This is a genomic window from Limnothrix sp. HT2024, from assembly GCF_059138625.1.
In genome coordinates this window covers 1038088-1095758 of record NZ_CM181121.1, presented here as the reverse complement: position 1 = coordinate 1095758, position 57671 = coordinate 1038088, and the positions used below count along the sequence as shown (strand labels likewise).

The window sequence follows — 57671 nt, the reverse complement described above, 5'->3', positions numbered from 1 at the left end:
TGGGCCGATCCTTGGGATACGGCTCTGGAACCGGGCATGGGTTAAACCGGCCCTCACTTGATCGCCTGGCGACAACCTTCACGGCTGGCCTTCACGGCCGACCCATTCTGACCAACTGGGGCGAATTTTCTGAACCGACTGCCCTAAACCAGCCAGCCCGTTTCGTCATCATTACTTTTGCGCGGGTCGATCGGGCCCGAGACCGAACGGCGCGGCGGCAATCGGCGCGGGGTCGGCGCATTGGGACGAGTCAGGGGCTTCGGCAGATTGCGATCGTTCATCGGGTCGATCGGGGCGGGGGCAACCGGCGGAGCCAAATTCAAAATGCGGGGCTTGTTGCGGCGCTCCGGCACGATCGGGGCCGCCAATTTCGCCGGTAGCTGGGGTGGTGTGCTGGCCGGGAGGCTACGGCTGGCCATCGCCGGAGCCGCCGGTTCCGCTTGCTGGGCTAACCACAACCGCAACCCATCCTCGATCGCGTTCCCAGGTGCATCGGTCAGTTCTAACACCCGATTGATCAAAGTCGGATCCAAGAAGACCGTATATTGCTCGCGATGTTGACTGGACTGACCGGATGGGGCGGATGGTGCAGACATGGAAAGCGCAGCGATCGGGTGGGCAAATAACTAGCTCCATTGTCGCCTGTTTTGGGGCCGATCGCCCATGAACCTATGGCCCAACCAATCCCGAGCGGACGATCGGAAGTTCACCTCACTCAAGCAGGCGACAGCCCACCGGCCGGCCGCCAACAGGCTGGCCACAAGCCATGGAGCGGAAATTGGCTTGGCCAAATGGCTTGGGAAATGGGTCGAGCAAGATTGGGTAGCAATTCGGCAAAAAATTGGCAAAAAAAAAGGAGAGTCGTTGCGGACTCTCCCAGTCATCAGGGTGCATCTACTTAGCACAGTATAGCAGCAGAAGGGCGAGGGGTGTCACCCCCTTTTTGAAATTTTGATGAATTCTTGGAAATCCAGCCGGCCGATCGCCTAGCCATTCAGCAACTCCTCCAGCAATTGGTTCGTGAGCTTCGGATCCACGCGGCCGCCGCTCTTCTTCATCAGTTGCCCCACAAAGAAGCCCTTTAGCTTGGTTTTTCCCGCGCGATATTGCTCCAGTTCCGTCGGATGGGCCGCCAAAACCTCTTCGATCATGGCTTTGATCGCCCCTTGGTCGGAAATTTGCACCAACCCCTTGCGATCGACCAAGGCCTTGGGTGAGCCACCTTCCGTTAACAGCTCCGGCAGAATGTCTTTGGCGATTTTGCCGCTGATGGTTCCATTCACAATGAGACCCACCAACTCCGCCAACTCCGCTGGTTTCAGGGCCAAGTTGTCGATCGACTGTTTTTCGTTCTTCAACCAAGCGGCAATATCGCCCATGATCCAGTTTGCCGCCTGCTTCACATCGCCCCCAGCGGCCACCGTGGCTTCAAAATATTCCGCCACTGCCCGCTCATCGGTCAGCACCTGGGCATCATAGGCCGACAAGCCCAACTCCGTTTCATAGCGATGGCGCTTTTGGGCGGGCAGCTCCGGTAGCTCCTTGCGCCAAGACTCCCGTTGCTCCTCCGACACCACGATCGGGGTCAGATCCGGCTCTGGGAAATAGCGATAGTCGCTGGAGCCTTCCTTCGAGCGCATGGAAATGGTGCGTTGGCTGCCCTCTTCCCAAAGGCGGGTTTCTTGGACGATCGGCTCACCGGTTTCGATCGCCTCAATTTGGCGCTCAATTTCATACTCGATCGCCCGCTGAATCGCGTTGAACGAGTTCATATTTTTGATTTCAACCTTCGTGCCAAAGGCCTTTTGGCCCACCGGTCGCACCGACACATTCACATCACAACGCAGGGAACCTTCCTGCATGTTGCCGTCACTGATGCCCAAATAGCGCACGATTCGGCGCAGTTCCTTGGCATATTCCGCCGCCTCTTGGCCCGTGCGAATGTCCGGCTCCGAAACGATTTCCACCAACGGCACACCGGCCCGGTTGTAGTCCACCAGGGAATAGGCAGACCCGGCCAGGCGATCGGCTCCGGCATGAACCAACTTGCCCGCATCTTCTTCCATGTGCAAACGGGTAATGCCAATCCGCTTACGGGTAGCGTTCCCTTGCTTGTCCACAATTTCAACTTCCAGCCAACCATGTTCCGCGATCGGCAGGTCGTATTGGGAAATTTGATAATTCTTGGGCAGGTCAGGATAGAAATATTGCTTGCGATCGAACTTGCTGTAGGGGGCGATCTGACAATTGAGGGCCAAGCCCGCCTTCACCGCATACTCCAACACCTTTTGGTTTAGCACCGGCAGCGTGCCCGGCAACCCCAAGCACACCGGATCCACATGGGTGTTGGGATCGGCTCCAAACTCCGTGGAACTGGTACAGAAAATTTTGGTTTCCGTGCTCAGTTGACAGTGGGTTTCGAGACCAATGACGGCTTCGTATTCGGTCTTGGCAGGCGCGGCAACGGTCATATGCTTGGCTGAACTTGCTGTGAGTGACGGTTGAGGCAAAAGCGAGGCAAAAGCTAATAAACAGCGAGGAACTGAGTCTGGCTGAATCAGCAGGCCTATTCAGTATCCATGGCTCATGGCCCGTCCAGTATTCCTACTGTGGGTCTTTGAGCGCGATCGGCTTAGAATCCCGAGAGGGCCCCAGTTGGCATCATCGAAGGGGTTCATCAATAGTTGAGCCAGTGACCCAATCAACTAGCCAGACCATAACCCGATCAAAATGCTCGGACTTCATTCTATCGCTAGCGATCGCTCGGCCCCGGTTGGAAGCAAAACTTTTGACGGTTGACCTGTCTCTTTCAACTGGCCGTGCTGGTGGAATTCATCGCCAAGGATTAATCAACGGAAGGTGGCCGTGCAACGCAAGGGGCAAATCCTGATTGGGCTGTTGGGGGCAGTAGTGGTTGCGGGGCTGGGCCTGGAATGGTGGCTGCGTAGTGACCCGATTTTGAGGGCCGCGCGATCGGCCTATGACCAAGCCAACTGTGCGGCCGCAATTCCCCAGTTTCAGCAGGTGGCCGATCGATCCGCTCCGGACGATCGGGACCCAACGGCCGTGGAAAGTCGCTATCGGTTAGCGGAATGTCAGCTTTACCAAACCGCTGAGCAGGCCCAAAAGGCTCGCCAATTGAACAAGGCGTTTGGAGCCTATGTGCAATTTGCCAAGATTTATCCCCACAGCGCTTTGATCGGGGCAGTGCGGGCGAATATTCGCCGGATTTTAGATCGCACCAGCCCGGGCAGCCTGGCCAGTGCGGAAGCTTGCCGAGGGTTAACCATTCTGCTCGATCGGGCTGTGGTTAGCGCCGAACACCCCAGCGCGCCCCTGCTGTTGTTGACCTGTGGGCGGCTGTTTACCCAACGGGCTGAATATGCGCGGGCTGTCCATACCTACGTGGCTCTAGAAATTCACTATCCCGATCATCCCGTGATGGGACTGTTTCCGGAGGAGCTGGCCCAATTGCTGCGGCTGGGGCAATTTTCAGAATCTTCGGTGCGCAATATCTATCAGGTGATTGAGCAACGGGACTTGGATCGGCTGAATTGGACAGCCCGCCCGGAACCGGATACGGATTGGACGATGGCCAATCCGCGCTCTTGGGAACTGGTGCAACAATGGCTGGCCAATCCGGAATCTTGGCTGATTCTGGGAGGCGGGGCGGTGTGTTTGGGTTTGGGGCTGGCGGCCAGTCGCTGGTGGCGGCACCGATCGCCCCGGCCCCGGCGATCGGTTTCCCGACGATCGCCCGTGCGAGTCACCCAAGAACGGCCTACGGGCTTTCGATTTGATGGGGGTCAATATCGCCTGACCCGGCAACAGCTCGACCAAATCAAGGCGGAACCCAGCCAGACCCTTCCCAAAACCCAACCTCAGCGGCCCGATCGCCCTACGCCTTCCCCGTCCACCTCGTCCACCTCTTCCTCATCGCGATCCGCGTCGTCTCGATCGACTCCACCGCAGCCAACACCACCCCCATCCCGACCTCAGCGCGATCGCCCGTCGGCCAAGCGGCCGCCCCGCCCAGACCCCAAACCTAAACCTGCAAAAAGTCGCGGCCCCAGCCGAGCCTTGGAAGCGCAACTGTTGCTGTTAGTGCAAAACCAACGATCAACCGCTGAACGCTTGGTGGCCTTTGAGCGATCGCGGATGCCGGGTAAATCGGAGGATTGGTATTGGCAAGCGGCGATCGAGCGGCTCATTCGCGATCGGCGCTAATCAGGCGCTAATCAACTGCTGCTAATCAATCGTTACTAACCAATTGTTCCTAACCAATTTTTGTTAACCAATTGTTGTTAACCCAACCAGGAATCTTCAGGGCTGAACCGGGCGATCGCGATTGGCCAACCACCAACCCAGCCCAATGCCCAAAAAGCTGCAAACCAAATCCACCCCGCTAAAGGTGCGATTGGGGGACAAACTTTGTAGCCATTCTTCCGCCGCCGTCCAAATTGCAAAGCCCAAGGGAAACAGGGGCCAAGCGCGGCCGCCCAGGCGAATGGTTTTCCAGCGGCTGAAGCGGTGGCCCAGGTAGCTGCCCATGGCGTAAAGAATGATGTGGCCGGGGATGTCGTAGTGGGGAATTTTGCCTAAAAAACTGGGCAGGTTTCCCGTGTAGGCCAGCCAAAGAATGCCGCAAAATAACAGGCCATAGAAGGGAGCCAGCCATCGCATCCAATCCACACGGGGCGATCGGGCGGTGGGCATGGAGTCAGGTTCGCTGGGGCGATCGAGCGGTGACATAGGTGGAGTCAAGAGTCAGGAATAGGCGGCAAAGGATCCGGCAGCGATCGCACCCGCAGGTCTTGATAAAACTCCGTTTGTTCCAACTCCACCTTCGATTGCGATGCCAGCAGCAGCAACGCCCAAAAGGCCCCTGCCCGATCGCTCTTGGTGGGTTGGTCACTGAGCAGCTCACCTTGACCCATGGACCCATGATGCGCGATCGTCAGCGGAATTGCCTGGGGGCCCGTGCGGGGAACTTGAGCGACCAATTCATCAAAACTCAGCCATCGATCGCCAAAGGGACGCAAAAACGCCGCCAAGGCCTCCGAAACTTCCCCTAGGTTTTCTTGGTGCGCCAGTTGCTGCACCGCGCGCATTTTTTGGCGGCGATTGGGGCGGCGGGTTTTGCGGGGGCGGGCCGGTTGGGTGGCCAACAGGCTGGCCACCTGCTGCAATTGCTCAATCATGTCGCCCAAGGACACGCGCCGCTGGCCGGTTTGGGGAGCCACGCCGCGCCGTTTCAGGCATTGTTCCAAATGTAGGGGCAGCCGACCACGGGCGATTGCCTCAATGGCAGCTTCCGCTTCTTCTTCCCAATCATCGCCCTCCGTCAGCGGGGGAAATTCCGCCAGGGTCAACCGGTTCGCCTTAATCAACACCAACAGGGCCGCCGAAACAAAGGCCTGAGCCGATCGGGACAGATGGACATCGTAGGCCGCCTTGCCCATTTGGCCCGCCACCGGTTCGATCGCCCGTTGCAGTTGATCCAAGTACCGATCCAACACCTCCACGGCCCGCACATCCCACGGGTCGATCGACCCCTGTTCCGCCATTTCAATCAATGAGGCGATCGTTTCTTGGATGACTAATCCAGCCATAGACGACGGTGGAGAAGGGGAGTGGAAATAGTTGGGTTAGCGTGCTGGGGTTGGGAACCCTAGTGGCATGACAGGCTTAATTCATTAGGGCAATGTTGCGGAGTCAGTCGCAATAACAAGGGGCTTAATCCCCTTGCTGCCTAACGATTCGGTAACAGCAACAGTTCACTCACGTTAACAGTCATTTGACTTCACCTGTGAAAATAAACTTGCCGTGCTACTAGGCTAAAAAAACGGGCTGAAAAATTAGTGATGGCCCAGGGATTCCCGATTGGACTGTTGCAACCACTCGATCGTCCGGCGACAGCCTTCCTCAAAGGAGACCGGCGCACGATAACCCAAGCGGGTTTCCGCTTCTGTTAAGGGTAAATGCCATTGGCAGCGGTAGAGCGCCGAAAGCTCCTGATTCAAAGGCGACAACACCGGGCGCGGCCGCTGGCCGCTGGCTCGTTTGCGTTGGGCCTGCAAACCCGATAGCAACGTCCCCACCAGGCGCATTCCTCGCAGTGTTTCCTTTAACTCTTCCTTCACACTGGGACGAAAGGCTGCAATTTCGACATTGGGCAGTTGGTCAAAGGATTGACCAAGGGCCGCCGCGATCGGGCGGTAAAGGTCAGCCCAGGTCACCACTTCCTGATCCCCAATGAAAAAGGCCGCGCGATCGACCTTGGCCGCTTCGGCCGCCAGCGCAATCCCATGGACTAAGTTATCCACATAGACACTGTTGCAAATGCCACGCCCATAGTCTGCTTGGTAAGCCACACCATCTGTGACCGCATTGGCGAAAGCCTCGATCCAAGTGGATTTGGGGCCCCAAACAATCCCGGGACGGATGATGACTAATTCAGTTTTGGTCTGCGATCGATCGGCCTGTAAGCGCCACTCTGCCCTCACCTTGGCGTTGTTGTAGGCGATCGGGTAGTTGTCCCGCAGCGGGCTTTTTTCCGTGGTGCCGGGGGCCGGCGCTTGGCCATGCACCACAGCGCTGCTGAGATAGATAAATCGTTTCACCTCAGCATCGGCGGCCGCCTGGTAAACCACGGGCGCGTTTTTGCGCACAAAACTGGGACTACCGGCCAGGCAATAGACCGCCGCTTGGCAACCGGTCAGGGCTTGGGCCAGGGAAGTCGGTTTGGTGGCATCAGCAATCCGGGCGATCGCCCCTTCCGGCACATGCTTGGGCACCGATCGCCCGATCGCCACCACCGTGAAGTTGGGATCTTGTGCCAATATCTCCACGACCCGTTGGCCAATAAATCCGCTGGCTCCAATTACGCCCAAGGTTACGGTCATCTTTGCCAACTAACTCCATGCTCGGAAAACTGGGATGGGGGACTAGGGTTTGTTGTCCAATCGTCTGAAACCCTGATTCCACCGTAACAAATCGTAGGGGGCAAGGGGCTTAAGCCCCTTGTCTAGGGCAGTTAGCGATGGGAACTGGAGCATCTGGGAAATTTGGGCGATCGACAAAATGCCTAGTCCCGCTCCGTGCGTACCCATTCCGTCTGTCGCCGCTTCAGGAATCCCAGATAAATCGGTACTTTTTGCAGCACATAGAGCGGAATCATCAGCAACATGCGGGCCGACAGGAACGGCCGCCCCACTCGCCACCAAGCCAGGCCGATCGCCCCAAACAAGACCAACCCCAACACCCCCATCCCGATCGCGGGTTGCCAGCGTCCCACCAGGGCCCCCAAACCGGTCACCGCGATCGCCGCGCCCACCCAAATCATCACCAAAAACGACAGGGGCGGCACCAGCAAATCCAACCCCATCACCAGCAGGGGGCCATTTCCGGTGCGAATGGCCCGCCCCAACAACGGCGGCACCACGGAAATCATCGTCTGCAAATGACCATGTTCCCAGCGGGTGCGTTGGCTGGTGGCGGCGCTTTCGGCCTGGGGCAACCGACCGGTCACGGGCGCATCGGGGCAAAACAAGGGCGGAGAGCCGGCCACCGTTAGATCAATGCCCATTTGCATATCCTCCACCAGATTGCCGCTGGCGAGGGGGAGTTGGGCGATCGCCTGCCAAGGAAACGCCATCCCCGTCCCATTTAACAAACAGGGCAACCCCAGCCGCCGCAATCCCTCCGATCGGGCAAAATTCTTGACCGCAAAGGCAAAGGCCGAAACCCGCCGCGCCGCACTGGGAGAGGGCGGCAGTTCCATCAAGTAGCGCCCTTGTACCGGGCGATCGTACTTCAGCGCCCATTGCCCCAAACGATCCAAGCTACCCGGCTCCAGGGTGCAATCCGCATCCACAATCACCACCACCTCCGGCGGCTCCTGGGCCAACACTTGCACCCCAAAATCGAGAGCATAGCCCTTGCCCCGCTGCTCGCTGTTGAAGCGCTCCGCCACGGTCGCGCCGGCCGATCGGGCCAGTTCCGCCGTGGTATCGGTGCAGTTATCCGCCACCACCAATAGTTGATCGCCCGGTTGCAACTGGGGCTGAATGGCTTGGATGGTTGTCCCGATCGAGGCCGCCTCATTGTGAGCCGGAATCAGCACCGCCACCCTGGGCCGTCGCCAGCCCGCCGTGGAGGGCGATCGGCCAAAACCCGGCAACAGCCCTCCCACCAAACACTCGATCGCCAACATCGCGATCGGCAACGATACCAGACCCGTCACGCCCCACAGGGCCCACTCCACTCCCAAGGCGACCTCAACCACCCCGGATTCAAGCAGCAGCGGCGGCATCGGTTGCCAGATTGAGAAGCAGTTAGCCATAGGTCGATCGCCTGGGAAATAAAGAGTCTCTTGGTGATTGGTTGAGCGAATCGCCTCCGCCACCCCCAAGGGCCAGTTCAGGGCCCCATGAGCGCCAAATCTGCGCCAAATAGGCCAATCACCGGCACTTCACCTAGCTGAAACATCAGTCGCAATACTCGTCAAAACACCCTTAATCGGCCCCATTCTGCCTAAAACCACAGGGCTTGCAAAGGGCTTCAGTCAAGAATTGCCAGCTTGAGAGAACTTCCCCATTGTCTCCAATCGGCTTAATTCAACCCCAATTCAGACTCGATTCAACTGGGGAAATTCATTAGCTAGTTTTTTTAAAGACTTTTTGAATGATTGATCGAAAAACGATTATCTTGATGCTCTCAATCACAGTGGGCATTATGATAGCTTCATAAGGATCCGGGGTGCAAGCCAGCATTGGGCAAGGCCATTACAGCTATTAATTGGGTATCACGATTAGGCCCTGGATGAAACAGGCAAATTGGGTCGTTGAACTGAGCCATTGAATTCGGCAATTAGACCAATTTTGACCTAATGGGGAAATTAACCCTGAGGCTGTTCCCCAAGGGTGGATGAATATCACGAGTGCAGCGAGTATGTTTGGTCAGATCTCTGGAACGATCAGCATTTTTGTCTTTCGAGTCACTGATTATCCGTCTCTCATCACTGCACAATCACTCTGAGTGTCACATCTCAATGACTACCTATTTTGGAGAGGCTGCCATGACCTCGATCGCACCCAAGGTTCCGATTCTGAACATCACGCTCGACAACATTTCTCAACAGAAGTTGTTGGCAAATTTGAAACGGGGCGGTTGGGTGACCACGCCCAATATTGATCATTTGGTTAAAACTCGGAAAGATGAGGTTTTTGACACGATCTATCACAAAGCCGATTACTTGGTTTGTGATAGCCAGGTTTTGATCTTTGTGGCCAAGCTGATGGGCTACCACATCACCGACAAAATCTCTGGATCCGATTTCTTTCCGGTTTTTTATGAATATTATGCCCATGACCCAGAGATGACTATTTTTCTGCTGGGGGCCATGGAGGGAGTGGCCGAAAAGGCTCGCCATCTAATTAATGAAAAGGTGGGCCGCGAAATGGTCACGGGGGTTTATTCGCCGCCTTTTGGTTTTGAGCGCGACCCGGCGGAATGCGCCAAGATTGTTGATTTGATTAATCAATCGCGGGCTAATGTTTTGCTGGTGGGAGTTGGCGCACCCAAGCAAGAAAAGTGGTTTTATCGCCATCGCCATTTGCTGAAACAGGTGACGGTGGCCTTTGGCTTCGGGGCAACGATCGACTTTGAGGCGGGCAATGTGCCCCGATCGCCCCGGTGGATGAGCCATGTGGGTTTGGAGTGGTTGTTTCGGCTGTCCTGTGAGCCAAAGCGTCTTTGGCGGCGCTATTTGGTGGAGAGTTTGCCATTTTTTATGGATTTGGGGGCAGCCCTGTTGGGTCGCTACCAACTGCACCGACCGATCGGGATCTTGCTGCAAGAGGCGGGGTTTTTAACCGAAGGGCAATTGCAGGAGCTAATTGACTGGTATGAACTACGCCAGCCGCTACCCCTAGAACAAATTCTGTTAGCCAAGGGTGTGGTGCAGCCGCCGGTTTTGCAGTTTTTTGAAACGGTTTTGCCACGGTTGGGCGAACGATCGGGGGTGGATCTGCAGTCGCGATCGGCGATCGTCCAGCTCTGTGAACAGGCTGGATTGTTGACCCCTCAACAGCGCCAGGAACTGGAAGCCAGTGACAGCCCATCGCCGGAATTGGTGGCGATCGAGCGAGGGTGGTTGAGCGCCCAAATGGTGCGGCTGTTGCAATTGGCGATCCCGTCCGGCGGCCTGACCCTGAAGCCGGAGGCGGCCCTTTACCGAGCTGGGTTGATTGATTTTGATTGGATTGCGGCGGCTCGGGCCTATCAACGCAATCCCCAGTGGCTAACGTTGGGTGAGTTGGCGGTGGCTCGGGGCTTAATTTCCCATCGTCTCTTGGTGTTTATCCAGGAGTACCAAGCAGAACTGTCAGCCTTGCCCGATCCCCAGGCCCTGCGCGATCGGTTGGTGGCGGCGGGACTGGCCGCGCCCAATGGTTTGGAGAGGGCCGCTTAGCGGCCAGGGCCGTTGAGATATTCGATCGTCCCTCGGGCGATCGCCCAGGCCATTTGCGATCGCCAAGTGGGATTGGTCAGCAGGGCCGCATCTTGTCGGCCCGTCACAAAACCGGTTTCCACCAAAATCGAGGGCATTCGACTGTTACGCAGCACATAGAACCGAGCCGTGCGCACCCCGCGATTGCGCATGAATGGAAAGGCGCGCATGATGCTTTGTTGCACCGCCTGGGCCAACCGACCGCCGGACTGGTGGTAGTAGGTTTCTACGCCGCTCACGTCCGGGCGATTAATGCCTGCTGAGTTGGCATGGACGCTAATAAAGACGGTGGCATTAATGCGGTTAGCCAACTGGGTGCGCCCATCCAGACTGATAAAGGTGTCGTCATCGCGGGTCAAAACCACGTCGGCCCCTTGGCGACGCAACAGCGCCGCCAGTTGCAGACCAATATCCAAAACCGCTTGCTTTTCTTGCAGTCCCCCAATCCCGATCGCCCCGGGATCGCGACCGCCATGGCCCGGATCCACCACAATTCGCACCCGCCGATTCAACATCGGCAGACCGCCCAGGCGAGGATCGGGGTAATCGTTCACCCAGCCGGGCGATTGGCCGGAGTTGTCCGGTTGACGGGGCCAGGGCCGCGGCGGCAAAGGATTGGCCGTGGGCGGGGTGGCGGCGGGGGGATTCACGGCGGTGGTGCTGCCGATCGGCTGGGCAATCACCAAGCTCTCTTCGGTGCGAGCCTGCCAATCGGGGCTGCTCGGATCCACCACCAACAAAACTCGCACCCGAGGCGGATACCCACCCCGTTGGGGAGTGACGATCAGACGGGTTACGCCCGCTCGGCCGCCCACGAGTCGATCGACCCCATTGGCGATCGAGGCGTTATCTAACCAAATTTCGATCTGTCGGCGATCGGGGCTGCGGTTTACCGTAATGCCGGGAGTTCCACCGCTCACCCGCAGGGCCAATCCGCCTTCAGACAGTTCCACTCCTTCCACTTGGGCGATCGGGGAGTTGCCGCCCGATCGTTCTAAAACCTCTCGCAACGCGCCGGGAATCCAAGGGCGATCAGAATTATTGGGATTATTGGGGTTATTGGGAGGTGTGGGTTGTGGGCGATTCCGCTGGCCAGGCAGCACAAGCTGCGGGGGAGGTTGCTGGGCAATCGGTTCTCCGCCCAGTTCTACCGTCCATTGGGTCGGAGACAAGCTGCGCACCCGCACCCGATCGGGATCAATGCGATAGCCCGGTTGGAATTCGATCGCGATGCGGGTGGTGTTGCGATCGGGCTGGCCCACGCGCACCGCTCGCACCATGCCCCCAAACCGCTGTTCTTGAACCGGTTGGGCCAAGGTGGTGTCCGGCAGGTCAATGGCCAGGCGATCGGGCCCCGACACAATTTGGGCCCGGGGCTGCACCCCTTCATCGGTTGTGAAGCTCAACTGATTGCGCGTCGGATCAAACCGCCAATTCAGCAGTTGCCCGGCCTGGGCTGGCAACGCCGCCACCAACGATCCCAGCAGCCCCAACAGCCCGACGGCTGCCATTTGCTTTCCGGGGGCCGACTTCCGACCATCGCCAAACAAACGCAAAGCAACCAAAATTGATCTCCAACAAACCAAAACTGCCGGGCTGATTGGGCGATCGACATTGGCCCGTCTTGGGTGTCACTTCAGACCCATGCGATCGCGCCTTCTTGCCGAATGCAGTTTAGCGCCCAGGCGAAATTTTGACCAAATTTGATCGTTATTTCGATCGTTACTTTGAGCGTTGGATCGTTGATTAACGTCTCAAGGATTAACGCCTCAAGGCCGGCGATCGACTTCTGAACGCAGGGGCAACCATCCCCACCCATGCGCCCGATCGAGACCCGTAACCCCGGATCCAGATAGACCGACAGCGTAAGCCGACAAAATAGACCGACAGAGATCTACAAACGCAACAGCAAATTGGGCCCGTGGGTGTCTGTCCCGCAAGTCATCATCAGCCCAAATCGTTCCGCCAACTCCTTCACCCGGGCGGTTTGATCGGGGCTAGGAGTCCAAGGGTTGGGATTGTTATAGGCATAGTAAGCCTCCACCCCGTCAATCCCTAGGGTTGCCGCTGCCATAATCAGGGGCTTGGCATCCAGGCGATAGCGAGCGGGGTGAGCCAACACGGCAATGCCCCCCGCCTGTTGAATGGCGTGAATCACTCGATCGGCGTAGTAATACTCATCGCGCACGGGCTGCCCTTGCAAATAGGGCTGAATCACATCAGCACTGATATCAAAGGCATAGCCCAGGATATGCACCTCGGTTCCCAGCAACCCTGCATTGATTTCAACCCCCGTCCACAAATGGGGCACCACCAGCTCAGGGGTCACTGATTTGGCCAATTGCAGTGCTTTGGCCGCAGCCAGATAGCCATTCACACTGTGGTGATCGGTAATGGCAAAGCCCTTGAGACCAATTTGCAGGGCCTGGTTAATCAAATCGGTGGGGCTGAGACGGCCATCGGAGGCCGTTGTGTGCATGTGAAAGTTGTAGTGACGCGGGCAACTCGTCGGAGTCAAAGATTGGAATACGTCCCGCAGCAGCGCCTGGTCTTCAGCCGTCACCGAAGCTGTCACCGACAGCGGACTCAAGCCACGGGTAACGCGAGCTGTCATAGCGACACTCCCAAAGAATGGAGAAAAATGGCTTCACCAATCTTAAACAATTTTTAAAGACTTTCTGTTGCAATTCGTCATGTGCCATGCATTCGCCATAAATGGTCTTTGGTCAAAAAGGAAACCCTCCAGGATTTCGATGGTTTTAAATGCAAATCAAACTATTTTTTGACGATCCCAAACTTTTAGAAAGTTTTTAAAAAGTTTGAGAAAAAGGCAAAAAAATTCCCGACCAATCCTCACGCCTGCCATGGGTCTGTTTGAAGTGGGGATCGGCCGGGCCAAAACTGCCCCAACTTTGGGATCGGGAGAGTTAGCAGCGTTAGCAAAAATCAATTGATGGTGGTTTGGGTTGCCATGTCACCCGATCGGGTGCTGAGGGAACCTGGATTGGTGCGCGGCTGCAAGAGGCGGGGAGCGCGATCGAGCATCAATTCTCGACTGAGACCCTCGCGCGCATCATCTCGATTCAGCAAACTGCAAATCAGCTCGCCGGGCCCATGGGGGTCAAACACATGGCGGATGCCATCCAGCCCGACCCAAATTCGACGGCGGCAGTTGTAGGCCGATCGGGGCCGTTCCACCCCATCCACCGCCACCGTGGCCCGAAACTCCCAGTGTTTCTTGGCACTGCGCTGAATTTTCAGAATGCAAATTTGCTGACCATGCCAGGGCCGACAAAAATCCGCCGCTTGGGCCGCCGGAGGTTCCAGCCCCCAAACCAGCCCCACTAGCAGGAAACCGGCCAGCACCCAACCCGCCTGCCAACTCCCAATCCAACGCTTTTGGATCGATCGCCCCTTGGACACTAGAGCACACCCTTGGAACTGGGAATTTTGCCAGCACGACGCGGATCCACCTCGATCGCCATGCGCATTGCGCGGGCAAAAGCTTTAAAAGTGGCTTCGATGATGTGGTGCGAATTGATGCCGTCCAGTTGGCGAATGTGCAAGGTCATTTGCGAGTGATTCACCACCGCCACGAAGAATTCCCGTACCAATTGGGTGTCATAGTTGCCCACCCGTTCCGTGGGGATTTGCAGCCCATAGCTCAGGTGGGGCCGGCCGGAAAAGTCCAACGCCACCTGCACGAGGGCCTCATCCAAGGGGGCGACAAAATGCCCAAACCGGACGATACCCTTGCGATCGCCCAAGGCCTGATGCAGCGCTTGGCCGAGGGTGATGCCCACATCTTCGTTGGTGTGGTGATCATCAATATGCACATCCCCGGTGGCTTGGATGTCCAAATCAATCAATCCATGGGAGGCAATTTGATCGAGCATGTGATCCAAAAAAGGCACGCCGGTCTGGGCGGAGCAACGGCCCGTTCCGTCCAAATTCAAACCGACCTGAACATCGGTTTCGCCGGTTTTGCGGCTGACGCGGGCGGTGCGATCGGGCGTGAGGATGACGGGGCGATCGAGCATCGGCTGGGTAATTGGCTCGGTGATTGGCTCGGTAATTGGCTCAGTGGTTTGCATGATTTGAGGAACGATCGGAGGGCAAACGGCAACAGGGGCGATCGGGCAACAGGGGGCGGACAGGGCGATCGCCCATCCAGCCCCCATGGGTTATGGGTTATGGATCCCAGGACGAATCTTAGGCCGTGGAGGATGGGGCCAACAGCTACATTCCAACGATGTTGTAGCCCGCGTCCACATAAATCACCTGGCCCGTAATCCCGCTAGACAAATCGCTGCACAGAAAGGCCGCCGTGTTGCCCACTTCCACTTGGGTGACCGTGCGGCGCAAGGGAGCCGTTTCCTCCACGTGGTGAATCATGTCCAAAATGCCGCCCACCGCCGAAGAAGCCAGCGTCCGAATCGGGCCCGCCGAAATGGCATTCACCCGAATTCCCTTTTCACCCAATTCCGTGGACAAGTAGCGCACGCTGGCTTCCAAGGCCGCCTTGGCCACGCCCATCACGTTGTAGTTCGGCACGGCCCGCACACTGCCCAGGTAGCTGAGGGTGATGATGCTGCCGTTGTCGTTCAGCAGGGGCTTGGCTGCTGCCGCCAACTTGGTCAGGGAATAGGCGCTGATGTCTAAAGCGCGGGCAAATCCTTCGCGGGACGTGTTGCTGAAATCTCCGGTCAGTTCTTCCTTGCCAGCAAAGGCTAGGCAGTGGATCAAGATGTCAAAATTGCTCCACTTGCTCTGGATGGTGGTGAAGGTTTCGTCCACCTGGGCATCGTCCTGCACGTTGCAGGGCACCAGGAAAGCGGGGTTGAGGGGTTCAATCAACTCGGCCACTTTCTTTTCGGCCTTGCCCTTGTCATCGGGGAGATAGGTGGCGGCAATTTCAGCCCCGGCCGCGTGGAGCTGTTGGGCAATGCCCCAGGCGATCGAGCGGTTGTTGGCAATCCCCGTAACGAGGGCTTTTTTTCCAGAGAGGTTGAGCAGCATAGGTGTTCTAAATTTCAGCAACAGAATCTCAAATTACAAAATCCCAACATCCACTCCCAACGCCCACTCAAGATCCCAACACCCACTCAAAATCCCAATCACCGAGTCCCGAGGGCGGTTCCCTTGGCGATCGGGTCAGCGATCGGGCCGTGAGGGGCTTGATGGGGCGGTGGGGTGGTGCAAAGTTGCCATTCAAGGGGATTGGCAGCCCGTTGTTGACTCAAACCGTATCAAAGGCTACAACGAGCGAATTACAATGTTCGAGATTGTAGTGCTGCGAAGGTGACCTGAATCAGTTTAGATCGGTCAGGGGCTTCTGAAAGACCTTCGCTGGTTTTGAGTTTTGGGCTTTGCGATCGCGAACCTAATCGATTGAGATGGGGTTTTGTATCCGCCTTCCAAAAAATCGAACCCGAAAAAAATGCGCGAATCGATCGCGCTTGGTATAACGTTTCTCAGTAGTTCGGCAGTTCGGCGCAGCGAGATGCCCTTATCAGTAGACAAGCCTTTAGCCGTTGTTTTCCGCCAACTGAGCGGAGATTCTTTCTCACCGCCTACCGAGCGGTTTGATCGGGGCAAAACGATTTTTTTCCCGGGTGATCCGGCTGAACGGGTTTACTTTTTGGTGAAAGGGGCCGTGAAACTCTCCCGTGTCTATGAGGCCGGTGAGGAAATTACTGTGGCTCTGCTGCGCGAAAACACGGTTTTTGGGGTGTTGTCGCTCCTGACGGGCAATCGATCGGATCGCTTCTATCACGCTGTGGCCTTCACGCCCGTGGAGTTGTTGTCGGTGCCGATCGATCGGGTGGAAAAGGCCCTCAAGGATGATCCCGACTTGGCCATGGTGATGCTTCAGGGGTTGTCATCGCGGATTTTGCAAACGGAGATGATGATTGAAACCCTGGCCCACCGCGATATGGGATCTCGGTTGGTGAGCTTTTTGCTGATTCTGTGCCGGGATTTTGGGGTTCCCAGCTCCGATGGAATTACGATCGATCTGAAGCTCTCTCACCAAGCTATTGCCGAGGCGATCGGATCCACTCGGGTCACCGTAACCCGGCTACTCGGGGATTTGCGCGATCGCAAGGCCATCTCAATCCACAAAAAGAAAATTACGGTACACAACCCCGTGAGCCTGGGGAACCAGTTTACCTAACCATCCAACGTCCTCGCCCAAACTATCATTGCAAAGGCCTAGATTGTTGGGCAAAGGCCGCTTAAGGAGCGATCGCACAGAGGGCGATGACGATCGGGTATGTACTAATTTTGCTAGCCACCTTGGTGTTAGGTGGGGCGATTGCCACCATGGGCGATCGGCTCGGCACCCGCGTGGGCAAAGCTCGCCTCAGCCTGTTTAACCTGCGACCGCGCCAAACGGCCACCCTCGTCACGATCGTGACCGGCAGCCTGATTTCCGCCTCCACCTTGGGCCTGTTGTTCTTGGCGGGCATTTTTGAACTCGAAGAAATCCAAACGCGCTTGGGACGGGCCCGGCGGGAACTGGATCAAGCCCGCGTCCAACAGGATCAGGCCCGCGCTGAACTGAGCCAAATCAACCGATCGCTGCAAGCCTCCTTGGCCCGGCAGGCCCAAACCCAAAACCGCCTCAACCGGGCCCAAAAGCGTCTGCTCCAGGCCGACAAACAATTCCGGCTCGCCAAAACCCAACTCACCCAGGTTTCCCGCCGGGCGCGGCAACTGCTGAGCGACATCAAAACCCTCCAGAGCGAGCGGCTCAGTCTGCAAAGTGACCTGCAACGCCTTGGGGGAGAAAATCGCCAACTTCAGGGGGATCGATCGCGCCTGTTGGATGAGCGATCGGCCCTCGATCGTCAAAATCAAACCCTGATTGCCCAAAACCGCGATCGCACCGCCCAAATCCGTGATCGGGAACAACGGCTCCAGGACGTGGAATCCCGGCTGCAAGATGCCAACCAGCGGTTTCAGTCGGCCCAATCAGAATTGCAGTCCCTGGAAGTTTCCGTTCGGCGGCTGGAGCGGGAATCCCAGGCCCTCCGGGAAGGAAACGTGGCCCTGCGGCGCGGGGAAGTGTTGGCGGCTGGCATTTTGCGGATTCCGTCCCCCGAAATGACCCAAGCGGCGATCGAGCGGTTGTTAGTGGCTGCCAACCGCGCCGCCCTCGAACGCACCCAGCCGGGCATCGGAGCCAGTCAGCAGGCCATTTCCCTCTCGCGGGGAGAAGTGGAGCAGGTGATCGCCCAAGTGCGGGACGGTCGCGCCTATTACGTGAAGGTGATTTCCACGGCCAACTATCTGACCGGGGAAGAACCGCCTATCCGCGTCGTTTTGGATGTGGCGCTGAATCAAGTTCTCTTTACCCGTCGTGAAACCCTGACGGTGGCTTCCCTGGATCCTGCCAGCCTGTCGCAACCGGAACTGCGCGATCGCCTGGAACTCGCCTTGGGTCAAGCCCTGTTTCGGGCCCAACGAGCGGGAGTCGCGGCCGATGGTTTCCGGGTAGAAAATGTGCCGGGTCTGATCCAATTTGTGCGCTGGCTGGAGTCTCAAACCCAACCCGTTGAGGTGCGGGTGATTGCAGCCCGCGACATTTATACCGCCGGCCCCCTGTCCCTGTCCTTTGTGGCGGTTCGCAATGGCCAGGTGCTCTACGAAATTGAACCCCCCCCAAACACCCCGATTGAATCCCGTCGATCGACTCGCCCCAGGCGCATCGGGTAAGAAAATCTTGCGAATTGGCCGGCCCCTGTCGATCGCCCCTCGGGATCCCGATCCGAATTTTTGCATCGATGGTGGCGGTGCGTAGGGCACAAACCTAAGCATCGGGAATTTGCGAACCGTTGCCCTACGACACCCTACTACGGGATTTCGGGTGGGGTGGTGAGTTGTTTCAGAATGGCTTGGGTGAGGGGGTGGTCGGAGAGTTCGGCGGCGCGACCTTGCTGAAGGGCGGCTTGCACCAGACTATATAAACTTCGGAGGCTGCTTTGGGTGTGGGGATGGGTTTCACCCAACTGCTGCACCCGAATCTTCCAAGCGCGCAGCAACAGCCGCTCGGCTTCACCCCAACGATTTTGGTGACAGTGCAGCACTGCCAAGTTGTTGAGGCTGTTGGCGGTTAAGGGATGGTCGGCTCCCATCACTTGCTCTTTGATTGCCAGCGACCGCCGGTAGAGAGGTTCCGCTGCCTCGTACCTTCCCTGAGATTCGTAGAGTGCTGCCAAGTTGTTGAGGCTGACGGCGGTGTCGGGATGGTCGGCTCCCATCACTTGCTCACGGATGGCCAGCGATCGCCGGAAGAGGGGTTCTGCGGCCTCGTACTTTCCCTGGGATCGATAGAGTGCTGCCAAGCCGTTTAGGCTGTTGGTGGTGTCGGGATGGTCGGCTCCCAGCGCCCGCTCACGAATTTCCAGCGATCGCCGATAGAGGGGTTCCGCTGCCTCGTACTTTCTCTGGGATTCGTAGAGTGCTGCCAAGTTATTGAGGCTCGTGGCGGTGTCGGGATGGTTGGCTCCCATCACTTGCTCACGGATGGCCAGCGATCGCCGGAAGAGGGGTTCCGCTGCCTCGTACTTTCCCTGGGATTTGTAGAGTACTGCCAAGCCGTTTAGGCTGTTGGCGGTGTCGGGATGGTCGGCTCCCAGCGCTCGCTCACGAATTTCCAGCGATCGCCGATAGAGGGGTTCCGCTGCCTCGTACTTTCCCTGGGATTCGTAGAGTGCTGCCAAGTTATTGAGGCTCGTGGCGGTGTCGGGATGGTCAACTCCCAGCAATCGCTCACGGATGTCCAGTGATCGTCGGTAGAGGGGTTCCGCTGCCTCGTACCGTCCCTGGGATTCGTAGAGGTTTGCCAAGTTGTTGAGGCTGGAGGCGGTCTCAGGATGATCGGGGCCGAAGCGGTGTTCGGTGGTGGTTATGCAGTCGCTGTAGTGTTGTTCGGCTTCAGACCAGAGACCTTGCCCCTCAGCCAGCCGCGCCAATGCCACAAAGGGCCAGATCGAATCTGTTGGATCAGCAATTTTGGCGCTGTTGGTGGCGGCCGCTTCCAAGTGTGGCCAGGCAGGGCGGGTGCGCGCCAAGTCAGCCAGCGTCACCGTATCTGGAACCGTTTTCGCTACACTCACCATCTGCCCCAAAAACGCCTGTTGCAGCGCCTCGCCCTCGGGCCAACCTGCCCGTTGGGCCGCGAAAAACTCCCGAATCAGCGGATGCAGTCCATATTGCCGATCGCCCAGCCGCTCCAACAAACTCAGCCGCTCCAACTCCGCCCGCGCTGCTTTCAGCTCTTCCTGATCGTCGCTGGGCCAACAACCCTGCACCCACTCCCACAACACCGGAGCCGATCCAAAGCAACCCAACAACACCGCCAGCCGTTGTGCTTTCTGGCTCAGGGCTTGCCAGCTTAACTCAACGGCAACCCGCTCGACTGGATTGTTAAACATCACGCCAGTCTTTTGCTGATCGATTTTGCTGTTGATCGCCGGTAAGCTAGCCGCCACCTCGCTCACTGTGGCCGCCGTCGCCGGATCGGCCGCCTCTGCCAGCACGATCGCCTCCAACAGCGTCCAATCGTCGAACGGATTTTTCAGATTAGCCGCCGGGAGCCGCGCCGCCACCCGATCGCCCAGGGCCGCCACCTGATCGCGCATCGGAGCCACCAAAGCACCCACCGCTGTTCGGATCTGGGGCAAGATCGGCTCCAGCACTTCCTGGGTTAACCGTTCGCTGGTGGTTTCCGCCGACTTTTTCAGCAGCAACACCCCGATCGCTACTTCGCCCATTGCCAACGGTTCCATCACTTAACCTCCTGTGGAATTTGTCTAATCTGTCTCTGTTTTACAGCGTCGATCGAAAACATCGATCAGATTAGCGGCAGGCGATCGCGGGGCTGCTGGGGTGCTTGGGTGGGGCGATCTCGCAAAGTCATCGATCGCCCGAAAAATCAATCAATATCTAAACATCTGCTCCCAGCATTTGCAATCGGTAAAGGCTGGCGTAAAGACCATCCAAATCCATCAATTGATCGTGGGTTCCAGACTCCGCCAAACGCCCCCGCTTGAGGGCGAAGATGCGATCGACATTGCGAATGGTGGACAGTCGGTGCGCAATAATAATTGCCGTGCGATCGCGCATCATCCGATCGACCGCCGCTTGAATAACCGCTTCCGTGGCCACATCCAAACTGGACGTAGCTTCATCCAAAATCAGCACTTTGGGTTCTCGAATGGCCACCCGTGCAAAGGCCAAAAGCTGCTTTTGACCGCCCGATAAATTGGTGCCGCGCTCACGCAATTCTGAATCATACCCTTGGGGTAATTGCTGAATAAATTCATCAATGCTGACTCGTTCGGCGGCGGCTTGCACCTCAGTCAGGCTGTAATTTTCTCCGAGGGTAATGTTGCTTTTTACGTCGCCGGAAAAGAGAAATCCATCTTGCAAAATAATTCCTAATTCTCGACGCAAATCGGCCTGGGCCATGTCGCGAATGTCCACGCCATCGAGCAGAATTCGCCCTTCGGTGACTTCATACAAACGGCTGAGTAGCCGAATGATCGAGGATTTGCCCGCACCCGTGGGCCCCACGAAGGCTACTTTTTCGCCGGGATGAATGGTGAAGTCCAAATCATGGAGCACCATTTCATCGGGTTTGTAGCCAAAGGAAACATGCTCAAAGCGAATTTCGCCACGGGTTTTCAGGCTGGCAAATTGGGCGCGATCGACCTTGGGCGGATCTTGGATTTCGATCGGTTCCGCGAAGATGCCGTTAATTCGTTCAATGGCGGTGAATCCCGCTTGAATGGCGGTGAATTTTTCGGCAAATTCTCGCAGGGGATCAAACATCCGCTGAGCAAAGAGAATAAAGGCCGCCAAGGTTCCAAACTCGATTGTTTTGCCCGCCACCAATGCGCCGCCATACCAAAGCACTCCGGCGATCGCGACGAGGGAAATCCATTCCAAGGTGGCTGAAACGGCTGAGTCAAAAAAGATGGTGCGATCGACTTCGTGAATATAGTCTTGGTTGGTCTTCCGAAACTGTTTGGCGTTGTAGCGTTCTCGGCGGAACAATTGCACCACATTCACACCCACCAGATTCTCTTGCAGCATCGAATTCAAATCCGATAACCGCTCTCGGGCCCGATAGTTGGCTTTCCGGAATTCCCCTTGAAAATAAACAATCGCCCCCGCGATCGGGATCAACATCAGCAACAGCAATAGCGCCAATTGCCATTGCAAGGTCAACATCGTGACTATCAACACCACGATCGACAACAGATCGCTCACAATCCCGATCGCGCCTGTGGAAAAAACCTCACCCAAGGCATCCACATCGCTGGTTAGGCGGGTGATCAACCGACCCACGGGCGTGCGATCGAAAAAGCGCATGGCCAGCGCGGTCACATGATCGAATAAATCATTGCGAATATCCGCCGTAATCCGTTGGCCCACTTCCTGCACCAAGTAACCCTGAAGCCCTTGGAGCGCCAACCGCACCGCCACCGTCACCAACACCAGCAGCCCCACCGTGTTCAGACCCGATCGCAGGGGCATCGCTTCCAGAAAATCCCAAGCGCTGGCCTCGCCCCGAATCAGCGAGATGGCTTGACCCACCAAAATCGGTTGTAGCGCATTGCCCAAGGACAACGGCAGCAACAAAATCAGCGACACAATCAGCAGCTTGCCGCTGCGACGGGCGTAGGGCACCAGTCGCAAAAAAAGCCGCCAGTCAGTTTCAGAGCGGCGATCGGACGGGGTTTGCGCAGCAGCAAGATTCGCAGTCATAGCCAACCGGTAGAGACACAAATCAAGCCGCCCTGACAGATTGGCGGCCGGGCCTGTTTGCAAAGGCGGGCAGACAATCGATCGGGGTGGCTTGACAGCAATTTCAGTACAGAGTCTCCTTCATTATCGCCCATGAATTCGCCCGCATGGCTCGATCGACCGGTGACAGCTCAGCGGCTCCGATTGCCCAGTGGATCTCTGTATCGCCCGGTCTTGATTGATACGCGATCGGGATCTGCAATCAATCACGATCAACCATAGCCAGATATCTGCCAAGGATGTGCAAGCAGCAAGCAGAGTGGAATTTGACGAAGGAAAAAATCAAAAATGATCAGAAAAATTGACCGATCTGAAATTAGAGTGCGAACCAAGAATTAAGGAGTTTGAGGGTAGAAATCAGCAGAATTAGGGATGACATCTGAATTCGCCATGGGTTATGAATCTGAAGATTTCTGTTTTGGGTGCTCGTGTGTTGACTGCGAATTCTACCTGCCAGCTAGCCCCACAGAATAGCTACCCGCTAGCTCCCCAGGAAACGCCTAGGAATTTCTGATGCCCCATCCTTGTGCTCCACGACTCGTTTATTATTCACTGTTGCCTTTTTTTGCCCTGATTTTAGGAATACCCACGGGGGCGATCGCCTCGGAAATTCCTGTGCTGACCTTGGCCGATCGCCCGGCGGTGGCCACCGCAGCCGACGCGTTGGGAACCGATCATTTCAGCACGGATGACCTGGCCCAGGTCACCGCCGTTTCGCAACTCTCGGATGTGCAACCCACCGATTGGGCGTTTCAGGCGCTGCAATCCTTGGTGGAGCGCTATGGCTGCATTGCTGGCTATCCCGATGGCACGTTCAAGGGCAACCGGCCCCTCAGTCGCTATGAGTTCGCGGCCGGTTTGAATGCCTGTCTCGATCGGATCAATGAGCTAATCAAATCCGCCACGGATCTGCTCGCGGCCAAGGAAGACCTGCGGAAATTGCAAAAACTGCAAGAGGAATTCGCAGCGGAGCTGGCCGGCCTGCGGGGGCGGGTGGATGCCTTGGAAGCCCGCACGTCCGAGCTGGCAGCCAACCAGTTTTCGACCACCACGAAGCTGAAAGGTGAAGTGATTTTTGCCTTAGATGATGTGTTTGGCAATGAGCGGGCTGGCGGCGGTGACTTGGATTACAACACCGCGTTTTCCTACCGAGCACGGCTGAACTTCAATACCAGCTTCACGGGTAAAGATGAGCTGCGGGTGCGGCTACAAAGCAACAACATCATCCCGATCGATGGGGCCGTGACGGGAACCAGCATGACCCGCTTGGCTTTTGATGGCAACAGCAACAATCAGTTCCGATTGGACGATCTGCACTATCGTTTCCCGATCGGGCAGAAAACCCACATGTGGCTGATTGCCAGCGGTCAAGGAACTGACGGCATTGCCGATCCGTTGAATTCGTTTCTGCGCAGTGACAGTTCCGGTTCCCTGTCCCGGTTTGGCCGCTTTAGTTCGATCTACCGCAGTGTGAGGGGCCCCGGGGTCGCGATCGAGCATGACTTTAGCGATCAGTGGTCGGTAGATTTGGCATACCGTGCGCCCCAGGGCAGCAATCCGGCTGATGAGGCGGGCCTGTTCAACGGCAGCTACGGGATTTTGGGCCAAATCCTATATCAGCCCAGCAAAAACGCTGGCATTGGCTTCACCTTCGCCCACACCTACTTTGACGAAGCCGATGTGAACATCACGGACGGCGTAGGCAGTGCTTTTGCCCAACGGCCCTTCAGTCGGGTTGATACGTTGGCCAACTCCTATGGGTTGATCGGTTCGGTGCAGTTTAGTCCTCGTTTCAATCTGTCCGGTTGGGTGGGCTACACCGACGCAACAGCCAAGTCCGGCAACGATCGGGGAGCCAATGCCGACATTTGGAATTGGGCCGTGACGATGGCCTTTCCGGATCTGTTCAAGGAAGGCAACTTGGGCGGGATTATTTTCGGGATGCCGCCCAAGGCCACCCAAAACGATGTGGACGGCCGAGAAGATCGCGATACCTCGTTCCATGTGGAGGCGCTCTACTACCACCAACTGACGGACAACATTGCCATTACACCGGGTGTGATTGCGATTTTCAACCCGGAGCACAACGCCGATCACGAGACCCAGGTGGTGGGGGTGGTACGCACTGTGTTCTCTTTCTAAATCCGGCGCGGCCATTCAACGTAAATCCCTGATTCGGCTTTTTGGGAGTCGCAGAGGTGAATCATTGGCGGGAACCCAGCTTTTTCTGGGTAACGATTCGCTGCGGCTCGCAGGTGACCGTGAATCTCCTCCCAAATGCTTGGCAATTATTGAGGACTAACCCATGACCCATCGTTTTCTGCCACTACTCTCTCGCTCCGCTCTGTTGCCTCTTTTGACCCTGATTTTAGGAATACCCACGGGGGCGATCGCCTCGGAAATTCCCTTGCTGACCTTGGACGATCGCCCCACGGTGGCCACCGCAGCCGACCTGCTGGGCACTGATCCCTTAGGCACGGATGACCTGGCCCAGGTCACCGCTGTTTCGCAACTCTCGGATGTGCAACCCACCGATTGGGCGTTTCAGGCGCTGCAATCCTTGGTGGAGCGCTATGGCTGCATTGCCGGTTATCCCGATGGCACGTTCAAGGGCAACCGGCCCCTCAGTCGCTATGAGTTCGCGGCCGGTTTGAATGCCTGTCTCGATCGGATCAATGAGCTAATCAAATCCGCCACGGATCCACTCGCGGCCAAGGAAGACCTGCGGAAATTGCAAAAACTGCAAGAGGAATTCGCAGCGGAGCTGGCCGGTCTGCGGGGGCGGGTGGATGCCCTGGAAGCCCGCGCGGCGGAACTGGAGGCCAATCGCTTTGCGCCGGTCACCAAGCTCCAGTCCGAGGCCATGTTTGCCCTGGCCGATGTGTGGGGCGACGAAAAAGCCGGCGGCGGCGATTTGGACTACAACACCACCTTTGCCTATTGGGTGCGGCTGAATTTCAACACCAGTTTCACGGGTAAAGATGAGCTACGGGTGCGACTGCAAAGCAACAACATCATCCCGATCGATGGGGATTTGACGGGAACCAGCATGACCCGCCTGGGGTTTGACGGCAACAGCAGCAATCAGCTTCGGTTGGGGGATTTGTACTACCGTTTTCCCCTGGGCGATCGCACCCGAGCTTGGTTAATTGCCAATGGCCACGGCACCGATGGGATCACGGATCCCCTGAACGTATACCTGCGTAGTGACAGTTCCGGGGCCCTGTCGCGATTTGGGCGCTATAGCTCGATCTATCGCGGGCTGCGCGGCCCCGGCGTGGGAATTCAGCACCGCTTTAATCAACATTGGTCGGCCGATGTGGCCTACCGTGCGCCTCGGGGTAGCAGCCCGGATGATGAGGCGGGGCTGTTCAATGGCAGCTACGGCATTTTGGGGCAATTGCTCTATCAACCCACCCCCAGCACCAGCATTGGCTTCACCTTCACCCACACCTACTTCGATGAAGCGGATGTGAACATTACGGACAACATCGGCAGCGCCTTTGCCCAGCGGCCGTTCGATCGGGTCGATACTGCCGCCAATTCCTACGGGTTGATCGGCGCGGTGCAATTTAGCCCCCGTTTCACCCTGTCCGGCTGGGTCGCTTATACGGATGCCGAGGCCAAAGCAGGAGGCGATCGGGGGGCCAATGCGGATATTTGGACTTGGGCCGTGACAATGGCTTTCCCGGACTTATTCAAGGAGGGCAATGTGGGCGGCCTGGTGGTGGGGATGCCACCGAAAACCACACGCAACGACTTGACCAGCCGCGAGGATCGGGACACGTCGTTGCATGTGGAAGCCCTCTACCGCCACCAACTGACGGACAACATCGCTATCACGCCGGGAGTGATCGTGATTGTGAACCCAGAACATGATCAGGACAACGGCACGCAGGTGGTGGGCGTGGTGCGCACCACCTTTGCGTTTTAAGTGCTGCGTTCTAGGAGCGCGACAGGCTGAATACATTGGGTCAAAGTTGCAGAGCCAGTCGTGGTAACAAGGGGCTTGAGCATCTTGTTGCTTAACGATCAGGTGACGGTAACAGCCATGTAAGTTGACCCAGCAAATTAAGGTAGCCGCGCTACTAGGTTCGTTTGCGAAGGGTTTTGCCGGTGTTGGGAGCCGATCGCCTGGTTCAGTTTTGGGGCCGAGGCGATCGGTCATTTTGCGCTGGAGATCGGGGCGATCGGGGCGGAATCTAGCGGCTAACAGGTGCTTGAATGCAGAAATTGCATGAAATTCATGCTTAAAACGGATTCTGTAAAGTTTTTTGTAACTTGGATTACAAAAGCCCTGGGGCGCGATCGCTAGCATTTGCCCATTCTCAGCTCTAGCAACTACAACTTCTGACCGAATACTCCCTGGCTCCGGCCAGCGGTCAGAAGTTTTTACCCACCGGCATTGACCCCCTCGCTGGTAACTATGGCTCAAGCGATCGCCCCGGCAAGTTCCAAACTCACCAAGTTTGAGAAATTCAAAGCCGAAAAAGACGGACTGCAAGTTAAACAAGAACTCGCCACTTTTGCCCGCTTGGGTTGGGAAAACCTCCCCGAAGACGACCTGAATCACCGTCTGAAGTGGCTAGGGGTGTTCTTTCGCCCGGTCACTCCCGGAAAGTTCATGTTGCGGATGCGGTTGCCCCACGGCATTTGCACCAGCGGCCAACTGCGCGTCCTCGCCAGCATCGTTGAGCGCTACGGCGACGATGGCAGCGCCGACATCACCACCCGCCAAAACCTGCAATTACGCGGGATTCGGCTGGATGACATTCCTGAAATTTTCCAACAGCTCGATCGCGCCGGCCTCACCAGCATCCAATCGGGCATGGACAACGTGCGCAACATCACCGGCTCCCCCGTGGCCGGCATTGATGCCGACGAGTTGATCGACACCCGGGGGCTGGTGCGCAAAGTGCAGGACATGATCACCAACAACGGTGATGGCAACCCCAGCTTCAGCAACCTGCCCCGCAAATTCAACATCGCGATCGACGGCAGCCGCGACAACTCGGTTCATGCCGAAATTAACGACATCGCCTTCATCCCCGCCTACAAAGACGACAAACTCGGGTTCAACGTCGTGGTGGGCGGGTTCTTTTCCGCCAGCCGCGTGGCCCCCGCCATTTCCCTCAATGCCTGGGTGGATCCGCGCGATGTGGTTTCCCTCTGCGAAGCGATCTTGGTGGTTTATCGGGATCATGGCCCCCGTGCCAACCGCCAAAAGTCTCGGTTGATGTGGCTGATTGACGAGTGGGGAATTGAAAAATTCCGGGCCGCCGTGGAAAAGCAACTGGGATTTCCCCTGCTCACCGCCGCCGCGAAGGACGAATATTGCTGGGACAAACGCGACCACATCGGCATCCACGCCCAAAAACAAGTGGGCCTCAACTATGCCGGGTTACACATTCCCGTGGGCCGGCTGAATGCGCGCCAAATGTTTGATCTGGCGCGGCTGGCGGATATCTACGGCAGCGGTGAACTGCGCTTCACCGTTGAGCAAAACGTAATCATCACCAACATTCCCGATTCCCGGTTAGCGGTCTTTACCCAAGAGCCGCTTTTAAAAACCTTCTCGATCGCCCCGGCTCCCCTCGTGCGGGAACTGGTCTCCTGCACGGGGTCGCAGTTTTGCAACTTTGCGCTGATTGAAACCAAACAGCGTGCCTTGGCCGTGGCCCAAGCCGTCACCGATCGGGTCAAGCTTCCCCGGCCGGTGCGGATTCACTGGACCGGCTGCCCCAACTCCTGCGGCCAACCCCAAGTGGCCGACATCGGCTTGATGGGTAGCAAGGCTCGCAAGGACGGCAAAACCGTTGAGGCCGTGGACATTTTCCTTGGCGGCAAGGTGGGCAAAGACGCGCACTTGGGCGATCGGGTCATGAAAGGAATTCCCTGCGAAGACCTGAACGATGTGCTGGTGGACTTGCTGGTGGAGCATTTCCAAGCCGAGCGCAAAACGCCCGCCCTGGCTGAGGCGTAACCCAACCCGGCCTTAGCTCCCAACACCCAACAGACCACGCGATCCTCCCCGATCGTTTACTCCCCTTCTTTACCTTCAAACTCAGCAACCATGAGCAGCTTTTCCCGCCGCAAATTCCTGTTCACCGCCGCCACCGCTGCCGGAGCCACCGTCGCGATTCATGGTTGTGCTGCTGGAGGTGGCAACCAAGCCGCCAGCAGCCCGGCCGGTGGCGACTCCGCCGGGGGCAGCCCTTCGCCGGCCGCCTCGATCGCCCCGCCGGAAGTGACCAAAGCCAAGCTCGGTTTCATCGCCCTCACCGACGCAGCCCCTCTGATCATCGCCAAGGAAAAGGGCCTCTTCGCCAAATACGGAATGCCCGACGTGGAGGTCATCAAGCAAGCATCCTGGGGGGCAACCCGCGACAACCTGGAATTGGGTTCAGCCGGTAACGGCATTGACGGGGCACATATCCTCACCCCAATGCCCTATTTGATGACCACCGGCAAAGTCACCAAAAAGCCTCTGCCGATGAACATCCTGGCCCGTCTGAACACCAACGGTCAGGCTATTTCCCTCAGCAAAGACTATCTCGGTCAAAAAATCGGTCTTGACAACCAACCTTTCAAAGCGGCTCTGGCTAAAGCCAAGGCCGGCGGCAAAGACGTGAAAGTGGCCGTCACCTTCCCCGGAGGAACACACGATTTATGGATGCGCTACTGGCTGGCGGCTGGCGGCATTGATCCCAATAAAGATGTATCCGTGATCGTGGTTCCGCCGCCGCAAATGGTGGCCAACATCAAGACCGGAACCATGGAAGCTTTCTGTGTGGGTGAGCCTTGGAATGCCCAAACGGTATCCCAAAAGCTGGGTTTCTCGGCCTTGGTGACCGGTGAGTTGTGGAAAGATCACCCGGAAAAGGCCTTTGCGATGCGTGCCGATTGGGTGGAAAAGAACCCGAACGCCACCAAAGCCCTGACCATGGCCGTGCTGGAAGCGCAGATGTGGTGCGACAAGCCTGAAAACATCGCAGAAATGTGCGACATCATCAGCAAGCGCGAGTGGCTGAAGATCAAGGCGGAAGATATTTTGGGTCGTTCCCAAGGCAACATTGACTTTGGCGATGGGCGCAAGGAAGAGAAATTCCCGCTAGCCATGAAGTTCTGGGCAGACTTTGCCTCCTATCCCTTCAAGAGCCACGACCTGTGGTTTGTCACGGAAGACATTCGCTGGGGCTACTTGCCGGAAAGCACTGACACCAAGGCTCTCATTGATCAGGTGAACCGGGAGGACATTTGGCGCGAGGCAGCCAAGGCGCTGGGTGTGCCCGAGGCGGAAATTCCCAAGGATACGTCGCGTGGGGTGGAAACCTTCTTCGATGGGGTGAAGTTTGACCCAGAAAATCCCAAGGCCTATCTCGATGGTCTGAAGATCAAGGCCCTGAAAGCCTAGGGTCTGTTGTCATTTCCTGGAATCTAGTGAGGATGGTTGATCTGCCATACCCAAATGATCGCAACAAGGGGCTTAAGCCCCTTGTCCCCACGATCCGCTCACGCTGGAATCAGGGTTTTAGACAATTTGACAACAAGCCCTAGGGCTTGTTGTGAATCCAATGTTGTCAGGCAATCGAAACCTTTGATTCAGGAATGGTTGCCATATTGAAGAGAAGGCTGAAGCTACCATCAACGGTTTTCCTCGATCGAGATTGCTTGATCAAGATCGCTCGATCAAGATCGTCAGCTCGAAATTACCGAGTCCAACGACTGTAGACAACCAGTGAATCAAATGACTTGATCCAGTGGCTTGACTCCAATCATCAGACCAACGCATCTCAAGTGCATCAGATCAATGGTTGAGATCAATGGTTGATCAATGGTTAGTGAGCAGAAGTGATCAGACTTGCTAATTTCGTTGATGGTGATCCGTTGCCTGAGGATTTCAGTCATCTGCGGACAAGCGCAACGATCGACTCAGGCTCAAAAATCGAATGCTCATCGAATGCTCAACGATCGATTGAGGATTTAATCACACTCAGGTTTGACCACCATGGCTGCAAGTAGTTCTAGTTCGCTCGTTGATTCGATTATTCGCTTTGTGCCGCTGTCTAAGAAAAATGCTCGCAAAGTGATTGCGGCCATTGCGGGAACGCTCATTTGCTTAGTGGCTTGGCAGGCGATTTGCTCCATTCCCGGAGCACCCCTGCCGGGGCCATTGGAGGTGTTTAGCGACACGCAGGAATTGATTGTGGGTGCGTTCGATCGCACGGATCCGAATAGCACCGACGTGGGCATTTTTTGGCATTTAATGGCCAGCTTGCAGCGGGTGGCAATCGGCTTTTCAGCGGCGGCAATTATTGGGGTTTTAGTAGGGATTGTGATCGGCAGCAATCCGCTAATCAATGACGCGCTGGATCCGGTTTTTCAACTGTTGCGAACCATCCCGCCATTGGCTTGGCTGCCCATTTCCTTGGAAGCCTTGAAAAACAACCAATCAGCGGCATTATTTGTGATTTTCATTACGGCGGTTTGGCCCGTTTTGCTGAACACAGTAACCGGTGTACAGCAAGTGCCCCAGGACTACAAAAACGTGGCCCGGGTGCTGCGGTTGGGTCGGGTGGAATATTTCCTGAACGTGCTGTTTCCGGCCACGGTTCCCTATGTGTTCACGGGTCTGCGAATTGGCGTGGGTCTGTCGTGGTTGGCCATTGTGGCGGCGGAAATGTTGGTGGGCGGTGTTGGCATTGGGTTCTTTATTTGGGATGCCTACAACAGCTCGCTGACCAGTGAAATTATCCTGGCGCTGATTTTTGTGGGTTTGGTGGGGCTGTTGCTCGATCGATTCGTGGCCTTTTTGGGCAGCCTTGCCGTGCCGCCGGAACGCCGCTAACGGGCGAAGTTTGGGCATAGCTTGATCACTCACTCCTCGATCGCACAACACCATGACTCCTTTTCTGGAAATCGATCACGTTGACAAAATCTTTCCGCTGCCGGGGGGCGATCGCTACATCGCGCTTCAAAACATCAACGTTGAGATCAAGCAAGGGGAATTTATTTCCCTGATTGGTCACTCCGGTTGCGGCAAGTCCACCCTGCTGAACATCATTGCAGGCCTCGATCGCCCCACCAGTGGCGGGGCCATTTTGAACGGTCGCCAAATCGAAGCCCCCGGGCCCGATCGGATGGTGGTGTTCCAAAACTATTCCCTGCTGCCCTGGAAAACCGTCCGCGACAACATCGCCCTGGCCGTGAACACGGTGCTCAAGAACCTACCCAAGGAAGAGCGGCGGGCGATCGTGGAAGAAAATATTCAGCTCGTTGGGTTGGCCCACGCGGCCGATAAGCTTCCCGGCGAACTGTCCGGCGGCATGAAACAGCGGGTGGCGATCGCCCGGGCCCTGGCCACGCGGCCCCAGGTGTTGTTGCTTGATGAACCCTTCGGGGCCTTGGATGCCCTGACCCGGGGCGGCCTGCAAGAGCAACTGATGCGCATTTGCGAAGAGAGCCATGTCACTTGCGTGATGGTGACCCACGATGTGGACGAGGCCCTGCTCCTGAGCGATCGGGTGGTGATGCTCACCACTGGCCCCGCCGCCCATGTGGGGCAAATTCTGGAAGTGGATATTCCCCGTCCCCGCAGCCGCATGGATGTGGTGAACCATCCCAGCTACTACAGCCTGCGCAACGAAATCGTTTACTTCCTCAATCAACAAAAACGTTCCAAGAAACGGAAAATTGCGGCTCCTGTGGTGGCGGCTGGCAACGGCCTGGAAAAGGTCAACTTGGAGCTAGGCTTCATTCCCCTCACCGACTGTGCGCCGCTGGCGATCGCGCGGGAAAAAGGCTTCTTTGCCAAGCATGGTTTGGAGCAGGTGACCCTTCAGCGCAAACCCAACTGGAAATCGATCGCCCATGGAGTCGCCAGCGGCCAGCTCGACGCGGCCCAAATGGTGGCCGGAATGCCCTTGGCCATGACCCTGGGCAGCAGCGAAAGCGAACCCGTGCCGATCCAAGCCTCCATGGTGCTGTCCCGCAACGGCAACGCCATCACCTGGGGCAAGCGCCTGATTGAACAGGGCGTGAATGACCTGGCCACCTTCAAGAGCCTGATTGAGCGGGATCCGGACAAGGTACATACCTTCGCCATGGTGCATCCGGCTTCCATGCACAATCTGTTGCTGCGGCATTGGTTCGCCTCCGGAGGCATTGACCCCGATTGGGATATCAGCTTGGCCACCGTGCCGCCGCCGCAAATGGTCGCGAACCTGAAGGCGGGCAACATTGACGGCTATTGCGTGGGCGAGCCTTGGAACTCCCGAGCCGTGCAAGAGGGCATTGGTCAAATTATCGCCACCGATCTCGACCTGTTCCCGGGCCATGTGGAAAAGGTGCTGGGGGTGCGGGAAGATTGGGCCCAGGCCTATCCCAATACCCATGCGGCGCTGCTGACGGCCCTGCTGGAGGCCTGTGAATATTGCGATGATCATCGCAACCGGGCCGAAGTGTTGGAAATTTTGGCCCGCCCCGACTATGTGGGGCTGCCGGTGGAAATGATTGCGCCCGGGTTCCTGTCGCCGCTCGATCGGGGGGATGGCTCTGAGTCCCAAGCGCTCTACACGTTCCATCAGTTCTTTGTGAGCCGATCGGCCTGTCCCGACAGGGTGCAGTCCCTTTGGACCTTGGCCCAGATGGCCCGCTGGGAAATTACCCCCTTCCCCCGCAACTGGGTGGAGGTGATGGAACGGGTGAACCCCACGGCCACCTATCTGACTGCGGCTCACAATTTGGGACTGCCGGAGGTGGAATTAGACCGCAAGCCGATCGTCCTGTTTGATGGCCAGACCTTTGACCCCGATCGCCCGATCGACTACCTCGACAACCTGGCGATTAAGCGCAATATCCGTGTGGCCGAAATTCGGGTCGATGAAATCTTTAGTTGCTCCGTTTCCCCTAGTTAAGGGGCCCGCCTGTGGCCCGATGCCGATCGCCCCAACTCTTCACCCTCTGACTCGATCGACCCCTTCTTCAGCCCTGGCAATCCTATGCAAACCCTTTCTTCTCAAACCGTCCCGCCCATGGTTGTCGCAGCGGAACCCGATTTTTTGGTGATTGACCAGGTTTCCAAGGTCTATCAAACGCCCAAGGGGCCCTATCCCGTGCTGGATGGGGTCAATTTGCGGGTGGCCGAAGGTGAATTTGTTTCGGTAATTGGTCACTCGGGTTGCGGCAAGTCCACCCTGTTGAACATGGTTTCGGGCTTTGCGGAACCGACGGCGGGTGAAGTGCGCCTGGAGCAGCAACGAATCACCCGGCCCGGCCCCGATCGGATGGTGGTGTTCCAAAACTATGCCCTGCTGCCCTGGAAAACCGTTTTGGAAAATGTGTTGTTGGCGGTGAAAGCCGTTTACACCACCCAACCCAAGGAAGCACAGCGGCAACTGGCCCTGAAGTATTTGGAAATGGTGGGGCTGAGCGAGGCGATCCACAAACGGCCGGCGGAAATTTCCGGGGGGATGAAACAGCGAGTGTCGATCGCCCGGGCCCTGGCCATTTGCCCCAAGGTGTTGATTTTGGATGAACCCTTTGGGGCGTTGGATCCCATCACCCGCGAAGAATTGCAGGACGAGTTGCTGCAAATCTGGCGGGAAAATCAGGTCACGGTGTTGATGATCACCCACGACATTGATGAGGCGCTCTACCTGTCCGATCGGTTGGTGATGATGACCAACGGCCCCGCCGCCAAGATTGGGGAGGTGATGGATATTCCGTTCCCCCGACCGCGCGATCGGGCCCGACTTTTGGAAGATCCCAAATATTACGAACTGCGCAACTACGCGCTCGACTTCCTCTATAACCGCTATGCCCACGATGACGCGGCGGAATAGGCCCTAGGGTCGGCCCCCGATCGGCTCTGGGTTTTGCTTTTTCCTCAGTTCAACATTCAGTTCAACGCCCCGCCAGGGGCATTTTTTTGACTCATGGCCCGCTGGGATCGTTGTCTAGCTGCGGCTGGACTTATTTTCACAACGTAAACGTATTCGCAACTTAGAAGTTGTTTTAACTAATCCATGGAATCTGTCAGAACCGTTTGTCCCTATTGCGGCGTGGGGTGTGGCTTGGAAGTGGTGCAAGGGCCGGCGGGGCCGAAGGTGCGGGGCGATCGGGCCCATCCTTCCAGCCAAGGCATGGTTTGCGTGAAGGGGGCAACGATTTTGGAGTCGATCGACCGCGATCGGCTGCTGTACCCCCTGTGGCGATCTGCTTTGGATCAAGACTTTCAGCGGATTAGTTGGGACGAGGCCTTTGATGCGATCGTGGATCGAATCCAAACCGTTTTGGCCAACCAAGGGCCCGACGGCCTCTGTATGTATGGCTCCGGGCAGTTTGTCACGGAGGATTACTACACAGCCCAAAAGCTGATCAAGGGTTGCCTGGGAACCAACAATTTTGATGCCAATTCGCGGCTTTGTATGTCTTCGGCCGTCTCGGGCTACTTACGCAGCTTTGGGGCCGATGGGCCCCCCTGTAGCTATGACGATTTGGAGCTGACGGATTGCCTGTTCGCGATCGGGACGAATACGGCCGAATGTCACCCGATTGTGTTTAACCGGTTCCGCAAACACCACAAGGCCAACCCCGATCGGGTGCGATTGGTGGTGGTGGATCCCCGCTGCACCGAAACGGGTCAGGTGGCCGATCTCCATTTGCCCATTCGCCCCGGCACGGACATTGATTTGCTGAACGGCATGGCCCACCTGTTGCTGAAGTGGGATCAGATTGATCGCGCCTATATCGAAGCCCACACGGGTGGCTTTGCAGCCTACGAAGATCTGCTGCAACATTACCAGCCCGATCGCGTGGCCGATCGCTGCGGCATTGCGGCGGAGTCGATCGAGGCGGCGGCCCGAATTTGGGCCCAGAGCGATCGGGTCTTGTCCCTTTGGTCCATGGGCATTAACCAATCCTCCGAAGGCACAGCCAAAGTCCGCAGCATCATTAACCTGCACCTGCTGACGGGGCAAATGGGCAAACCGGGCGCGGGGCCCTTTTCCCTCACCGGACAACCCAACGCCATGGGCGGCCGCGAGGCCGGCGGCTTGTCGCGGTTGCTGCCGGGCTATCGCTCCGTGACCAATCCCCAGCATCGGGCCGAAGTGGAGGCCTTTTGGAACCTGCCCCCGGGCCGCATTTCCCCCACACCGGGCCGGGCCGCCTGGGAAATTGTGGAAGGGCTGGAGGCGGGAGCGGTGGGCCTGTTGTGGATTGCGGCCACCAATCCCGCCGTGAGTTTTCCCGACCTGAACCGCACCAAAGCCGCCCTGAGCCGATCGCCCTTCACGATCTATCAAGAAGCCTATTACCCCACGGAAACCAGCGCCTTTGCCCATTTGCTGTTGCCGGCCACCCAATGGAGCGAAAAAACCGGCACGATGACCAATTCCGAGCGGATGGTGACCCTTTCCCAGGCGTTTCAGCCCCCTCCGGGAGAAGCCAAGGAAGATTGGGCCATCTTTGCGGAGGTGGGCCGACGGCTCGGCTTCCAAGAACAGTTTTGGTTCCAATCCTCGGCGGAGGTCTACGGCGAATTTGTGCAACTGACCCAAGGCCGTCCCTGCGACATGACCGGTTTGAGCCACGATCGGCTCAGAACCGCCGGCCCCCAACAATGGCCGTTCCCGGCGGATGGGGCGATCGACCCTCCACAGCCAGCCCCCACCAAGCGCTTGTATACTGATGGGCAATTCCACACCCCCGATCGGCGGGCCCAATTTCTGGCGGTTCACTCGCGCGGGCTGGCGGAACCACCCGATGCGGCCTATCCCTTCGTGTTGACCGTGGGCCGACTCTATGGCCATTGGCACACCCAAACCCGCACCGGTCGAATTGAAAAAATCAAAAAGTTGCATCCGAATCCCTTCATCGAAATTCATCCCAAGGATGCGGAACCCTTGGGCATTCGGGAGGGCGATTGGGTGGCGGTGAAGTCGCGCCGGGGCGATGGGCGGTTTCCGGCGAAGGTGACTCGGGCGATCGCGCCGGGAACCGTGTTTGTGCCCATGCATTGGGGATCCCTGTGGGGTGACGGGGCCGAAGCCAATGCCCTCACCCATCCGGAAGCTTGTCCCGACTCCTTTGAACCGGAACTGAAGGCTTGTGCGGTTCAGTTACAAAAACTGGCCGCGCCGTCCACCGCTGCGGATAATTGAGGTTGGTTCGCCAGATCTCGCTTGCAACCTGTGAAGCTGCAAGTTATCCAACTCACTCGAAGGGTTTGAAATGTCGAAATCTGTCAGTAATGAAGCGATCGAAACCCTGGCCGCAGAGATGGGCGATGTGGCCTATCTGGACATTGCCAAATGGCATCTCGATTTGGCCCATGCCCATTTGCATAGTGCCCTCGCTGAAAAAATCTATCCCCTCTTGCTCGATCGCACCTTCAGCCGTGCCAAGCTGACCGCTTTGTTAGGGGAAATGGCGATCGAAATTGGAGCCGGTAAGCGATCGATTCCCCTGCTGGATTTCATTCCCGATCAGGAAGTGGAACGGCTTTATCAGGCGATCGATGACTACCAAGCCAAGCTCTAGGAAGACGAATCAGAGTGCCAATTGGGGGGGGCTAATTAAAAGGCTCATGAGCCATTTTCGGTTGCGGCCCCATTGCTCAACCATCGATGCCAACCATGCAAAATCACTCCCAAGTCACTCCAAAGTCAAGAAGTCCTCAAAGTTGGTACGCTAACTGACCGTTGCGATCGCCCGGGCCGTGCCTACAATATGGGGTTGTTTTCTCGCAGCTTGAGCAAAATACATGGGTCGCGCCAAGAAAGTTGTCCTCGCCTACTCCGGCGGTGTGGATACCTCCGTTTGCATTCCCTACCTGATGCAGGAATGGGGCGTTGAAGAAGTCATTACCCTGGCCGCCGACTTAGGGCAAGGCGACGAACTGGGCCCCATCAAGCAAAAAGCCCTCGACTCCGGAGCCAGTACTTCGCTGGTGGCGGATCTGCGGGCCGAGTTTGTGCAGGATTATGCGTTCCCGGCCCTGCGGGCCAATGCCCTTTACGAAAACCGCTATCCCCTGTCAACGGCCCTGGCGCGCCCGCTGATTGCCAAGGCGCTCGTGGAGGCAGCGGCGGAATATGGCGCAGACGCGGTAGCCCACGGCTGCACGGGCAAGGGCAACGACCAAGTGCGGTTTGATGTGGCGATCGCGGCCCTCGACCCCAGCATTAAGGTGTTGGCTCCGGCTCGCGAGTGGGGCTTCAGCCGCGAAGAAACGATCGCCTACGGGGAAAAGTTCGGGATTCCCGCGCCCGTCAAGAAAAAGTCGCCCTTCAGCATCGATCGCAACCTGCTGGGCCGCAGCATTGAAGCGGGCCCCCTCGAGGATCCCTGGACGGAGCCGCCGGAAGAAATTTACCTGATGACCAAGGCGATCGCCGACACGCCGGATGAGCCGGACTACGTGGAAATCGGCTTTGAAGCGGGCACACCGATCACCCTGGACGGTCGCACCTTGGACTCGATCGCCCTGATTGAGGAACTCAACACCCGCGTTGGCAACCACGGCATCGGCCGAATCGACATGGTGGAAAACCGCCTGGTGGGGATTAAGTCCCGCGAAATCTATGAAGTGCCGGCCCTGTCGGTGCTGATCGCCGCCCACCGGGATTTGGAAAGCCTGACCCTGACCGCCGATGTGAGCCACTACAAGCGCGGCATCGAAGAAACCTACAGCCAACTGATCTACAACGGTCTCTGGTACAGCCCCTTGAAGGCAGCGCTGGACGGATTCATTAACGAAACCCAAAAGCGAGTCACCGGCACGGTGCGGATCAAGCTGTTCAAGGGCAATGCGGCGATCGTCGGTCGCAAGTCCGAACAGAGTCTTTACACGCCGGAACTGGCCACCTACGGGTCTGATGATGAGTTTGACCACAAGGCCGCCGAGGGCTTCATCTATGTTTGGGGTCTGCCGACGCGGGTTTGGTCAGAAAAACTGCGCCAAGGCTAGGGCTGGTCGGCAAATTGTCCGAGATTCTCTTGCCTGAAACCCCGATTCCACCGCGAAGATCGTAGGGAGCAAGGGGCTTGATGGCCTGTCGTCATTTCCATCGCCGTAGGGGTTGGGTCTCCCAACCCTAACCCGAGTGATCGCCACAACCCCGCCCAGCCCTGGAACCGGGATCGCAGGGGCTGGGCGTGGAGACCCCGCCCCTACGATTAAACCCATGACAGGCCCTGAACCCGTTTCAGCCAGTCTCGATCGGCTGGTTGGAACGGGTTTAAACTGGGAAAGCGACCCTGAGGCAAAAGTTCCCATGCTGTTCACTCAAGTGCTTCGGGGAAGGATTGCCCATTGGTGGCCTAAGCCATCTCAGCGATCGCCCCAAACAACCACCCCAACCTTGCCCGAGCTAAGGACTGAATCGATCGCCCCGCAACCCGCCACAGGCGATCGATCGGGGCCATTGGGCCGATCGAGCTGGCGGTGGTCATCGTTGCAGGGGCGACTCACCCTTGAACTAGGGGCGATCGCGGTCTTGAGCCTGAGCACGGCGGCCCTTTGGTCCACCTGGCAAATGGAGCAGACCCTCGCCACCGCCCACAAGCAAACCCTCAGTTACATTTCCCAGCGATTTCCCGAGGAGTTGGCCCTCTACGATCAGCACGAGGGGCTGGCCAGAGGATTAACCACCACCATTGACAAGGTGGCCATGGCGGGGCTGTTAGCTTGGGTCACCGATGATCAAGGGCGCTTGCTGGCTCAACCCAAAGATGACCAGAATTATCAGATCGCTCGAGATTTGGTGCAGTCGTTACCCAGCACCACCCAGCGGTTGACCATTGTTCACCGCGATGGACGGATTTGGGTCTTGTGTGAGCGGCCCTTGACGGTACGGGGCCGGGCGATCGGGCGGGTCTACTTTGCCCAAGACGTGAGCCATGATTGGCACAAACTCCATGGCAGCTTGCGGCTGCTGTGGTTGGTGAATGGTGTAGCCATGGTGGTTGCACTGGGGGCGATCGGGCGGCGAATTCGCTTAGCCCTCATGCCCCTAGCCACCATGAGCCAAGTGGCCAGCGCCGTTTCTGCCGATGACTTGGCTGGGGCCCGCCTGGAGTTGCAAGGGGCCCCCGATGAAGTCCGGGGCTTAGCCCAAGCCTTCAATGAGATGTTGGCGCGGCTGTCGCGCTCTTGGGAACAACAACGGCAATTTGTGGGCAATGTTTCCCATGAATTGCGCACCCCGCTCACGGTGGTGTTGGGTTATTTGCAAAGCCTCCTGCGGCGCAGCACCAACCTGAATGACTATCAGTTGCAAGCCTTGACCACGGCGGAAGCGGAGGCCGATCGCACCGTGCGCATGTTGCAGGACTTGTTAGATCTGGCCCGCATTGACAATCGGCAACTGCACTTGCGGCAAGCACCGATCGTCCTGAATACCCTGCTGTCGGAGGTGACGGACTGGCAGCGGTTGGCCTGCGATCGGCCCATCCATTTGCATCTGGTGGCGGAGGATGTGGTGGTGCTGGCTGACCGCGATCGCCTGACCCGAGCCATTCGGAATTTGCTCGATAATGCCGTGAAATATTCCGCCCCCGAACAGCCCGTGATCCTGCAACTGAGTGATCAGGCGGACTGGGCCACCATTGAAGTGCGCGATCGCGGCATGGGCATTCCTCCGGATCAACAAGCCCGGGTCTTTGAGCGGTTCTATCGGGGCGAAGATGAAATGACCCGATCGCGCGATGGCACGGGCTTGGGCCTGGCGATCGCCAAGGGAGCTGTGGAAGGAATGGGCGGCCGCATCGATCTGCAATCGCAACCGGGCCTGGGCAGCACCTTCACGATCAGACTTCCTCGCTGGAACATGTCCTCTGCATCCGATCCATCCGTTGATCAATCCTTGATTGATGGCCATTATGGTTTCACCCTTGAAGCTCAATCCCCCCACAGCCCAAATTCTGGTGGTGGAAGATGATGCCAATTTGGCGCGATTTGTGGCGGGAGAATTGGAACTGGAGGGCTACGGGGTAACTGTGGCAACCACAGGCTTGGAGGGGCTGAACGCCGCCCGATCGAATCCGTCGCCGGATCTGTTGATTTTGGATTGGATGTTACCGGGGCTGTCGGGTTTGGATCTTTGTTTGCGGTTGCGAGAAACGGGATTGCAGGCCCCCATTATTCTGTTGACGGCCCGGGATGAAATTCTCGATCGGGTCACGGGCTTGAATGCGGGCGCGGATGATTATGTGGTGAAACCCTTCAGCATCGCGGAGCTGTTGGCGCGGGTGCGGGCCCATTTGCGGCGAGTTTCGCCCCACGAACCCGATCAAATCACCCTGGCAGATTTAACCCTGAATCCGCTGACCAGGGAGGTGCAACGCGGGGGCGATCGGGTGGACTTAACGGCCAAGGAGTTTGATTTGCTGGAGTTTTTATTGCGCCACCCCCGTCAGGTCATTTCGCGCGATCGGCTGTTGGAATCCGTTTGGGGCAATAACTTTGGCGGCGAATCTAACATCGTGGAAGTCTATATCCGAGCCTTGCGGATCAAATTAGAAATGGCCCAGCGCCCTCGCCTGATCCACACCTTGCGGGGGGTCGGTTATGTTTTGCGCGAGTCGCCCTGATTGAGCGATGGCTTGATCTAGCGATCGGGAGCGGAGCCTGTCCAGGTTTGATCGCCAACGATCACGCGGAGGATGCCCCCTTCCCAATCTTGGGTGATCAACGGTCGATCGGGGCGGGCTGGGTTGCGCGATCGATAGGCCGCAAACTGGCCCCAATCGAGCGTTTCCCCGTTGCGTTTCACAACCGGGCGATCGGGCCCCCGTTGGGTCACGGCCAGTTGATTGCCCTGGGAACCGGTGAAAGTAACTGTATTTTGGTTCACAACCCAGCGCGATCGCCCCAACACCGCCGCCCGAAACGCAGCAAAGTTGCGATCGGCTCCCGGTTCTCCAACCTCCATGGCCCAGCCCGTGAGGGTTCCGGCAGGGCGATCGGGGCGGGCCACCCACAGTTGATCCGTGGGATAGCGCTTTTGCAGTTGGGTGGTTTCGCTGTTGTTGACCTGGGGCAGCGTCAGCCCGATCGGGTAAATGGCAATCCAAGTTTCAGCCAACTGCCAAAACAAAACCGGCTGACCGGCGGCGGTTTGGGCCGTTTCGCTGGCGGTCGCTTGGGGCAAACTCCACTGAAATGGGGCCCGACCATCATTCAGCCACACCAACAGGGGCCCAAACTGCCCGATCGCGTCGTGGGTGTCCGGTTGGTGGTGGGTGGAAATTTTCTCGGGATTCACCCCGGAACCGGCCAGCAGGTAATCTACGCCCCGGCTGGGATTCGTGGCCAACAGTTTAAAACCGTTCACATCATCGATCGACCCTTGGGCCAGGCTGCCCAATTGAAAGGTGCGGCCAAAGTAGAGCGTTTCGTAATACAAGGGACGATCGCGCGCGCCCGGTTTCCAATGTTCATAGGTGGGTTTGCCCGCAAACACTTCCTGGGGGCGATCGAACCGTTTGCGCGCCAGGGTCACCGCCACGGCCGGCGGTCGGTAACCACTGGTGAGGGCATGAACACCATCGGGGTCGGGATCCGGATCCGGGGCGATCGCCTCCCCAAAATATAAATTCAGCAGTTTGCTCGCCAAAGCCGTCAAGGGCGCATTTCCCTTGCTAGCGTCGCGTTTGCTGGGGCCCCCAAAGCCGCCGCGCCAATATTTCAGCGCTCCGGTGATGCTTAACCAATCCAGGGCGGCCTTGGCGGTGGCCCGCATTTCCGGTTCCGGCGCAAAGTCGTAGAGATTCAGCCAGGCGGTGAATGTGTGGCCCCAGTAGGTTTCCGAGTCCCATTCCCCCTGGCCAATTTTGTAAAGATTGCGGGCGAAACTTTGCAGGCGATCGCGGTAAATGGCGGCGGTTTCTCGGTTGCCGGCTTCCATGGCAAACAGATAAACGGCCGTTTCTCGCATCGATCGCAAATTATCGGTGTTGCGGCAATCCACCCAGGTGATGCAGTTATCGCGCGATCGATTCCAAAAGGGCTGCGGGGTGCTGAAAAACTGCTTCAGGGGATCCAACTTTGTCCAGAGGGCGGCTCCCTGCTTCATCCGATCGCGATAGGCCGGATCGAGAAATTGCCCAAAATAGAAATATTTGCGCACCTGCCCTTTCAGGGTAAAGGCGGGATAGAAATCAATACCAAGGGTATGCTCAGTGCTGCTGGGGATCGGGTCGGGTTTTTGCAGGAAGGCGATCGCCCGATCGCGGTTACCCGCCAAAAAGTCCAGCATGGCCTTGGGATAGGACTTTTTTTCGTTTTCAAAATAGCCATTGCCATAGGTTTTGGGGTTGGCAAATTGGGCAATTAGGGCCCGTCCTCGGGCTTGGTAGGCCGCTTCCCACTCGGCGGGCCAAGGGTTGGCTCCGTCGGGCGGGACGATCGGGATATTGGCGGCGATCGGGCTGGGGGTGGGCGATTGCTGTTCGGGTGAGGATTGGGGCGATCGCTCCATGGGTGAGGATTGGGGCGATCGGGGGGCCTCCGCCTGAACCGCACAACCCGCCACCATTACCCAGCCGATCGTGGCCACCCATCCGTAGGCACTAGTTTTTTGACTCACGGTTCAATCCCCTCGCCCCTCAGTCGGTAAGCTGAAAAGTCCTGTCTCTTCCTGGCACCCAACCCATGAGCGATCGCCCTTCCGTTGCCATCCTAGCGCCCACGCCTCGTGGTCTGCGGTTGGCCCAACAAATCCAAGCGGGACTGCCTGGCTCCGTGATTTGGACGAAGGATTCGGCCCTGGGCCGTGCGGCGGCGGGTTCCCGGGATGCCCTTCGCACCTATGAAGACTTTCGGGCCCTGGTGGCCGATCGCTGGACGGCGGGGCAACCGCTGATTTTTGTGTTGGCGGTGGGGGCCACGGTGCGGGCGATTGCTCCCCATTTACAAGACAAACGCACGGAACCGGCCGTGGTGGCCGTTGATGAAACGGGGCAGCATGTGATCAGCCTTTGCGGCGGGCATTTGGGCGGGGCTGATGCCTTGACCCGACAGGTGGCGGGGCTGTTGGCGGTGGAGCCGGTGATCACCAGTGCCGCCGAAGGGCAGCAGCTCCCGGCGATCAATCTGTTGGGCGATCGCTACGGTTGGCGACGGGGCCAAGGGGATTGGCTGGGGGTAGCCAGCGCGATCGCCCGGTTCGAGACCGTGGGCGTGGTGCAAACTTGCGGTTGGAATCTGTGGATTGAGGAGTTGCCGGAGTTTCACCCCTTTGTGCTTTTGTCGGAAGCGGACTTGGCAGAGGTGGACGAGTTGCCTCCCAATCTGCGGGCGATCGTTTGGATTAGCGATCGCCCCTTGCCGCCCTTGCCCTTGCCCGCCGTGGCCTGGCATCCGCGCACCCTTTGGGTTGGCATTGGTTGCGAGCGCCACACCCCCGAAGGTCAGATCGCGGCGGCCTTGGCCCAAGTGTTGGAGCAAGCGGATTTGGCTCCGGAGGCACTTGCTGGGATCGGTTCGATCGACCTGAAACGGGATGAAGTGGGGTTGCTGGCCTTAGTCGATCGGCTCGATCTGGCCGCCCGTTGGTTCACTGCCGCCGCCCTGGCCCCGATCGCCGTGCCCAACCCTTCGGAGGTGGTGCGCGCAGAAGTGGGCACACCCTCAGTGGCGGAAGCATCAGCCCGGTTGGCGGCCGACGGAGCCGAGCTAATTCGGGAAAGACAGGGGTTTCGGGCCCCCAACGGTGGTTCCGGCGCTTGCACAATCGCCCTGGCTCGGGCCGATCGGGAATATACCCCCCACCTTGGCAAGCTGTGGCTGATTGGTACGGGCCCCGGCTCCTTGGATCAGCTCACCCCCGCCGCCCGTGCCGCCCTCAGCCAATGCGACATCATCATTGGCTATCAACTTTGCCTAGATCTGCTGCGCCCCCTGTTGCATCCGGGGCAAATCATTGAAGGCAGCCCCATCACCCACGAAAAGAAGCGTGCTGAACGGGCGATCGACCTGGCGGAGCGGGGGTTAAGGGTGGCGGTGGTTTCCTCCGGCGACTGTGGAATTGATGCCATGGCCGGGTTGGTGCTGGAATGTTTGGCGGCCCGCAACTGGGACGGCCAAACCCCGCAGGTGGAAGTGTTGCCCGGAATCACCGCCTTGCAAGCGGCCGCCGCCCGCGTGGGTGCGCCCCTAATGCATGATTTTTGCGCCATTGCCCTGTCGGACTTACTCACGCCCTGGCCCATCATTGTGCAACGGTTGCAGGCGGCGGCGGCCGGAGACTTTGTGGTGGCGTTATATAACCCCCGATCGCAAACGCGCCAAACCCAAATTGAAACGGCCTTCGAGATTTTGCGGGCCCAGCGATCGCCCGAAACCCCTGTGGTTCTGGCTCGATCGCTCCACCGTCCCGATGAACAGATCACCATCGCCACCCTAGCCACGGTCGATTTGCAGGCGATCGATATGCTCACCGTCGTTTTAATTGGCAACGCCAGCACCTTCACCCACAGCGGCAAGGTGATCACCCCCCGAGGCTATGCCGTGGCCAATGGGCCCCTTTCCGCCACAGCACCCGCCACCGATTGATTAGGAGATGGATTGGGAGTTCATTCAAAACGCCCTCAATGACCCAAAATTAGCGATCCCCTTCATCATTGCTCCACAATTCCTTCGGTTTTCGATCAATCCTTGAAGGTTGGATAAAGCGGCAGGATGCAGCGGAAAACCGGGGAATGATCGAAAAATGGCAATTGGCTCATTTCGGTGGAATTTTGGGCATATCGACCGCATTTTGCTTGTCAATCTGCCCCAGTCTCGACCAGAGTGTCAAAATTGATGCTTGGGCAGCTTTCTGAAAAAACACTTTTCGTCATTGTTTTAGACTTTGGCAGCATTGGTGAAAATTTAAACTGACAAGAGTTGCGATCGCATGGAATAAAATTTTATTCACCATTTGTCAATTAGGTACAGCAAGTTATGTAGTGGTTTGATTTGTTGGTGGGTTTAAATGCGCGAAAATTTACAGAATCAATATTTCTTGAGAATTTTTTCTAAATCATTCAACTGCCTTTGGGTAATTAACTTCTTGAGAATTATTTCCTGATTTGATCAAACGATCACTTGATCATGAGTGATTTTTGTAAATATGAAAAAAATCTAAAGCCTCTTAAAAACAGGCCTGGTGAACATCCAAGCAACCAGTGGATTAAAATTGCTACTCATTCATATGTTAGCCTTCAAAGTCTAAACTGCTCTGAGAAGCGATTTTAGTCTGTGAAAGACATGGAAGAACAGATCTGAAGTCAATCCAATTATCAAGAAAAGTTAATAGCTGTTTCAAATCAATTAAATTATTATTTAATTATTGAATATGTCCTAATGATCTCTGGGTTAACTCTCGCCATTTCTTCAGTAGATTTCCCGATTGCTACTAGGCGATTGTTTGTAGACCACGACAACGTTTGAGCTTGCTCAACCTGTTCTCAAATCAGTTCAGTAGGAGGTGAACTTGGAGTATCAATTAACACATAACATTCGCGTCGGCTTTGGGTTCATCGCCATTTATTAGCAAAATCAGGCAGTTTGGCGAGCAAAGTTGACCATCACTCAGGGATCTATCGCCCAGACGGAATCGGTTTTGCAGCGGCAGAAATTCCCTGAGAATTGATCGACGTAGACAAGGGGCTTAAGCCCCTTGTCCCCACAGCTATTGGTGTTTAGCACGGGCCAAAAGATACTTTTCAAACATCCTCTAAGGTTTGCCAGGGAGCATCAAGGACGATCGGGTTGCAGTTGGGGGTGGGAGTCCAGGGCCAAAGACTTGGCCAGCGATCGATGAATGGTTTGAGGGATTGATGATTGGTGAATGATGCTCGAGTGATCATTTGGGGACGACGGGAGCGTCGTGATCAATTAGCCATGGGTCAAATGGGTCAATGGGTTGGATTGGGAGTGTCCATCAATGACTGAAGCAGCAACGGGATGGACAAAGGTGTCGCGGACGCTGGCGACGGTGGTGCAGCGACGGGCTTCGGGCGTGTTGGTGCTGGAGCGGGGGCCGAGTCGCTGGCGCTTGATTTTTTTGCAGGGTCGCTTGCTATGGGCGATCGATGAGCAGTTTCGGATTCGCCGTTGGCAGCGGGCCCTGAAGCGATCGGGGATGAATCTAAAGCCGGTTGCGCTGACGGAAACGGCGCGGCCCCTGTGGGAGGTGTGGTGGTTGGCAACGGCGCTGTTGGCGGGCCAAGTCACCCCAGCGCAGTTGCGATCGGGGTTGGAGTCGGTGGCCCAGGAGGTGCTGTTTGCGGCGGCGAGTGATCCCACGGTGGTGTCTCACTGGGATAAATATGTGCCCGCTTTGCCGGACACAAGGGCGGTGGCGCAACAGTTGCTTGGCAGTGAGGCCCTGTTGGCGGTGATGCAGTCGGTGGTGAAGTTGCTGCAACGGTGGGAGTCGGTGGGATTGTCGCCGGAGCAGGCCGATCACGCGCCCCAGTTGTCCCAGTTGGATTGGTCTCCGTCAGCAACAACTCAAAATGACCGATCGACGTTTTTAACGTTGGCTCCGTTGCTGAATGGTCAACGATCGACCTGGGATGTCTCGCTGGTGATGAAACAGCCCATGTCGATCGTCGTGCATCTGCTGCATCACTTGGTGGAGCGTGGGGGCTTGGATTTTCTGCCGCTGGACGATCGCCCGGCGGACACGGTGTTGAATTTGCTCTTTACGTCGCAAGCAGCGCCAGTTCAGCCCCCACAGTCCGCAGCGCCCCAGGACAGAGCCGCCACCGCTCCAGGGCGATCGGGCGGGCCGGCGGCGAACCCGACCCCAGCACCCCAACCCACTTCAGCAACCCAAGCTCCCAATTCTGAGCAACCCTTGGTGATGTTGATTGATGACGATCCGATGGTGGGCAAGCTGCTGCGCCCCGTGGTGCATCGTTTGGGTTGTCGGTTTGTGCATATTACGGAGCCGACAAGGGCTTTGGCGGCGGCGATCGAGCAGCGGCCAGATATGGTGTTGCTGGATTTGGTGATGCCGATCGTGAATGGCTATGAGCTTTGTACCCAGTTACGACGGGTGAACCTGTTAGCGAATGTGCCGATCGCAATTGTCACCAGCAATCGCGGGGCGATCGACCGGGTGCGGGCCAAGCTGGTTGGGGCTTCGGCCTTTGTACCCAAGCCCTTACGCCTAGAAAAGGTGGCCGCGCTGCTTCAGCAATATTTGCCCGATCGATTGCAACCGCCACCCCAGGACAATCCCCAACGACCACAACCCTCGCCAACAACCGCAGCCACCCTCCCCAAGTCGCCGCGCAATGGTGGTGGCTGGCATCCGGCCCCTGCCGCTGGCATTCAACCCAACAACGCCGGCCCCCTAAATCGGTATCTAATCGGTGAAGAAATGCTCAACAATCGCTATGAATTCGGAGTTTTGGCGAAACAATAGAGAAAGGATTGTATGGGGTTGCCACCTACGCCCGATCGGGATGTGGGAATTGGATGTGGGGACTGTATGAGGCTTCGGGTTTAAGTTCATCCGTTGAAACAGACGAATGAAACAGATGGATCAGTAAGCCATGAGAAATCAAGCCGATTGAGTCTCGTTTGCACTGAATTGGGATTGAGGTTCAACTTGAGGTTCATCAACAAAAAACCACAATTCTTGCAGGAAATTGACAATTTGCAAGCTGCGAGATCGATATCAAACAGGGGCGATCGGGGCAAGTTAAAACTACTGATCCAACCGATGTCCTAACCAATGACCCAAGCGATGATCAAGCCAATCCCAGCTACCAATCCCAGCTAATTGAATTGATCAACCAGTGATTAGGCATCAGTCCGGCAATGATCAGGGTGTGCTATTGGGGTTGCCATTGGGCCCGTGAGGCCTGGAATTGAGAGAAATAATTGGGTTCGGGACACTGAACCATTGACTGTCCATGGGCCCGGCCGGGGCCTGCACCATGGCCAGGTTCCGGCTGAAGCGTCAGCCGAGGCGGGCCAGGACGGCCAATTAAAAATTGGGTTTTTGGATGTGGGAGAACGTGGGCGATGGACGCACAGCAGCAAACCGCATTGATTCAGCAGGCTTTGGATGCCAACCCCCAGGCGATCGCCCTGCTCATTCGCGATCGATTGGAACCGACCATTACCGTGAAGGCGGCCCTGAAGGAGGGATGTTTATATCTGCTGCTAGCCGGTGAGCAAGCCCCTTCGGCCCGCTTGGCCTTGGAAACCGTTGAACCGGCGATCGAGGATTTGGCCGTGGCCGGGTTGAATCGGGCCGTGATCCAATCGGTGAAGGTGGGTGGCCAAGCGCTGGATGAGCGATCGCCCAAATGGTGCTATCACATCGACTTGCCGCCCTTGCCCTATGGCCAAAGTGGCGATCAGGCAACAGACCCGATCGTCAACTTCTTGGAGTCCCAGGTGCAAAGCATGGCCAATGGCGTGGCGGCCTTGATCAGCGATCCGCCCTTGGCTGTCCTGTCGGACGTTGCTGGGCCGGAGTCCCAGAATGGTCATGGGGTTGCGGTGGCTTCACCTGAACCCGCGATCGATCCTGAACCCGCGATCGAGGTGGGAGAGGATTTGGACTTGGTGACTGATTCTGATGCAGCGTTGTCTGATTCAGCGCTGTCTGATTCAGGGGGCGAGGTGGCGGCTGATGCGATCGAAATTCCGATCGAAATTCCAACCGATCTTTTAGCCGAAGACGCAACCAGCAGCTCAACCGAAGAGGCAACTGAGGATTTCCCCAAAGACGCAACCAGCAGCTCAACCGAAAACACAACCGGAGATGTGACCGAGGACTGCAATCAGTCAGCGGCCACGGATCTTGACCGACCGGATCTAGACCCGATCGCCCCAGAGTCGATCGCCCCGGAAGTCATCACGCCGGAAGAAATACCAACTCCACCATTGCCCGCCCCCACGGAAGCGACCCAACTGCAAGCCACCTTGGCCGCCCTGACGGGTTTGGCCAGCACCCTGGAAAAGGCGGCAGCCTCTCTGATCACGGCTGTGGGGTCGATCGCCCCGTCGCCGTTGGCGGCTCCCGAGTTGAGTGCTGCGGAGTCGATCGCGCCGGCCGTTGAATCGGTGGAAATGGCTGAATCAACACCTGAGCCAGAACCCGTACCAGAACTCGCATCAGAAACAGAGGAACCCGATGCCCCGATCGCGGTGGATGAGCAGGACTTAGGGGCGATCGATGTCCTGGACTCGTTGCCCCCAGAGGAACCCAGCGAACTAGAGCCAGATGCGCTCAGTCTGGATCCGGATGCCTTGGCCCTCACCGAAGCAGAGTTAGCCGACTGGGCCGCGATCGAGGAAGAAGGCATGGCGGAACCCAATCCCGAGGCCCTGGCTCCGGAACCGGAACCGGAACCGGCGATCGACTCCTTACCCGAGCTGGAAACCTTGGTGGAACCAGCGATCGACTCAGCAACCCTGATTGATGAGTTAACCAGCGATGCCGCGATTGATGAAATGATCGACGAAACGATCGAAGAGGTCATGGATGAGGCGGCGGAACTGGTCGATGAGCTGGCGGCTGATTCCGAGCTGGTGGATGCCTTAGAAGACACGGAAGATTTGCTGGAATCCCCTGGCACGTTGGGAAATGACGGAGCGAGCCTGGACTCCGATCGAGAAGCAGCGATCGACCCGATCGACCTCGCAGAGCCGGCCACCGAGCCAACGGAAATTTCCCCAACGCCAGAATCAGAGCCGATCGGGACAGTTTTGGCCGCGATCGCCCCAGACAGCGGCAAAACCATCGCTGAAAAAGTGACCGACGCAATCAGCAGTCTGGTGCAGTTGGTGGAACATCATCCCAACGCGGACGTGAACACGGCGTTGGCGGCGATCGCTCGGCTGAGCGCTTTGGCCAGTCCGCCTTTGGTAGCTGCTCCGGAGCCAATCGCCTTAAGCCAATCGCCTGAACTCTCCTCAGAACCCTTAGAGCCAGCCGCGATCGACTCAGCGAATCTGGAATTACCCAATCCAGAATTACTTGATCCGGCACTCGTTGATCCAGAAACTCAGGAACCAACTGATCTAGAACCGATCGATTCAGAACTAACTGATTCAGAACCGATCGATTCAGAACCAACTGATCTAGAACCGATCGATTCAGAACTAACTGATTCAGAGCCGATCGATCAAGAACTAACCGATCAAGACCTCAGCGATCTGCAATTGGACTTGACTGAATCGGATGAATTGAATGATTCAACTGATTTGACTGATGCGCAGAATTCTGATCAGTTGATCGCTCTAGACCAGCTACCGGAACCACCAGAAATTGCAGAACTCGCTCAGGAAGAAACTGACCCGATCGGGGAACTGGATGATGAATTAACCAGTGATGAACTTGGCGATGAATTCGATGAATTCAGTGATCAGTTGGCTAGTGAACTGGGTGATGAATTAACCAGTGATGAACTGAGTGATGAATTAACCAGTGATGAACTGGATGATGAATTGAGCCTGCTTGACGAAGATCTAGCGGGTGAAGATCTAACCGAACCACTAGCCAGTTCAGATCCAGAAATCGCGCAGCCTGGCACAGCCGAAACGGAACTGATTGTAGAACCCACAACCATCAGCCCTCGGGAAGCTCTCAGCACCATTGCGCAACTGACCCAACTGGCAGAACATCGCAGCGATTTGGATTTGAACGCCGCGATCGCCACGATCGCCCGTTTGGCTGGCTTTGCTCCCGAGCCGATCGCCCCGCCGCCAGAACCACCTCCCGCAACGGCGGCCCCCACTGAAGCGACAGACTCAGAATCGGCAGTCGTTTCTGAATCGGCCGCAATTGTTGACGAATTGGAAGAGAGTGCTGAATTAGCTGAATCAGAAGATCCTGAATCAGAAGCACTGGATTTAGAACCAGAAGGGGCGATCGATTCCTCGGAGGATCTATCAGACCTATCCGATGATTTATCCGACTTGTCAGACTTGGCTGATCTATCGGATTTGGTCGATTTAGATTCAACGACTGTTGAGATAACTGACCCGATCGAGCCAGCTCCTCCCGAGGTGATGGCCGAGGATTTAGCCGATGAATTAGCTGAAGATGATCTAGCTGAATTAGCTGATTTGGCTGAAGAAGTTGAGCCAGATGATTTATCAGACTTGACCGATTTATCAGACCCGATCGAGCCAAACAATGTTGGTGAAAACATTAATGAAAACGTTGGTGAATTAGCTGATTTGGCTGAAGGAGTTGAGTCAGGTGATCTAGATGATCTAGCCAATTTCACCGAATCCTCGGAGCCGTTGAATTCAGAGCCGATCGAACCATTACCCGACCCGATCGAACCGGTGCAATCCCCGGAATCTTCCGTTGTCTCGGATGAACGCAGCGGTTTGGTCAATTTGGTGGCGCAGTTATTAGCCGAATCCAGCGATCCCCGATCGGCGCTGCTGGCCCTGGCGGAATCCTTGGGTGATGGCGCGTCGGCTGCCCCTCGCGAGCCGGAGCCTGTCCCGATCGCCCCCGCTGAATCTGCTGAATTAGCCCAAGCGACCGAGTTAGCGGCATCCACCGAGCCGATCGAAGCGGCTGTATTCACCGAATCAGTTGAGGCCAACGAATCGCCTGAATTCACCGAATCTACTGAAGCGGCTGACTTAGAAGCATTACCGGAATTGGTCGATTTTCTGGATTTATCTGAGGAACCGGAACCCGATCCCGCAGCTAGTACCGAGCCGTTGCCGGAATTGCCGGAATTGGCGGAATTGGCGGAGTCCCTGCCGGAAGCCCCTGCTGCAATCTCCTTCGATTCGGAACCAGATCTGGGGCCAGATTCGGGGCAAGACGATGAACCCTTAAGCTTTTTTGGAGACGACGACGATGAGCCGTCCGGTTTCTTTGGGGATGAAGGATTTGCAGCCCTGGTGGACATTGCCAACCAAGCCCTAGCCGCCGAAACCGCTGATGCAGCCGCCGCTCCGGCGGCGGTGGTGGATCCGGAGCCTGCGCCGGTTCAGGAGCCGGAACCGCCCTTGCCGGTGGTGGAGGCGGCCGAGCCGGCCCCGATCGCCCCGCCGGAGCCGGAACCCAGCGCCCCGCCCGCGCCTATGGATCCGCTCACGCAATGGCTGCAACAGGGCGATGGATCCGCCATTTTGAACCTGCCCACCAGGTCGGCCGGCAGCGCCCTCAGCACCGATGGCCAGCGTTTCCTGCGTTTTCACCTGGGCTTTGAGGATACGGCCCTGCTCCCGATCGATGAGGTGCGGGAAGTGCTGCGAATTGCGGCCACGGACATTTTGCCCGTGCCACATATGCCAGAATCGGTCTTAGGGGTGTACAACTGGCGCGGTGAAATCATTTGGACGATCGACCTTAACCAGTTGGTGGGCTTCCCGGCCATTGCACCGGATTTGACAGCCACCTCCTCCGCCATTGCCATTGTGCTGGAGTGTGATGGCCAGAATCTGGGTCTGGTCGTGCCCCAAATTGAAGATATTGAGTGGCACGATTCTCCGAATGTTCAGCCGCCCAGCGCGGGCTTGTTTCCCGATCGGCTCTTGCCCTTTGTTCAGGGCTACCTCAGCGAGGCCAGCAGTATGGTGCTGAATCCCAGCGCGATCGCCCGGGCCAGCGCCCAACAGGCTGGCTAGGACGCTGGGTGATCGGGATTGAGATTGGCCCTCGGGGCGATCGTGCCAATCTTTCCCCACTGTTGCGGGGAAACCCCCCAGTCCTGAGCTTGTTTTTCCAACTCACCTTTTTCCAGCCCGCTTCTATCCCCTCTGTAACTTTGCCTAACTTTGCCTAACTTGGTTTGACCTTGCTGAACTTTGCCTGACCTTGCTTGGCTCCCTTTGCCCCGAGGGCCCCAGTGTGACAGTGATTTCCATCGTGATTGGGAACTGCTGAATGGTTGCTGATCTCCTGGCTTGCCGCCTGGCTGGCGCACTGGTAACGGCTCTATGACTCTCTGTTTTTCCGATTGCTCTCTGGCCTAAATTCCTATGACTGCTTACTTTGATGCTTCGCGCACGGCTCGTGATGATCGCCAGGCCCGCAACAGCACTCCCCCCGTTGAACACAGCCCCACTCCTGATTTGCGCCGTTTCCAAGATGCAGTCGATGCCCTAAAGGCGGAGTTGGAACGATCGGGCCGGCCCGATCGGTTTGTGATGGAAAAGATGGAGCAAATTGAGCAGTTTGCGGAGTCGATCGGCACAACCCTGGTGACCACCGAGGGGGAAGCGGCTAGCGGGAACCGCCTACCGGTGGATGGGATTGACCGCGCCATCGAAGACAGCCAAAGTTTGGATGAACTGTTGCGGCGGCTTTGCCAAGAATTGCGGTTGCAACTGTCGGCCGATCGGGTGGCCATTTACCGGTTCAATTTCGACTGGACGGGGGAATTTATCACCGAGTCCATGGCCCCCGGTTGGATGGCTCTGGTGGGGAACACCTTCCGCGACACTTACTTTGAAAGCACCCAAGGCAACCGCTACAACACCAAGGATGTTTACCAATGCGAAGACATCTATCGCGGTGGCCTCAGCGCTTGCCATGTGCAGCTCATTGAACGGTTCCAAGGGCGAGCCTACATGATTGCGCCGGTTTTCCAGGGCGATCGGTTGTGGGGGTTGCTGGCCATTTATCAAAACAGTGGCCCGCGTCCCTGGAGTCCCCTGGAAGCGGAACTGGTGAAATATGCCAGTGAGCAGGTGAGCCGCAGCATTGCCCAGCTCAGTGCGATCGAGAAGCTGCAAAAACAAGTGGGTCGCCAACGGGCGATCGCCACGATCGTGGACAAGATTCACCAATTCCTGGATCTGGCCACGATCATGCAAACCACCACCGATGAACTGCGGATTTTGTTGGAGTGCGATCGCGCCGCCGTCTATCGATTCAGCGACGATTGGAGCGGCGATTTCGTCTCGGAATCCGTGGGTCGGGGTTGGAAACCGCTGTTGGGCAAAACCTTCCGTGACAGCTACTTTGAGCGCACCAAAGGCGGCCGCTACATCAACGGCGAAACCCTGACCGTGGCAGACATCCAAACCCAAGACTATGATCCCTGCCACCTGAAACTGCTGGAGCAGTTCCAATGTCGGGCTTACATCATTGCCCCTGTGATTGCCAGCGATAAACTGTGGGGGCTGTTGGCGGTCTATCAAAACGATCGGGTGCGCAGTTGGGAACCGGAAGAAACCGACCTGGTGACCCAAATGGGCCAGCAAATGGGTGTGGCGGTGCAACAGGCGGAATACCTGAAGCAGCTTCAGGATCAAAAACTGCAGCTTGAGCGCAACGTGCAGCAAGACCGCGCCCTGCTGACAGTGATGAACAAAATCCGTGAATCCCTGGACATTGACAACCTCTTTGCCACCACGACCCAGGAAATTCGCCAAATTTTCCAGGCCGATCGCGCCTGCATCTTCCGGTTCGATCCGGACTGGAGCGGTGAGTTTGTGGCCGAAGCGGTCACCCCCGGTTGGCAACGACTGCTCGATCGCGACGGAGCCGGCCTGCGGGATGGCAACAACCGACGGGGCGGGCGCTCCCTGGCCCGCGTCGAAGACAGCTATTTGCAAGACAACCAAGGCGGTCGCTATCGCCAGGGCGAAACCCTGCTGGTGAACGACATTTACCAAGCCAACTTCAGCCGCTGCTATCTGGACTTGCTGGAACAGTTCCAAGCCAAGGCCTACGCGATCGCCCCGATCTTCAAGGGCAATGACCTTTGGGGCCTGTTGGCGGTTTACCAAAACAGCAACTCCCGCCAGTGGGAAGAACTGGAAGGGCAGATTCTTTCTCGGTTGGGAACCCAACTGGGCTTGGCCCTGCAACAGGCGGAGTATGTGGAACAGCTCAAAACCCAAGCGGCCCAGCTCCAAAAATCCGCCGAACGGAACAAGGCCATTTCCGCGACGATCGACAAAATCCGCGCTTCCCTGGACATCCGCACCATCTTCCGCACCACCACCACGGAATTGCGCCAAATTCTGGAGGTCGATCGGGTCGGAATCTATCAATTCCAGCCGGACTGGAGCGGGCAGTTCATGGCGGAATCTGTGGGCCCCGGTTGGTTGCGGCTGTTGGACTCTCCCGACAGTGACGGGAGTGTCCAAACGGACATGAGCGATTGCGAAGCCATCAACGGCCTAACCCAAGCGCGCCCCACCAACGCCGGCCGGGTACGGGATACCTACCTCCAGGAAAACGAAGGGGGCCGCTATGCCCGAGGTGAAAGCTTTGTGGTTTCTGATATCTACAAAGCCGGATTCACCCCCTGTTATCTGAGTGTGCTGGAACGGTTCCAAGCTCGCGCCTATGCGATCACCCCGATCTTTCAGGGCGATCGACTGTGGGGGCTGCTGGCGATTTACCAAAACAGCGGCCCGCGTCAGTGGGAAACCTCCGAAGTGGAATTCGTGGCCCAGGTGGGGGCCCAGTTGGGCATCGCCCTGAAGCAAGCGGAAACCCTGGCGGAATTGCAGCGGAAATCGGCCCAGGTGGAAGAGGCCGCCCAACGGGACAAGGCCGCCCGCGAAGCTCTGCAACAGAAGGCCCTAAACCTGCTGATGGCGGTGCGGCCGGCCCTGGAAGGGGATCTCACCGTGCGCGCGCCGATTACCGAAGACGAAGTGGGCACGATCGCCGATGCCTACAACAACACCCTGCAAAGCCTGCGGCAGATTGTGGTGAAGCTGCAAGAAACGGCGGCTAAGGTGTCGAATACCTCCACCACCAGTTCCAGTGCCATTGGTGAGCTGTCTAACCAAGCCCAGCAACAATATCGGGCCCTGTTGGAAGCGGTGCAGCGGGTGCAAACCATGGCGGAAGTCAGCACGGACGTGACCCAAAATGCCCAGCAGGTGACCCTGGCGGTGCAACGAGCCACCAACACGATCCAGGAAGGCGACGCGGCCATGAACCGGACGGTGGATGCGATTCTGTCGATTCGGGACACGGTGGCGGAAACGGGACGCAAAATTCGGGCCCTGAGCGAATCGTCCCAAAAAATCTCGAAGATCGTGAGCCTGATTGGCAACTTCACCACCCAAACCCAACTGTTGGCGCTGAATGCTGCCATTGAGGCAACGCGGGCCGGGGAATATGGTCGCGGCTTCACGGTGGTTGCCGATGAGGTGCGATCGCTCGCCCGACAGTCGGCCGATGCGACCACGGAAATTGCGGCCCTGGTGGAAGAGATTCAGGCGGAAACCCAGGCGGTGGCCCAGGCCATGGAAGCGGGGATTCAGCAGGTGGTGGCGGGGACAAATCTGGTGAGCGATACCCGATCGAACCTGAGCGAAATTGTGGATGTGACCGCCCAAATTGGTCAGTTGGTGGAGGGCATTAACCAAGCCGCCGCCAGCCAAACCCAACAGGCCCAAGCGGTGGCCCACACGATGACGGAGGTGGCAACAATCGCCGATCGCACCTCCTCCAGTTCCGTGGCCCTGACCGCTTCCTTTGAGGATCTGTTGGCCATGTCCCAAGAGCTGCAAGCCAGTGTGGGTCGGTTCAAGGTGAACTAACGGCCAGGGCACTGGCTCCACTGCTGATCGCCATGGGGGTGATTGGGCCGCGCCTGAGTTGCGCCTAGGCTGCCCCCCGGTGGCCGATCGGCCCCAGCTTGAGCCGATCGCCCCCCTTGTAACCCCCTTTTGTTCCCTGTTCGTGTTTTCCCAACAGACCGAAACCAGGTCGTTTCCGGTAGCCCCCTATGCTCGATCCCGCCATCCGCGAGGAAGCCTACGGATACTTCCTCAGTGAGTCCCAAGACCTGCTGCGATCGATCGAGACGGATTTGTTGCAACTGCGCGACGATCCCTCGAAACAGCGGATCCATGCCCTGATGCGTGCCACCCACACCCTGAAGGGGGCTTCCGCCAATGTGGGGCTGGAAACCATCTCCACGATCGCCCACCACATGGAGGATGTGTTTCGGGCCCTGTTTGACCCGGATGCTGAAGTGGAGGTGGAACTAGAGGGGCTGTTGTTTCAGCTCTATGAATATTTGCGCTTGGCCCTGACCACCCAATGGGAACAGGGACGAGAAGCCGATCAAGAGGTGTTGGATCAGGCGATCGATGCTTTTGCCCGGATCCAAACCCTGTTGGGAGACTGCTTCGAGCGCGAACAAAAGCTGCCCACCTCCGCTGAACTGGGGTTTGACCTGGTGCAGTCGATCTTTGAAACGGGGGTGAAGGAACGAATCGATCAGTTGGCGGCCCTGGTGGCGGCGGCGGATGGGCCGGCGGCCTTGGAAACGGTGGCCACCCAATCGGAGGTGTTTACGGGGTTAGGGGAATCCTTGGGGCTGCCGGGGTTCCAGGCGATCGCGGAGGCGGCACTCCAGGCCGTGGCCAACC

General features: G+C 57.4%; 38 protein-coding genes (2 of these 38 only partly in view). 23 read left to right on the top strand and 15 right to left on the bottom strand.

Annotation, left to right across the window (positions count from 1 at the left end):
* Positions 1-45 carry the end of a hypothetical protein gene (locus tag AC2IAX_RS04455; RefSeq protein WP_494389513.1) on the top strand. Its footprint begins 525 nt before the window's first position, so only the last 45 of its 570 coding nucleotides appear in the window; the start codon falls outside the window, past its left edge; the stop codon is at positions 43-45.
* Between the two features lie 98 nt (positions 46-143).
* Here the strand turns inward: AC2IAX_RS04455 and AC2IAX_RS04450 are convergent, their stop codons facing one another.
* Together AC2IAX_RS04450 and gatB are read right to left on the bottom strand one after the other, a co-directional pair.
* Complete coding sequence (locus AC2IAX_RS04450; RefSeq protein WP_494389512.1) at positions 144-596, bottom strand: hypothetical protein; 453 nt, start codon at positions 594-596, stop codon at positions 144-146.
* Positions 597-986: 390 nt separating this feature from the next.
* Complete coding sequence (gene gatB / locus AC2IAX_RS04445; protein WP_494389511.1) at positions 987-2471, bottom strand: Asp-tRNA(Asn)/Glu-tRNA(Gln) amidotransferase subunit GatB; 1485 nt, start codon at positions 2469-2471, stop codon at positions 987-989.
* Between the two features lie 388 nt (positions 2472-2859).
* On the opposite strand from gatB, the gene AC2IAX_RS04440 reads away from it, so the two are divergent.
* A complete protein-coding gene (locus tag AC2IAX_RS04440) occupies positions 2860-4227 on the top strand; it encodes a tetratricopeptide repeat protein (RefSeq protein ID WP_494389510.1) in 1368 nt (455 codons plus the stop codon).
* Positions 4228-4323: 96 nt separating this feature from the next.
* On the opposite strand, the gene AC2IAX_RS04435 is transcribed toward AC2IAX_RS04440, so the two are convergent.
* From AC2IAX_RS04435 to AC2IAX_RS04420, 4 genes are all read right to left on the bottom strand, one after another.
* Positions 4324-4752 (bottom strand): VanZ family protein, encoded by a 429-nt coding sequence (locus AC2IAX_RS04435; RefSeq protein ID WP_494389509.1) that lies wholly within the window; start codon positions 4750-4752, stop codon positions 4324-4326.
* A gap of 8 nt (positions 4753-4760) precedes the next feature.
* Positions 4761-5612, bottom strand: a complete 852-nt coding sequence (locus AC2IAX_RS04430; protein WP_494389508.1) for a segregation/condensation protein A — start codon at positions 5610-5612, stop codon at positions 4761-4763.
* Between the two features lie 246 nt (positions 5613-5858).
* Positions 5859-6905, bottom strand: a complete 1047-nt coding sequence (locus tag AC2IAX_RS04425) for an NAD-dependent epimerase/dehydratase family protein (protein WP_494389507.1) — start codon at positions 6903-6905, stop codon at positions 5859-5861.
* 182 nt (positions 6906-7087) lie between these two features.
* On the bottom strand, positions 7088-8344 hold the full coding sequence (locus AC2IAX_RS04420) for a glycosyltransferase family 2 protein (protein WP_494389506.1): 1257 nt from the start codon (positions 8342-8344) through the stop codon (positions 7088-7090).
* Between the two features lie 735 nt (positions 8345-9079).
* Here AC2IAX_RS04420 and AC2IAX_RS04415 point away from each other — a divergent pair.
* Complete coding sequence (locus AC2IAX_RS04415) at positions 9080-10474, top strand: WecB/TagA/CpsF family glycosyltransferase (RefSeq protein ID WP_494389505.1); 1395 nt, start codon at positions 9080-9082, stop codon at positions 10472-10474.
* Here the strand turns inward: AC2IAX_RS04415 and AC2IAX_RS04410 are convergent.
* The 6 genes from AC2IAX_RS04410 to AC2IAX_RS04385 all read right to left on the bottom strand — a co-directional run bounded on the left by AC2IAX_RS04410 (position 10471) and on the right by AC2IAX_RS04385 (position 15756).
* On the bottom strand, positions 10471-12078 hold the full coding sequence (locus tag AC2IAX_RS04410; RefSeq protein WP_494389504.1) for an N-acetylmuramoyl-L-alanine amidase: 1608 nt from the start codon (positions 12076-12078) through the stop codon (positions 10471-10473). The genes AC2IAX_RS04415 and AC2IAX_RS04410 overlap by 4 nt on opposite strands.
* 329 nt (positions 12079-12407) lie before the next feature.
* Positions 12408-13127 (bottom strand): PHP domain-containing protein, encoded by a 720-nt coding sequence (locus tag AC2IAX_RS04405; protein ID WP_494389503.1) that lies wholly within the window; start codon positions 13125-13127, stop codon positions 12408-12410.
* A gap of 332 nt (positions 13128-13459) precedes the next feature.
* Positions 13460-13936, bottom strand: coding sequence for a hypothetical protein (locus AC2IAX_RS04400; protein WP_494389502.1), 477 nt, complete (start codon positions 13934-13936; stop codon positions 13460-13462).
* Positions 13936-14553, bottom strand: a complete 618-nt coding sequence (hisB, locus tag AC2IAX_RS04395; protein ID WP_494390273.1) for an imidazoleglycerol-phosphate dehydratase HisB — start codon at positions 14551-14553, stop codon at positions 13936-13938. The genes AC2IAX_RS04400 and hisB overlap by 1 nt, the downstream gene beginning before the upstream one ends.
* Before the next feature lie 199 nt (positions 14554-14752).
* The gene (fabI, locus tag AC2IAX_RS04390; RefSeq protein ID WP_494390272.1) at positions 14753-15529 is read right to left on the bottom strand and encodes an enoyl-ACP reductase FabI; all 777 of its coding nucleotides are present in this window, start codon (positions 15527-15529) and stop codon (positions 14753-14755) included.
* 101 nt (positions 15530-15630) lie between these two features.
* Positions 15631-15756 carry a hypothetical protein gene (locus tag AC2IAX_RS04385; protein WP_494389501.1) on the bottom strand — a complete coding sequence of 42 codons (126 nt, stop codon included), beginning with the start codon at positions 15754-15756 and terminating at the stop codon, positions 15631-15633.
* 260 nt (positions 15757-16016) lie between these two features.
* Between AC2IAX_RS04385 and ntcA the strand changes: the two genes are divergently transcribed.
* Complete coding sequence (ntcA, locus tag AC2IAX_RS04380) at positions 16017-16688, top strand: global nitrogen regulator NtcA (RefSeq protein ID WP_099533558.1); 672 nt, start codon at positions 16017-16019, stop codon at positions 16686-16688.
* An 86-nt stretch (positions 16689-16774) separates the two neighbouring features.
* A complete protein-coding gene (locus AC2IAX_RS04375) occupies positions 16775-18232 on the top strand; it encodes a DUF3084 family protein (RefSeq protein WP_494389500.1) in 1458 nt (485 codons plus the stop codon).
* 137 nt (positions 18233-18369) lie between these two features.
* Here the strand turns inward: AC2IAX_RS04375 and AC2IAX_RS04370 are convergent, their stop codons facing one another.
* On the bottom strand, positions 18370-20307 hold the full coding sequence (locus AC2IAX_RS04370; protein ID WP_494389499.1) for a tetratricopeptide repeat protein: 1938 nt from the start codon (positions 20305-20307) through the stop codon (positions 18370-18372).
* Positions 20308-20464: 157 nt separating this feature from the next.
* Positions 20465-22291, bottom strand: a complete 1827-nt coding sequence (locus AC2IAX_RS04365; RefSeq protein WP_494389498.1) for an ABC transporter ATP-binding protein — start codon at positions 22289-22291, stop codon at positions 20465-20467.
* A 132-nt stretch (positions 22292-22423) separates the two neighbouring features.
* Between AC2IAX_RS04365 and AC2IAX_RS04360 the strand changes: the two genes are divergently transcribed.
* The 13 genes from AC2IAX_RS04360 (at position 22424) to AC2IAX_RS04300 (ending at position 40927) form a co-directional block, all read left to right on the top strand.
* On the top strand, positions 22424-22552 hold the full coding sequence (locus AC2IAX_RS04360; protein ID WP_494389497.1) for a hypothetical protein: 129 nt from the start codon (positions 22424-22426) through the stop codon (positions 22550-22552).
* A 291-nt stretch (positions 22553-22843) separates the two neighbouring features.
* Complete coding sequence (locus tag AC2IAX_RS04355) at positions 22844-24472, top strand: iron uptake porin (protein WP_494389496.1); 1629 nt, start codon at positions 22844-22846, stop codon at positions 24470-24472.
* A 163-nt stretch (positions 24473-24635) separates the two neighbouring features.
* Positions 24636-26264 (top strand): iron uptake porin, encoded by a 1629-nt coding sequence (locus AC2IAX_RS04350; RefSeq protein ID WP_494389495.1) that lies wholly within the window; start codon positions 24636-24638, stop codon positions 26262-26264.
* A gap of 492 nt (positions 26265-26756) precedes the next feature.
* The gene (locus AC2IAX_RS04345) at positions 26757-28313 is read left to right on the top strand and encodes a ferredoxin--nitrite reductase (RefSeq protein ID WP_494389494.1); all 1557 of its coding nucleotides are present in this window, start codon (positions 26757-26759) and stop codon (positions 28311-28313) included.
* A gap of 90 nt (positions 28314-28403) precedes the next feature.
* Positions 28404-29744: a CmpA/NrtA family ABC transporter substrate-binding protein gene (locus tag AC2IAX_RS04340; RefSeq protein ID WP_494389493.1), complete on the top strand. Its 1341-nt coding sequence runs from the start codon at positions 28404-28406 to the stop codon at positions 29742-29744.
* A 594-nt stretch (positions 29745-30338) separates the two neighbouring features.
* Entirely contained in the window at positions 30339-31178 is an 840-nt protein-coding gene (gene ntrB / locus AC2IAX_RS04335) for a nitrate ABC transporter permease (protein ID WP_494389492.1), read from the top strand.
* Positions 31179-31230: 52 nt separating this feature from the next.
* Positions 31231-33246, top strand: coding sequence for an ABC transporter ATP-binding/substrate-binding protein (locus AC2IAX_RS04330; RefSeq protein ID WP_494389491.1), 2016 nt, complete (start codon positions 31231-31233; stop codon positions 33244-33246).
* An 84-nt stretch (positions 33247-33330) separates the two neighbouring features.
* Positions 33331-34173, top strand: coding sequence for an ABC transporter ATP-binding protein (locus AC2IAX_RS04325; protein WP_190529798.1), 843 nt, complete (start codon positions 33331-33333; stop codon positions 34171-34173).
* A gap of 183 nt (positions 34174-34356) precedes the next feature.
* A complete protein-coding gene (locus tag AC2IAX_RS04320) occupies positions 34357-36495 on the top strand; it encodes a molybdopterin oxidoreductase family protein (RefSeq protein WP_494389490.1) in 2139 nt (712 codons plus the stop codon).
* 70 nt (positions 36496-36565) lie between these two features.
* Positions 36566-36874, top strand: coding sequence for a DUF3181 family protein (locus AC2IAX_RS04315; RefSeq protein WP_494389489.1), 309 nt, complete (start codon positions 36566-36568; stop codon positions 36872-36874).
* A 223-nt stretch (positions 36875-37097) separates the two neighbouring features.
* Entirely contained in the window at positions 37098-38303 is a 1206-nt protein-coding gene (locus AC2IAX_RS04310) for an argininosuccinate synthase (RefSeq protein WP_494389488.1), read from the top strand.
* Between the two features lie 307 nt (positions 38304-38610).
* Positions 38611-40275: a sensor histidine kinase gene (locus AC2IAX_RS04305; protein WP_494389487.1), complete on the top strand. Its 1665-nt coding sequence runs from the start codon at positions 38611-38613 to the stop codon at positions 40273-40275.
* On the top strand, positions 40229-40927 hold the full coding sequence (locus tag AC2IAX_RS04300) for a response regulator transcription factor (RefSeq protein WP_494389486.1): 699 nt from the start codon (positions 40229-40231) through the stop codon (positions 40925-40927). Before AC2IAX_RS04305 ends, AC2IAX_RS04300 begins: the two co-directional genes overlap by 47 nt.
* A gap of 17 nt (positions 40928-40944) precedes the next feature.
* Here AC2IAX_RS04300 and AC2IAX_RS04295 read toward each other — a convergent pair whose 3' ends face one another.
* Positions 40945-42924, bottom strand: a complete 1980-nt coding sequence (locus tag AC2IAX_RS04295; protein ID WP_494389485.1) for a hypothetical protein — start codon at positions 42922-42924, stop codon at positions 40945-40947.
* A 65-nt stretch (positions 42925-42989) separates the two neighbouring features.
* On the opposite strand from AC2IAX_RS04295, the gene cobJ reads away from it, so the two are divergent.
* The 5 genes from cobJ to AC2IAX_RS04270 all read left to right on the top strand — a co-directional run.
* On the top strand, positions 42990-44891 hold the full coding sequence (gene cobJ, locus AC2IAX_RS04290; RefSeq protein WP_494389484.1) for a precorrin-3B C(17)-methyltransferase: 1902 nt from the start codon (positions 42990-42992) through the stop codon (positions 44889-44891).
* A gap of 1375 nt (positions 44892-46266) precedes the next feature.
* Positions 46267-47757, top strand: coding sequence for a response regulator (locus AC2IAX_RS04285; RefSeq protein WP_494389483.1), 1491 nt, complete (start codon positions 46267-46269; stop codon positions 47755-47757).
* A gap of 605 nt (positions 47758-48362) precedes the next feature.
* Entirely contained in the window at positions 48363-52949 is a 4587-nt protein-coding gene (locus tag AC2IAX_RS04280; RefSeq protein WP_494389482.1) for a chemotaxis protein CheW, read from the top strand.
* Between the two features lie 354 nt (positions 52950-53303).
* Positions 53304-56834, top strand: a complete 3531-nt coding sequence (locus tag AC2IAX_RS04275; protein ID WP_494389481.1) for a GAF domain-containing protein — start codon at positions 53304-53306, stop codon at positions 56832-56834.
* 188 nt (positions 56835-57022) lie between these two features.
* Positions 57023-57671, top strand: partial view of a hybrid sensor histidine kinase/response regulator gene (locus AC2IAX_RS04270; RefSeq protein ID WP_494389480.1) — the beginning only. It continues 2414 nt past the right edge of the window; only the first 649 of its 3063 coding nucleotides appear in the window; the start codon lies at positions 57023-57025; its stop codon lies beyond the right edge, outside the window.

Excerpts from the sequence above, each read along its gene's own strand:
- AC2IAX_RS04450 (WP_494389512.1), bottom strand. The coding sequence starts at position 596 with ATGTCTGCACCATCCGCCCCATCCGGTCAGTCCAGTCAACATCGCGAG.
- gatB (WP_494389511.1), bottom strand. The coding sequence starts at position 2,471 with ATGACCGTTGCCGCGCCTGCCAAGACCGAATACGAAGCCGTCATTGGT.
- AC2IAX_RS04435 (WP_494389509.1), bottom strand. The coding sequence starts at position 4,752 with ATGTCACCGCTCGATCGCCCCAGCGAACCTGACTCCATGCCCACCGCC.
- AC2IAX_RS04430 (WP_494389508.1), bottom strand. The coding sequence starts at position 5,612 with ATGGCTGGATTAGTCATCCAAGAAACGATCGCCTCATTGATTGAAATG.
- AC2IAX_RS04425 (WP_494389507.1), bottom strand. The coding sequence starts at position 6,905 with ATGACCGTAACCTTGGGCGTAATTGGAGCCAGCGGATTTATTGGCCAA.
- AC2IAX_RS04420 (WP_494389506.1), bottom strand. The coding sequence starts at position 8,344 with ATGGCTAACTGCTTCTCAATCTGGCAACCGATGCCGCCGCTGCTGCTT.
- AC2IAX_RS04415 (WP_494389505.1), top strand. The coding sequence starts at position 9,080 with ATGACCTCGATCGCACCCAAGGTTCCGATTCTGAACATCACGCTCGAC.
- AC2IAX_RS04405 (WP_494389503.1), bottom strand. The coding sequence starts at position 13,127 with ATGACAGCTCGCGTTACCCGTGGCTTGAGTCCGCTGTCGGTGACAGCT.
- hisB (WP_494390273.1), bottom strand. The coding sequence starts at position 14,553 with ATGCTCGATCGCCCCGTCATCCTCACGCCCGATCGCACCGCCCGCGTC.
- ntcA (WP_099533558.1), top strand. The coding sequence starts at position 16,017 with ATGCCCTTATCAGTAGACAAGCCTTTAGCCGTTGTTTTCCGCCAACTG.
- AC2IAX_RS04375 (WP_494389500.1), top strand. The coding sequence starts at position 16,775 with ATGACGATCGGGTATGTACTAATTTTGCTAGCCACCTTGGTGTTAGGT.
- AC2IAX_RS04370 (WP_494389499.1), bottom strand. The coding sequence starts at position 20,307 with ATGGAACCGTTGGCAATGGGCGAAGTAGCGATCGGGGTGTTGCTGCTG.
- AC2IAX_RS04365 (WP_494389498.1), bottom strand. The coding sequence starts at position 22,291 with ATGACTGCGAATCTTGCTGCTGCGCAAACCCCGTCCGATCGCCGCTCT.
- AC2IAX_RS04360 (WP_494389497.1), top strand. The coding sequence starts at position 22,424 with ATGAATTCGCCCGCATGGCTCGATCGACCGGTGACAGCTCAGCGGCTC.
- AC2IAX_RS04355 (WP_494389496.1), top strand. The coding sequence starts at position 22,844 with ATGCCCCATCCTTGTGCTCCACGACTCGTTTATTATTCACTGTTGCCT.
- AC2IAX_RS04350 (WP_494389495.1), top strand. The coding sequence starts at position 24,636 with ATGACCCATCGTTTTCTGCCACTACTCTCTCGCTCCGCTCTGTTGCCT.
- AC2IAX_RS04345 (WP_494389494.1), top strand. The coding sequence starts at position 26,757 with ATGGCTCAAGCGATCGCCCCGGCAAGTTCCAAACTCACCAAGTTTGAG.
- AC2IAX_RS04340 (WP_494389493.1), top strand. The coding sequence starts at position 28,404 with ATGAGCAGCTTTTCCCGCCGCAAATTCCTGTTCACCGCCGCCACCGCT.
- ntrB (WP_494389492.1), top strand. The coding sequence starts at position 30,339 with ATGGCTGCAAGTAGTTCTAGTTCGCTCGTTGATTCGATTATTCGCTTT.
- AC2IAX_RS04330 (WP_494389491.1), top strand. The coding sequence starts at position 31,231 with ATGACTCCTTTTCTGGAAATCGATCACGTTGACAAAATCTTTCCGCTG.
- AC2IAX_RS04325 (WP_190529798.1), top strand. The coding sequence starts at position 33,331 with ATGCAAACCCTTTCTTCTCAAACCGTCCCGCCCATGGTTGTCGCAGCG.
- AC2IAX_RS04320 (WP_494389490.1), top strand. The coding sequence starts at position 34,357 with ATGGAATCTGTCAGAACCGTTTGTCCCTATTGCGGCGTGGGGTGTGGC.
- AC2IAX_RS04315 (WP_494389489.1), top strand. The coding sequence starts at position 36,566 with ATGTCGAAATCTGTCAGTAATGAAGCGATCGAAACCCTGGCCGCAGAG.
- AC2IAX_RS04310 (WP_494389488.1), top strand. The coding sequence starts at position 37,098 with ATGGGTCGCGCCAAGAAAGTTGTCCTCGCCTACTCCGGCGGTGTGGAT.
- AC2IAX_RS04305 (WP_494389487.1), top strand. The coding sequence starts at position 38,611 with ATGCTGTTCACTCAAGTGCTTCGGGGAAGGATTGCCCATTGGTGGCCT.
- cobJ (WP_494389484.1), top strand. The coding sequence starts at position 42,990 with ATGAGCGATCGCCCTTCCGTTGCCATCCTAGCGCCCACGCCTCGTGGT.
- AC2IAX_RS04285 (WP_494389483.1), top strand. The coding sequence starts at position 46,267 with ATGACTGAAGCAGCAACGGGATGGACAAAGGTGTCGCGGACGCTGGCG.
- AC2IAX_RS04280 (WP_494389482.1), top strand. The coding sequence starts at position 48,363 with ATGGACGCACAGCAGCAAACCGCATTGATTCAGCAGGCTTTGGATGCC.
- AC2IAX_RS04275 (WP_494389481.1), top strand. The coding sequence starts at position 53,304 with ATGACTGCTTACTTTGATGCTTCGCGCACGGCTCGTGATGATCGCCAG.